General features: G+C 72.2%; 46 protein-coding genes (2 of these 46 only partly in view). 13 read left to right on the top strand and 33 right to left on the bottom strand.

Features of this window, described 5'->3' with window-relative positions; genetic code table 11:
* The 4 genes from eccCa to ACIQZN_RS06215 all read right to left on the bottom strand — a co-directional run.
* Positions 1 to 1,111, bottom strand: partial view of a type VII secretion protein EccCa gene (eccCa, locus tag ACIQZN_RS06200; protein ID WP_403988843.1) — the start only. 2,900 nt of this gene lie to the left of the window's left edge; only the first 1,111 of its 4,011 coding nucleotides appear in the window; it begins with the start codon at positions 1,109 to 1,111; its stop codon lies off the left edge, out of view.
* A gap of 49 nt (positions 1,112 to 1,160) precedes the next feature.
* On the bottom strand, positions 1,161 to 2,264 hold the full coding sequence (locus ACIQZN_RS06205) for a MinD/ParA family protein (protein ID WP_403988845.1): 1,104 nt from the start codon (positions 2,262 to 2,264) through the stop codon (positions 1,161 to 1,163).
* 64 nt (positions 2,265 to 2,328) lie between these two features.
* A complete protein-coding gene (gene eccD / locus ACIQZN_RS06210) occupies positions 2,329 to 3,669 on the bottom strand; it encodes a type VII secretion integral membrane protein EccD (RefSeq protein WP_403988847.1) in 1,341 nt (446 codons plus the stop codon).
* 60 nt (positions 3,670 to 3,729) lie between these two features.
* Positions 3,730 to 3,987 carry a hypothetical protein gene (locus tag ACIQZN_RS06215; protein ID WP_073965107.1) on the bottom strand — a complete coding sequence of 86 codons (258 nt, stop codon included), beginning with the start codon at positions 3,985 to 3,987 and terminating at the stop codon, positions 3,730 to 3,732.
* A 226-nt stretch (positions 3,988 to 4,213) separates the two neighbouring features.
* Between ACIQZN_RS06215 and speB the strand changes: the two genes are divergently transcribed.
* The 4 genes from speB (at position 4,214) to ACIQZN_RS06235 (ending at position 11,770) form a co-directional block, all read left to right on the top strand.
* Positions 4,214 to 5,182, top strand: a complete 969-nt coding sequence (gene speB, locus ACIQZN_RS06220) for an agmatinase (protein WP_403988849.1) — start codon at positions 4,214 to 4,216, stop codon at positions 5,180 to 5,182.
* Positions 5,179 to 6,864, top strand: a complete 1,686-nt coding sequence (locus ACIQZN_RS06225; RefSeq protein ID WP_403988851.1) for a thiamine pyrophosphate-binding protein — start codon at positions 5,179 to 5,181, stop codon at positions 6,862 to 6,864. Before speB ends, ACIQZN_RS06225 begins: the two co-directional genes overlap by 4 nt.
* 163 nt (positions 6,865 to 7,027) lie before the next feature.
* Positions 7,028 to 7,906, top strand: a complete 879-nt coding sequence (locus ACIQZN_RS06230; protein WP_403988853.1) for a serine hydrolase — start codon at positions 7,028 to 7,030, stop codon at positions 7,904 to 7,906.
* Between the two features lie 114 nt (positions 7,907 to 8,020).
* On the top strand, positions 8,021 to 11,770 hold the full coding sequence (locus tag ACIQZN_RS06235; protein ID WP_403988855.1) for an ABC transporter ATP-binding protein: 3,750 nt from the start codon (positions 8,021 to 8,023) through the stop codon (positions 11,768 to 11,770).
* A 9-nt stretch (positions 11,771 to 11,779) separates the two neighbouring features.
* On the opposite strand, the gene ACIQZN_RS06240 is transcribed toward ACIQZN_RS06235, so the two are convergent.
* Positions 11,780 to 12,274, bottom strand: coding sequence for a hypothetical protein (locus ACIQZN_RS06240; protein WP_403988857.1), 495 nt, complete (start codon positions 12,272 to 12,274; stop codon positions 11,780 to 11,782).
* A gap of 185 nt (positions 12,275 to 12,459) precedes the next feature.
* Here ACIQZN_RS06240 and ACIQZN_RS06245 point away from each other — a divergent pair, with 185 nt between their 5' ends.
* Both ACIQZN_RS06245 and ACIQZN_RS06250 read left to right on the top strand, forming a co-directional pair.
* A complete protein-coding gene (locus ACIQZN_RS06245) occupies positions 12,460 to 12,876 on the top strand; it encodes a hypothetical protein (protein WP_403988859.1) in 417 nt (138 codons plus the stop codon).
* A 131-nt stretch (positions 12,877 to 13,007) separates the two neighbouring features.
* Positions 13,008 to 14,483, top strand: a complete 1,476-nt coding sequence (locus ACIQZN_RS06250) for a S28 family serine protease (protein WP_403988861.1) — start codon at positions 13,008 to 13,010, stop codon at positions 14,481 to 14,483.
* Between the two features lie 44 nt (positions 14,484 to 14,527).
* Here the strand turns inward: ACIQZN_RS06250 and ACIQZN_RS06255 are convergent, their stop codons facing one another.
* The 3 genes from ACIQZN_RS06255 to ACIQZN_RS06265 all read right to left on the bottom strand — a co-directional run bounded on the left by ACIQZN_RS06255 (position 14,528) and on the right by ACIQZN_RS06265 (position 18,464).
* Positions 14,528 to 16,378: a glycoside hydrolase family 3 protein gene (locus tag ACIQZN_RS06255; RefSeq protein ID WP_403988863.1), complete on the bottom strand. Its 1,851-nt coding sequence runs from the start codon at positions 16,376 to 16,378 to the stop codon at positions 14,528 to 14,530.
* 152 nt (positions 16,379 to 16,530) lie between these two features.
* The gene (locus ACIQZN_RS06260; protein WP_403988865.1) at positions 16,531 to 17,319 is read right to left on the bottom strand and encodes a sugar phosphate isomerase/epimerase family protein; all 789 of its coding nucleotides are present in this window, start codon (positions 17,317 to 17,319) and stop codon (positions 16,531 to 16,533) included.
* An 80-nt stretch (positions 17,320 to 17,399) separates the two neighbouring features.
* A complete protein-coding gene (locus ACIQZN_RS06265) occupies positions 17,400 to 18,464 on the bottom strand; it encodes a LacI family DNA-binding transcriptional regulator (protein WP_403988867.1) in 1,065 nt (354 codons plus the stop codon).
* A 118-nt stretch (positions 18,465 to 18,582) separates the two neighbouring features.
* On the opposite strand from ACIQZN_RS06265, the gene ACIQZN_RS06270 reads away from it, so the two are divergent.
* The 3 genes from ACIQZN_RS06270 (at position 18,583) to ACIQZN_RS06280 (ending at position 21,782) form a co-directional block, all read left to right on the top strand.
* The gene (locus ACIQZN_RS06270) at positions 18,583 to 19,734 is read left to right on the top strand and encodes a Gfo/Idh/MocA family protein (protein ID WP_403988869.1); all 1,152 of its coding nucleotides are present in this window, start codon (positions 18,583 to 18,585) and stop codon (positions 19,732 to 19,734) included.
* Between the two features lie 78 nt (positions 19,735 to 19,812).
* On the top strand, positions 19,813 to 20,958 hold the full coding sequence (locus tag ACIQZN_RS06275; RefSeq protein WP_403988871.1) for a dihydrodipicolinate synthase family protein: 1,146 nt from the start codon (positions 19,813 to 19,815) through the stop codon (positions 20,956 to 20,958).
* Positions 20,955 to 21,782 (top strand): sugar phosphate isomerase/epimerase family protein, encoded by an 828-nt coding sequence (locus ACIQZN_RS06280; RefSeq protein ID WP_403988873.1) that lies wholly within the window; start codon positions 20,955 to 20,957, stop codon positions 21,780 to 21,782. Before ACIQZN_RS06275 ends, ACIQZN_RS06280 begins: the two co-directional genes overlap by 4 nt.
* A gap of 69 nt (positions 21,783 to 21,851) precedes the next feature.
* On the opposite strand, the gene ACIQZN_RS06285 is transcribed toward ACIQZN_RS06280, so the two are convergent.
* Genes ACIQZN_RS06285 through ACIQZN_RS06350 form a run of 14 tightly spaced genes read right to left on the bottom strand, consistent with a single transcriptional unit; the run spans position 21,852 to position 36,889 of the window.
* Positions 21,852 to 22,607 (bottom strand): phosphodiesterase, encoded by a 756-nt coding sequence (locus tag ACIQZN_RS06285; RefSeq protein WP_403988875.1) that lies wholly within the window; start codon positions 22,605 to 22,607, stop codon positions 21,852 to 21,854.
* Positions 22,604 to 23,584: an EamA/RhaT family transporter gene (locus ACIQZN_RS06290; RefSeq protein ID WP_403988877.1), complete on the bottom strand. Its 981-nt coding sequence runs from the start codon at positions 23,582 to 23,584 to the stop codon at positions 22,604 to 22,606. Before ACIQZN_RS06290 ends, ACIQZN_RS06285 begins: the two co-directional genes overlap by 4 nt.
* Positions 23,574 to 24,833, bottom strand: coding sequence for an ATP-grasp domain-containing protein (locus ACIQZN_RS06295; protein WP_403988879.1), 1,260 nt, complete (start codon positions 24,831 to 24,833; stop codon positions 23,574 to 23,576). Before ACIQZN_RS06295 ends, ACIQZN_RS06290 begins: the two co-directional genes overlap by 11 nt.
* Before the next feature lie 46 nt (positions 24,834 to 24,879).
* Positions 24,880 to 26,247 (bottom strand): cation:proton antiporter, encoded by a 1,368-nt coding sequence (locus ACIQZN_RS06300; RefSeq protein ID WP_403988881.1) that lies wholly within the window; start codon positions 26,245 to 26,247, stop codon positions 24,880 to 24,882.
* Positions 26,234 to 26,761, bottom strand: coding sequence for a dCTP deaminase domain-containing protein (locus tag ACIQZN_RS06305; RefSeq protein WP_403988883.1), 528 nt, complete (start codon positions 26,759 to 26,761; stop codon positions 26,234 to 26,236). Before ACIQZN_RS06305 ends, ACIQZN_RS06300 begins: the two co-directional genes overlap by 14 nt.
* On the bottom strand, positions 26,758 to 27,318 hold the full coding sequence (locus ACIQZN_RS06310) for a hypothetical protein (protein WP_403988885.1): 561 nt from the start codon (positions 27,316 to 27,318) through the stop codon (positions 26,758 to 26,760). Before ACIQZN_RS06310 ends, ACIQZN_RS06305 begins: the two co-directional genes overlap by 4 nt.
* Positions 27,315 to 28,388, bottom strand: coding sequence for a hypothetical protein (locus tag ACIQZN_RS06315; protein WP_403988887.1), 1,074 nt, complete (start codon positions 28,386 to 28,388; stop codon positions 27,315 to 27,317). Before ACIQZN_RS06315 ends, ACIQZN_RS06310 begins: the two co-directional genes overlap by 4 nt.
* Before the next feature lie 17 nt (positions 28,389 to 28,405).
* Positions 28,406 to 28,840, bottom strand: a complete 435-nt coding sequence (locus ACIQZN_RS06320; protein ID WP_403988889.1) for a type II toxin-antitoxin system RatA family toxin — start codon at positions 28,838 to 28,840, stop codon at positions 28,406 to 28,408.
* Positions 28,841 to 28,881: 41 nt separating this feature from the next.
* A complete protein-coding gene (locus ACIQZN_RS06325; RefSeq protein ID WP_403988891.1) occupies positions 28,882 to 29,457 on the bottom strand; it encodes a DUF6031 family protein in 576 nt (191 codons plus the stop codon).
* A gap of 29 nt (positions 29,458 to 29,486) precedes the next feature.
* On the bottom strand, positions 29,487 to 30,590 hold the full coding sequence (locus ACIQZN_RS06330; protein WP_403988893.1) for a DUF6001 family protein: 1,104 nt from the start codon (positions 30,588 to 30,590) through the stop codon (positions 29,487 to 29,489).
* 5 nt (positions 30,591 to 30,595) lie between these two features.
* Positions 30,596 to 32,356 (bottom strand): alkaline phosphatase family protein, encoded by a 1,761-nt coding sequence (locus ACIQZN_RS06335; RefSeq protein WP_403988895.1) that lies wholly within the window; start codon positions 32,354 to 32,356, stop codon positions 30,596 to 30,598.
* Positions 32,353 to 33,135, bottom strand: a complete 783-nt coding sequence (locus tag ACIQZN_RS06340; protein ID WP_403988897.1) for an HAD hydrolase-like protein — start codon at positions 33,133 to 33,135, stop codon at positions 32,353 to 32,355. The genes ACIQZN_RS06335 and ACIQZN_RS06340 overlap by 4 nt, the downstream gene beginning before the upstream one ends.
* The gene (locus tag ACIQZN_RS06345) at positions 33,135 to 34,388 is read right to left on the bottom strand and encodes a hypothetical protein (RefSeq protein ID WP_403988899.1); all 1,254 of its coding nucleotides are present in this window, start codon (positions 34,386 to 34,388) and stop codon (positions 33,135 to 33,137) included. The genes ACIQZN_RS06340 and ACIQZN_RS06345 overlap by 1 nt, the downstream gene beginning before the upstream one ends.
* Complete coding sequence (locus tag ACIQZN_RS06350) at positions 34,385 to 36,889, bottom strand: dCTP deaminase domain-containing protein (RefSeq protein WP_403988901.1); 2,505 nt, start codon at positions 36,887 to 36,889, stop codon at positions 34,385 to 34,387. The genes ACIQZN_RS06345 and ACIQZN_RS06350 overlap by 4 nt, the downstream gene beginning before the upstream one ends.
* A gap of 456 nt (positions 36,890 to 37,345) precedes the next feature.
* Here ACIQZN_RS06350 and ACIQZN_RS06355 point away from each other — a divergent pair, with 456 nt between their 5' ends.
* The 3 genes from ACIQZN_RS06355 to ACIQZN_RS06365 are packed head-to-tail and all read left to right on the top strand — an operon-like array spanning position 37,346 to position 42,528.
* On the top strand, positions 37,346 to 38,233 hold the full coding sequence (locus ACIQZN_RS06355; RefSeq protein WP_403988903.1) for a LuxR C-terminal-related transcriptional regulator: 888 nt from the start codon (positions 37,346 to 37,348) through the stop codon (positions 38,231 to 38,233).
* Positions 38,230 to 39,429, top strand: a complete 1,200-nt coding sequence (locus ACIQZN_RS06360) for a serine hydrolase domain-containing protein (protein ID WP_403988905.1) — start codon at positions 38,230 to 38,232, stop codon at positions 39,427 to 39,429. Before ACIQZN_RS06355 ends, ACIQZN_RS06360 begins: the two co-directional genes overlap by 4 nt.
* Positions 39,430 to 39,459: 30 nt before the next feature.
* Positions 39,460 to 42,528: an AfsR/SARP family transcriptional regulator gene (locus ACIQZN_RS06365; protein WP_403988907.1), complete on the top strand. Its 3,069-nt coding sequence runs from the start codon at positions 39,460 to 39,462 to the stop codon at positions 42,526 to 42,528.
* A gap of 20 nt (positions 42,529 to 42,548) precedes the next feature.
* On the opposite strand, the gene ACIQZN_RS06370 is transcribed toward ACIQZN_RS06365, so the two are convergent.
* From ACIQZN_RS06370 to hemA, 11 genes are all read right to left on the bottom strand, one after another.
* Positions 42,549 to 42,737 (bottom strand): hypothetical protein, encoded by a 189-nt coding sequence (locus ACIQZN_RS06370; protein ID WP_403988909.1) that lies wholly within the window; start codon positions 42,735 to 42,737, stop codon positions 42,549 to 42,551.
* A 98-nt stretch (positions 42,738 to 42,835) separates the two neighbouring features.
* A complete protein-coding gene (locus ACIQZN_RS06375) occupies positions 42,836 to 43,477 on the bottom strand; it encodes a hypothetical protein (RefSeq protein ID WP_403988911.1) in 642 nt (213 codons plus the stop codon).
* Positions 43,477 to 44,742: a M20 family metallopeptidase gene (locus ACIQZN_RS06380; RefSeq protein WP_403988913.1), complete on the bottom strand. Its 1,266-nt coding sequence runs from the start codon at positions 44,740 to 44,742 to the stop codon at positions 43,477 to 43,479. The genes ACIQZN_RS06375 and ACIQZN_RS06380 overlap by 1 nt, the downstream gene beginning before the upstream one ends.
* Complete coding sequence (locus ACIQZN_RS06385; protein WP_403988914.1) at positions 44,739 to 46,013, bottom strand: PLP-dependent aminotransferase family protein; 1,275 nt, start codon at positions 46,011 to 46,013, stop codon at positions 44,739 to 44,741. The genes ACIQZN_RS06380 and ACIQZN_RS06385 overlap by 4 nt, the downstream gene beginning before the upstream one ends.
* A gap of 69 nt (positions 46,014 to 46,082) precedes the next feature.
* A complete protein-coding gene (locus ACIQZN_RS06390; RefSeq protein WP_403988916.1) occupies positions 46,083 to 47,342 on the bottom strand; it encodes an MFS transporter in 1,260 nt (419 codons plus the stop codon).
* Complete coding sequence (locus ACIQZN_RS06395) at positions 47,339 to 48,337, bottom strand: NADP-dependent oxidoreductase (RefSeq protein ID WP_403988918.1); 999 nt, start codon at positions 48,335 to 48,337, stop codon at positions 47,339 to 47,341. The genes ACIQZN_RS06390 and ACIQZN_RS06395 overlap by 4 nt, the downstream gene beginning before the upstream one ends.
* Positions 48,338 to 48,391: 54 nt before the next feature.
* A complete protein-coding gene (locus ACIQZN_RS06400; protein WP_403988920.1) occupies positions 48,392 to 50,314 on the bottom strand; it encodes a phenylacetate--CoA ligase family protein in 1,923 nt (640 codons plus the stop codon).
* Positions 50,311 to 51,519, bottom strand: coding sequence for an acetyl-CoA carboxylase biotin carboxylase subunit family protein (locus tag ACIQZN_RS06405; protein WP_403988922.1), 1,209 nt, complete (start codon positions 51,517 to 51,519; stop codon positions 50,311 to 50,313). The genes ACIQZN_RS06400 and ACIQZN_RS06405 overlap by 4 nt, the downstream gene beginning before the upstream one ends.
* Positions 51,516 to 52,475: a 3-oxoacyl-ACP synthase III family protein gene (locus tag ACIQZN_RS06410; RefSeq protein ID WP_403988924.1), complete on the bottom strand. Its 960-nt coding sequence runs from the start codon at positions 52,473 to 52,475 to the stop codon at positions 51,516 to 51,518. The genes ACIQZN_RS06405 and ACIQZN_RS06410 overlap by 4 nt, the downstream gene beginning before the upstream one ends.
* Positions 52,463 to 53,356 (bottom strand): TauD/TfdA dioxygenase family protein, encoded by an 894-nt coding sequence (locus ACIQZN_RS06415; RefSeq protein ID WP_403988926.1) that lies wholly within the window; start codon positions 53,354 to 53,356, stop codon positions 52,463 to 52,465. Before ACIQZN_RS06415 ends, ACIQZN_RS06410 begins: the two co-directional genes overlap by 13 nt.
* An 86-nt stretch (positions 53,357 to 53,442) precedes the next feature.
* Positions 53,443 to 54,663, bottom strand: coding sequence for a 5-aminolevulinate synthase (hemA, locus tag ACIQZN_RS06420; protein ID WP_403988928.1), 1,221 nt, complete (start codon positions 54,661 to 54,663; stop codon positions 53,443 to 53,445).
* A 153-nt stretch (positions 54,664 to 54,816) separates the two neighbouring features.
* On the opposite strand from hemA, the gene ACIQZN_RS06425 reads away from it, so the two are divergent.
* On the top strand, positions 54,817 to 57,093 hold the 5' portion of the coding sequence (locus ACIQZN_RS06425) for an ATP-dependent RecD-like DNA helicase (protein WP_403988930.1). The gene runs 45 nt beyond the window's last position; 2,277 of the gene's 2,322 nt are visible here — the first part of the coding sequence; the start codon lies at positions 54,817 to 54,819; its stop codon lies off the right edge, out of view.

Raw genomic sequence — 57,093 nt, forward strand, 5'->3', positions numbered from 1 at the left:
CGGTGAGGCGGACGTTGACGTGGTCCGGCTCCTGGACGCGCCGGTCGAGCAGGTGGACCACGGTCACGCCCATCTCGCGCAGCCCGACCGCGTCGTCGGGGCGCGGCAGGTCCACGGCGTCCTCGCCGTGTCCGTCGACCACCACGAGCAGCCGGGAGTTCATCGCGAGCGCGTCCCGCCCGGCCAGGCCCCGGCGCACCTCGGCCGCGTACGAGGCGCGGCGGCTCAGCTCGGGCCCGAGGAGCCGGGCCAGCCGGGCGGCGGAGGGTGCGATGCGGCGGGCGGCGACCGGGCCGTCGGACTGCTCGGCGTCGAGCAGGTGCGGCAGCCACTTGGCCCACTCCCAGTCGGCCATGCGCTCACCGGAGGCGGCGACCGCGATCGCCACGTCGTCCGGCGCGTGCAGGGCGGCCGCCTGGACGAGCAGGGCGCGCACGACCCGCAGACCGTCCTCGCGGGGGCCGATCACGCTGACGTTCCCGGCCCGGTCCAGCGGGACGGTCAGGGGGAGTTCGGTGCCGTTGCGGAACCGCTTCACCACCGCCGACGCCTCGTTGAGCATGAAGAGGTCGGGCGGGGTGAGCACGGACGAGCCCTGCTCGCCGATCCGGAGGTCCCGCAGCGGCATCTCGCCCGTGCCGGCCCGTATCCGCAGGAAGTCGTCGTCGGCCCTGCGCCGCTCCCAGAGCCGGGCCGGGTCGCGCACGATGTCGTAGAGGGCGTACGGGGACGGGTTCAGCACGTCCGCCTGCTCGCGCCGGACCCGCTCCTCGGCGGACAACTCCTCGCGCAGGTCCTCCACATAGGCGAGATACGCCTCGCGCTGGGTGCGGCGGGTCCGCTGGGCCTTGCCGCGCTGGGAGAGCAGCAGCACCGCCGAGCCGATGACGGTGACGACGAGGATGATCGCGCCGAGCCCGGCGAACTGGCTGTTGCGGACCACCGTCATCATCACCACGGACGACATGACCCCGGCGACCGGGAGCAGCGACATCGCGATGTTCCCGGCCTTGCCCTCGGGCAGGTTGGGCGGCGCCTCGATGGTGCGCGGCTCGGACGCGGCCGGCGGGCGCGTCGTGCGGGCGGGGCGGTGGATCAGGCGGGTGCTCATCGGCTCCGTCCGGGGATCGTGGCCGGGTGGGCGTGGTGGCGCACGGGTGTCACCGGCGCCTCTGGGACAGCTCGAAGACCTCGGCGGCGAGGCGGGTGGCGGCAAGGCGGGCCGGGCGGGACAGCAGTTCGGTGCGCAGCGGTCCGCCGGCCGCGAGGTGCCGGTCGTACGGCAGGACGTGGACGCGGGCGCCGGTCGTCGTGAGGCGTTCCGCCGCCGCGTCGATGTCGATGCCGGGGCGCGGGGTCGTCACGGAGAGCGCGACGACGGTCCCCTCGATGACGTGCGGGGGCAGCGCCCGGAGCCACTGGAGCACGGCGTACGTGCTGGTCACCCCGTCGAGCGTGGCGGGCGCCGCCAGCACCCGGGCCTGCGCGGCGGACAGGGCGACCCGGGCGACCTCGGCGGGCAGCGTCTCGCAGTCGACCACGGTCACCCCGAAGTAGCGGCGCAGGGCGACCATCACGCGTTCGTACGTGACGGTGTCGACCATGGCCCCGATCCGGCCCTGGCTGCCGGGCAGCAGCCAGGCGTTGTCCGGGAGCTGGACGAGATAGCCGGTGACGTCGAGCAGCGACATCTGCGGCGCGGCGATGTCCGCCAGGTCGGCCGTGGTCCACCGCAGCGCCTCGGCGCCCATCCGCAGGGGCAGCGAGCCCAGCGCCGGGTCGGCCTCCACGAGGAGGACCGGGTCCTGCCGGTAGTGCGCGTACGTGGTGCCGAGCAGCGCGGTCACCGTGGTCTTGCCGGCGCCGCCCCGGATGGACGTGACCGCGATCTGCCGCCCCGTCGTCACCGGCTGCTGGAGCACCTCGGCGGTACGGGTGAGCGCGGCGACCTCCCGGGCGGCGGACCCGGAGACGATACGGCGCACGGCGCGCGCGGCCCGTACGGCGACGGCCTCACCGCGCACCGGCCGCCGGGCCACGGCGGTCATCGCCTTGTCGAGGACGGGGAGCGAGTCGGGGGTGGGGGGAGGCGCGGGCGTCCCGGGCCAGGGTTGCGCGGCGGGGGCGGGTTGCCGCGCGGGCTCGGGGCGCGCGGGCGGCACCGACGGGCGTGGGTCCGCCGGGGCCCCGGGGCCGCCGGTCTCGCCGGGCCCTCTCAGGTCGCGCAGGAGGTCGCCCTGCCAGTTGTGTTCCGCGTTCGGCATGTCTGCCCTTCTTCGCCGCTTCGATGCCCCGCCGGGAGCGCCCGCGTCAGTGGTCTCGGAGTCGTCAGAACTTGTTCAGCAGTTGCCCGTAGACGCCGAACACCCCGACGGCGAGCGGGAAGAGCCCCACGACGCCGATGGACTCGATGAGGTCGGCCGTCCGCCGCAGCCGCACCCGTACGTGCTCCGGCGGCTCCACCGCCAGCGCGAGCAGGGGCAGCAGCGCGGCCGCGCACAGCACCGCGATGGGCCCCGCCCCGCCGGAGTGGTCCAGCCACAGCACCACCAGCCGCACCGCGACGAACGCGGCGGCGGCGAACAGCGCCACCACCTCCGCCACCAGCGGGAACGCCCGGGCCCGGGACAGCAGCACCACCGCGACCAGGCACGGCAGCAGCACCGTCCACACGGTCGGCCGGTCCGCCGTGGTGAGGAGGTAACCGCCGGCGGCGGCCGACACCGCCGTGACGAGCGTCGCCAGGGCGAGGCCCCGGTGGGTGGCGGCCAGCGCGTTGCCCACGTCGTGCCGGCTGACCGAGGCACCGCCCGAGCGGCGGTCGTCCAGCCCCGTGAGGCCCGACGCCATCAGGGCGAGCCGGGGGAGCAGGCCCAGCAGGACCACGGAGAACACGGCCATCACGGCGCCGAGCCTGGCCGGGTCCTCCGCGACGGCCGCGACGACCTCCCAGACCCCCGTCATCACGGCCGTGGCCAGCGCGCCGACGAGCCCGCCCCGGCCCAGCGGCGACAGCAGCCCGAGCAGCGCCAGCGACACGGCGACCGCCCCGGCCACGGCCGCCAGCCGCAGCGCACCGGACCAGTCGTACGCGTCGGCGGCCGTCCACGCCGAGAGGACGCCGAGCCCGGCCGAGACGAGGAGCAGCGCGGTCGCCAGCGCGCGGTTGCCCCGGCCGAGCCGGGCGACCAGCGCACCGGCCGCCAGCAGCAGCACCGCCACGCCCGCCAGCGCCCCGGCCAGCGCGCCCAGCGGGAACTCGCGGCGGGCGAGCAGCGCGGCGATCACCGCGAAGACCACGGTCGCCGCGCCCGCTCCGACGCGGCGGGCGGCCGGGCGCCAGCGCCAGGTCTGGAGGTCCAGGCTGTCCGCCACCTGGTCCGTCACATCGTGGACCACCGGGGCCGGCGGGGCCGCGTGGATGCGGACCAGCCGGAGCACGGCACCGTCACCGATGCCCGCCGAGGCCAGGGTGGCGTCGTGCGGCAGCGCCGAGCCGTCCGCGGTGAGCAGCTGCCTGGTCAGCGGGCGGGAAGCGGCCCGGTCGTCCAGCAGCTGGAGAATGTCCGGAAGGAGCTGCCCGACCGGGGTGTCGGAGGGCAGGACGAGGTCCGCGCGGCGCCGTTCGCCGACCAGGGTCACCCGGCTCATTTCTGCTCGGGAAGCCATTGCCGTACTCACTGACGAAAACCAATCATCGCGACGTCCAGGAATTTCGGGGTGAACCGGTCAGCGGTCGTACTGCTGGTACTGCCGCTGCTGCTTCTCCTGCTCGGCCTTCTGCTTGTCCAGGGTGTGCTGGAGGAAGGACCAGCCGACGCAGCCCGCGCACAGCACCGCGGTGATCGCGATGCCCGCGAACACCTTGCCCAGGCGCTCGTCGGCGGTCCGCCGCGCACGGCCGGTGCCGAACAGGAGCGCGTCGCGCATCCGCCGGCGGCGTACTCCCACCGACTCCAGCAGCTGACTGTCGTAATCCCGTGCCATGCGACCCCCCTTTGCCACTGCAACATAAGGCATGGAGTACTGAGGGGGACACCTCAGGGTGGCCGGATCACGGGGCGCGGGGCGGGGCGTGGGGGTTTCATCCGTTCCGGTGGGTGAGTGGACGAAACGTACACTTCAGTCCGGCCCCGCGGCCGCCTAGCGTCGCTTCGGCAGACGCGCCGGAAGACCCCGGCACCCGCACCCGATGGAAAGGGCACCACCCACCATGAGCAGCAACGAGACGCCGCGCGGCCCCGTCGACTCCTCGCGCGTCCCCCGGTACGCCGGGCCCGCGACGTTCGCCCGGCTGCCCCGCCTGGACGAGGTCGGCACGGCGGACGTGGCCGTCGTCGGGGTGCCGTTCGACTCGGGTGTCTCCTACCGGCCCGGCGCCCGCTTCGGCGGAAACGCGATCCGTGAGGCGTCCCGGCTGCTGCGTCCGTACAACCCGGCGCAGGACGCCTCTCCCTTCGCCCTGGCGCAGGTCGCCGACGCGGGGGACATCGCGGCCAACCCGTTCAACATCGAGGAGGCCGTGGAGACCGTCGAGGCGGCGGCCGACGAGCTGCTGTCCACGGGCGCCCGGCTGATGACGCTCGGCGGCGACCACACCATCGCGCTGCCGCTGCTGCGGTCCGTCGCCAAGAAGCACGGCCCGGTCGCCCTGCTCCACTTCGACGCCCACCTCGACACCTGGGACACCTACTTCGGCGCCGCCTACACGCACGGCACCCCGTTCCGCCGGGCCGTCGAGGAGGGCGTCCTCGACACCTCGGCGCTCTCTCACGTCGGCACCCGCGGCCCGCTCTACGGCAAGCAGGACCTGACCGACGACGCCAAGATGGGCTTCGGGATCGTCACCTCCGCCGACGTGATGCGGCGCGGCGTGGACGAGATCGCGGACCAGCTGCGCCAGCGCATCGGCGACCGGCCGCTGTACATCTCCATCGACATCGACGTGCTCGACCCGGCGCACGCCCCCGGCACCGGGACCCCGGAGGCCGGCGGCCTCACCTCCCGCGAGCTCCTGGAGATCGTGCGCGGCCTGTCCTCCTGCCACCTGGTCTCCGCCGACCTGGTCGAGGTCGCCCCCGCGTACGATCACGCGGAGATCACCTCCGTCGCCGCCTCGCACACCGCGTACGAGCTGACGACGATCATGACCCGCCAGATCGCGGAGGCCCGCCAGCAGTGAGTCACGACCACCACGACGAGCGGCCCGAGCTCACCCCGGCGCAGATCGAGGCAGCGCTGAACCCGCCACCGGGGCGGACCGGCGGCGACCTCGTCGTCGAGACGCTGCGCGGGCTCGGCGCGACCACGGTCTTCGGGCTGCCCGGACAGCACGCGCTGGCGCTGTTCGACGCGCTGCGCCGCTCGTCGCTGGAGTACGTGGGGCTGCGCGTCGAGAACAACGCGGGCTTCGCGGCCGACGCCTACGGGCGGATCACCGGCGAGGTCGCCCCGCTGTTCCTGTCGACCGGGCCCGGCGCGCTGACCTCGCTCGCCGCGCTCCAGGAGGCGGCGGCCGCCTCCGCGCCGGTCCTCGCGATCTCCAGCCAGATCCCGGTCCGGGGTCTGGGCGGCGGGCGCCGGGGCCACCTCCACGAGCTGCGCGACCAGCAGGCGTCGTTCCGGGACGTGGTGAAGTCCGTCCACACCGTGCGCGCCGCCTCGCAGATCCCGTCCGCGATCGCCGCCGCCTGGGAGTCCGCGCTGACGGCCCCGCACGGCCCCGTCTGGGTCGAGATCCCGCAGGACGTGCTGGACGCGGCGACCGGGCTGCCCGTCGTCCTGGCCCCCGACGCCACCCCGCGCGAGCTGCACGCCCGCCCGGAACTGATCGCGGTCGCCGCGCACCTGCTGTCGCGTGCCGAGCGCCCGGCGATCGTCGCGGGCGGCGGGGTCGTACGGTCGGACGCCTCCGGGAAGCTGCGGGCGCTGGCCGAGAAGCTGAAGGCCCCGGTGGTCACCACGTACGGCGGGAAGGGCGCCTTCCCCTGGGTCCACCCGCTCTCGCTCCAGTCCTGGGTGGAGGACCGGCACGTCACCGACTTCCTGGAGGACGCGGACGTCCTGCTCGTCGTCGGCTCCGGACTCGGCGAACTCTCCTCGAACTACTACACGTTCGCCCCGCGCGGCCGGGTGATCCAGATCGAGGCGGACGCCGGGAAGCTGGAGGCCAACCTCCCCGCGCTCGGCATCCACGCGGACGCCCGCGACGCGCTCGCCGACCTCATCGACGCGGTCGCCCCGCGCGAGGACCCGGCAGCGGCGGACCGCGTCGCCGGGGTGCTCGGCCGGGTTCGGGACCGGATCGCCGGCCAGGGCCGCGACCTGGAACAGGACCTGCTGAGCGCGATCCGGACCGCCCTGCCCGACGCCTCGCCCAGCTTCTGGGACATGACGATCCTCGGCTACTGGGCCTGGGCCGCGTTCGACGCCCGCCGCCCGAACACCATGCACTCCGCCCAGGGCGCCGGCGGCCTCGGCTACGCGTTCCCGGCGGCGCTCGGCGCGGCGGTCGCCGACCCCACCCGGCCGGTCCTCGCGGTCTCCGGCGACGGCGGCGCGATGTACTCCGTCGCGGAACTGGCCACCGCCCGGCAGTACGACCTGCCGGTGACCTGGCTGATCGTGGACGACGGCGGCTACGGCATCCTGCGCGAGTACCTCACCGGTGCCTTCGGCGAGACCACCGGTACGGAGCTGGCCCGCCCGGACTTCACGGCGCTCGCCGCGTCCTTCGGCGTCCCGGCGGTCCGCACGAGCCCCGAGACGCTCGCCGCGGACCTGGCGGAGGCGTTCGGACGGCCGGGGCCCTCGGTCGTCGTACTCCCGGCCCTGCTGAAGATGTTCGAGCCCACGCACCTGTAAGCACCAGACACCCGACACAAGCCCACACACCTGCAATTCGACGTACCTGTAACAGACCCCCGCCGGGCTCTGTGGCGCGTACAACCTTCCGGCCGTCCGCGAGTCATCTCTTGCGGGCGTGCCGGGGGGGCCGCCCGCAGGAATCGTTCAGGGGGAAAGCACCATGACCACGTCCCGTACCACCGGGCGCCGCCGCGCCGCGCTCTGTGCCGCCGTCGCCGCCGGGGTCCTCGCGCCCGTCGCCCTCGCCGCCGCGCCCGCGTCCGCCGCGACCGCGCAGGTGAGCTGCACCTCCGGCCGGGCCGGGCTCGCCGCCCAGCTGACCAAGGACATCACCGCCGCGCTCAAGGGCCGCAAGTCCACCGTCGCGCTCGCGCTCTACGACCGGTCCACCAACACCACGTGCACGCTGCGCGCGACCACCAAGTACGACTCCGCGAGCGTCGTGAAGGCGACCGTGCTGGCCACGCTCCTGTGGGACAACTCCCAGCACAACCGCTATCTCACCCAGCGCGAGATCGACCTCAGCACCAAGATGATCACCAAGTCCGACAACGACGCGACCACCGCCCTGTGGAAGCAGCTCGGCACCACCAAGGTCAACGCCTTCCTCAAGGCGGCCGGGATGACCCACACCGTGCCCGGCTCCGGCGGCTACTGGGGCCTGACCCAGATAACCGCCCAGGACGAGCAGCGGCTGCTCACCCTGCTCACCTCGAAGAACTCCGTGCTTACGGACAGCGCCCGCTCCTACGAGCTGGGGCTGATGAAGAAGGTCGTCTCCTCGCAGCGCTGGGGCACCCCGGCCGGCGCCGTCACCGGGACCACCGTCCAGCTCAAGAACGGCTGGCTCCAGCGCTCCACCCACGGCTGGCGGGTCCACAGCATCGGCGCCTTCACGGGCAACGGCCACGACTACGGCCTGACCGTGCTCACCCAGGACAACAAGACGATGAACGACGGCATCAACACCATCCAGGCCGTCGCCCGAGTCGTCCACAAGGACCTCAACCCGCGCATCATGCGTGCCGCCCACTTCTAGGAACGGCCGGGGCACGACCTAGGTCTCAGGTCCCGTATTTGTTGCGGAGGGATGAAATCCGCGACACCCCGCGTTGGTGCCTTCCGTCGGATCAGGTCGAACGGGAGGCACCGGGTGGCGGACGCACGGGAGACGGAACGCGGGCAGCAAGGCGGCTGGGCGCGCAGACTGAGCGGTTACGCCTGGCGCTACCGGCGCAACGTGCTGCTGGCGCTCGGCTCCTCGCTGGCCGGCATGGCCGTCATGGCCCTCGTCCCGCTGATCACCAAGGTGATCATCGACGACGTGGTCGTCGGCCACACCCGCTCCCTCGCCGTCTGGACCGGCCTGCTGATCGTGGCGGCCGCCCTCGTCTACGCCTCCACCTACATCCGCCGCTACTACGGCGGCCGGCTCGCGCTCGACGTCCAGCACGACCTGCGGACCGGCATGTACGGGACGATCACCCGGCTCGACGGCAAGCGCCAGGACGAGCTGTCCACCGGGCAGGTCGTCGGCCGCGCCACCAGCGACCTCCAGCTCATCCAGAGCCTGCTCTTCATGCTCCCGATGACCATCGGCAACGTGCTGCTGTTCCTGATCTCCCTGGTGATCATGGCCTGGCTGTCGCCGCTGCTGACCCTCGTCGCCGTCGCCGTCGCCCCCGCCCTCTGGTACATCGCCCGCCGCTCCCGCGCCCGCCTCTTCCCCGCCACCTGGTACGCCCAGTCGCAGGCGGCCGCCGTCGCCGGCGTCGTGGACGGGGCCGTCTCCGGCGTCCGCGTCGTCAAGGGCTTCGGGCAGGAGGAGCAGGAGACCGGCAAGCTGCGCGAGGTCGGCCGCAGGCTGTTCGCGGGCCGGCTGCGCACCATCCGGCTGAACTCCCGCTACACCCCCGCCCTCCAGGCCGTGCCCGCCCTCGGCCAGGTCGCGATGCTGGCCCTCGGCGGCTGGCTGGCCACCCGGGGCGAGATCACCCTCGGCACGTTCGTCGCGTTCTCCACGTACCTCGCGCAGCTCGTCGGCCCGGTCCGGATGCTCGCCATGGTCCTCACCGTCGGCCAGCAGGCCCGCGCCGGTGTGGAGCGCGTCCTGGAGCTCATCGACACCGAGCCCACCATGAAGGACGGCACCAAGGAGCTCCCCGCCGACGCCCCGGCCGGCGTGGAGTTCGAGGACGTCCGGTTCGGCTACGACGACAAGCGCCGCCCGGTCCTCGACGGCTTCTCGCTGACCATCGAACCCGGCGAGACCGTCGCCGTCGTCGGCGCCTCCGGCAGCGGCAAGTCCACCGTCTCGCTGCTGCTGCCGCGCTTCTACGACGTGACGCACGGCGCGGTCCTCCTCGGCGGCCACGACGTGCGGGAGCTCACTCTCGACTCGCTGCGCGCCGCGATCGGCCTCGTCCCCGAGGACAGCTTCCTGTTCTCCGACACGGTCCGCGCCAACATCGCGTACGGCCTGCCCGGCGCCACCGACGAGCAGATCGAACAGGCCGCCCGCTCCGCCCAGGCCCACCGCTTCATCGCCGAGCTGCCCCACGGCTACGACACCAAGGTCGGCGAGCACGGGCTCACCCTCTCCGGCGGCCAGCGCCAGCGCATCGCCCTCGCCCGCGCCATCCTCACCGACCCCCGCCTGCTGCTCCTGGACGACGCCACCTCCGCCGTGGACGCCCGCGTCGAGCACGAGATCCACGAGGCCCTGCGCCAGGTGATGGCCGGCCGTACGACGCTGCTCATCGCCCACCGCCGCTCCACCCTGAACCTCGCGGACCGCATCGCCGTCCTCGACGACGGCCGCCTCGCCGACCTCGGCACCCACGAGGAGCTGGAGCGCCGCTGCGCCCTCTACCGGCGCCTGCTCACCGACCCCGACGAGCTGGGCAGCCCCTCACCCGGCCACCGCCCGGCCGCCGCCCCGAAGGACATTGAGGACCCGGCCCGGGACCGCGCGCTCCAGGACGAGATCGACGCCGCGTTCGACGCCGAGCGCGGCATCACGCCCGCGCTGTGGGTGCGCGGCGAGGAGGACCGGTCCACCGACACGGCGGGCACGCCCGCCACACCCGAACTGCTCGCCCAGGTGGAGGCCCTGCCCCCGGCGAACGACATCCCGGACGTGGACGAGGACCGCGCGGTGCGCCCCGAGGACTCCTACGGGCTGCGCAGACTGCTGCGCGGCTTCGGGCTGCCGCTGCTCGTCAGCCTCGGCCTGGTCGCCGCGGACGCCGGGGCCGGGCTGCTGCTCCCGGTGCTGATCCGGAACGGCATCGACGACGGGGTCACCCAGCTCGCGCTGGGCGCGGTCTGGACGGCGTCCGCCTTCGCCCTCGTCGTCGTCCTCGTGCAGTGGGCGGCGCAGATCGGGGAGACCCGGATGACCGGCCGCACCGGCGAGCGGGTGCTGTACGCGCTGCGGCTGAAGATCTTCGCCCAGCTCCAGAGGCTGGGGCTCGACTACTACGAGCGCGAGCTGACCGGGCGCATCATGACCCGGATGACGACGGACGTGGACGCGCTGTCCACGTTCCTCCAGACCGGCCTGGTCACCGCCTTCGTCTCCGTCGTCACCTTCCTCGGCATCATGGTCGCGCTGCTGGTCCTCGATGTGGAACTGGCCCTCGTCGTCTTCGCGACCCTGCCGGTGCTCGTCGTCGGGACGGTCTTCTTCCGCCGCAAGAGCGTCAAGGCGTACGAGCTGGCCCGTGAGCGGATCAGCGTCGTCAACGCGGACCTCCAGGAGTCCGTCGCCGGCCTCCGCATCGTGCAGGCGTTCCGGCGCGAACGGGACGGGGCCGACGCGTTCGCCGCGCGCAGCGACGAGTACCGCGAGGCGCGGGTGCGGGGGCAGTGGCTGATCTCCGTCTACTTCCCGTTCGTCCAGCTGCTGTCGTCGGTGGCCGCCGCGGCGGTGCTGATCGTCGGCGCCCACCGGGTGGACGACGCCACGCTCACCGCGGGCGCGCTGGTCGCCTACCTGCTCTACATCGACCTGTTCTTCGCGCCCGTCCAGCAGCTCTCCCAGGTCTTCGACGGCTACCAGCAGGCCGCCGTCTCCCTCGGCCGCATCCAGGAACTCCTGCGCGAGCCCGCCTCCACCACCGACCGCGAGGATCCCCGGCACGTCCGCGAACTGCGCGGCGAGATCGCCTTCGAGGACGTGTCCTTCGCCTACGGGGACGAGGAGGCGGCCCTCCGGGGCGTCGACCTGCGCATCCCGGCCGGGCAGACCGTCGCGTTCGTCGGGGAGACCGGGGCCGGGAAGTCGACCCTGGTCAAGCTGGTCGCCCGGTACTACGACCCGACGGACGGCAGGATCACGGTGGACGGCGCCGATCTGCGCGGCCTCGGGCTCACCGCGTACCGGCGCCGGCTCGGAGTCGTACCGCAGGAGGCGTACCTCTTCCCCGGGACCGTGCGCGACGCCATCGCCTACGGGCGGCCGGACGCCACCGACGCGGAGGTGGAGGCGGCGGCCCGGGCGGTCGGGGCGCACGACATGATCGCCACGCTGGACGGCGGCTACCTCCACGAGGTGGCCGAGCGGGGCCGCAACCTCTCGGCCGGACAGCGCCAGCTGATCGCGCTCGCCCGCGCCGAGCTGGTCGACCCGGACATCCTGCTCCTGGACGAGGCGACCGCCTCGCTCGACCTGGCCAGCGAGGCGCAGGTGAACCAGGCGACCGACCGGCTCGCGGGCCGCCGCACCACGCTCGTCGTCGCCCACCGCCTGACCACGGCCGCCCGCGCCGACAGGGTCGTGGTGATGGACCACGGCCGGGTCGTGGAGGACGGCACCCACGACGAACTCCTGGCCCGCGACGGGCATTACGCGGTGCTGTGGCGCACGTTCATAGGAGAGGACGAGCCGGCCGGGGTGTGACGACAGGCCCTACGCGTCGTCGCGGATCGCCGAGATCTTCCCGGTCGCGAGGTCCGAGCGCACCGTCAGGTAGGTGTACGCGGGGTCCTCGGGCGATCCCCAGGTGAGGCGGACCGTGGACCAGGTGTGGCCGGCGCCGCTGTGGCCGGCGGTGACCAGGTGGTCCACCGGGACGTCCTGGGCGAGGAGCACGCCGTCCGCGTGGTTCGCCGCCTCCCACTCGGCGAGGCGGTCGCGCAGGCCCGGGGTGAGGTAGAAGCCGCGCAGCGCGGTGGCGAGGTCCCCGCCGTCCTCGGCGGCCACCGCGTCGAGGTACGCGCTGTAGAAGTCGTCCACCAGCCGGGACTCCTGGGTCGCGGTCTCGTCGGTGACCGTCGCCCCGGCGGCCGCCTCGCGCGGGGCTGCGGTGGACGCGGCGGCGGGCACGGCGACGGCGGCGGCGAGGAGCGCGGAGGCGAGCAGCGTACGACCGGCGGTGCGCCGGGCGGAGCGGGTTCGAGTCATGACGGTTCCTGCCTTTCGTGGTGGTCTGTCCTGTCCGGCACCATGGTGGGCCGCTCCGCCCTCCGCAGGTGCCGGGCCCGCCGGATGCAACCTCCGGATGGCCTCCCGCGTCGTACGCAGGTACAGGCATATGCGCCCAGGTGTCGGGTAGAGGCGCGGATGTTCGATGAAGCGATGGGGCTGCTGTGACCAGAGGGACCGAAGGACACGCCTGGGGCGCGCGGCGCGGGCTCCACCGCCATGCGGTGGTCCTCGCCCTGGCCACCGCCCTCGCACTGGTGGTCGGCGGGGCGGTCGCGGGGAGCGCGGACGCCGCCTCGGCCTGCGCGGGCCGCCCGAAGAAGACGGTGAAGTTCGCGACGGGCGAGCTCCGCGTCTACAAGTCCCGCGCCTACGCCTGCGTCACCGCCGTCGCCGCCAGGCCCGGGAAGCGCCGCCCCATGTCCGTCACCATCCAGCCGCGCGGCGGCCTCCCCGTCACGGACAGCGGCCGCTTCACCCAGCTGGCCGGCCCGGTGACCGTCCACGCCCTGAACCGGTGCGTACGGGTCTCCGGCACCATCGACGGCAAGGGCGCCCGCACGAGCTGGATCCTGTGCTGACCGGGTGACACCTCCCGGACCCGGGCAAGGGGGTCTGGTGGTACGTGTGTTGCCCCGCTAGGTTCACCGCGTCAGCTGTGGACCAAGAGGCGTCTCACGGGACTCCGGAGACGGCTCAGGGGAGGACACGCATGCGCAAGGCGCTCAGAGGAATCCTGTCGCTCGCGGTGCTCATCGGCACGGTGAGTGCGACGGGTGCCTCGGCCGGGGCGGCCACCGCCGCCGTACCGGCCCCGCTCGGTACCGCCGTGAGCGACAGCGGCACGAGCACGGACATCAAGGACCGCATCCTGGCCATCCCGGGCATGAGTCTCATCGAGGAGAAGCCCTACGCGGGCTACCGCTACTTCGTCCTGAACTACACCCAGCCGGTCGACCACCGCCACCCGTCCAAGGGAACGTTCCAGCAGCGGATCACCCTGCTGCACAAGGACACCTCGCGCCCCACGGTGTTCTTCACCGGCGGCTACAACGTCTCCACCAACCCCAGCCGCTCCGAGCCCACCCGGATCATCGACGGCAACCAGGTCTCGCTGGAGTACCGCTACTTCACCCCGTCGCGGCCCTCGCCCGCCGACTGGTCCAAGCTCGACATCTGGCAGGCGGCCAGCGACCAGCACCGGGTCTTCACCGCGCTCAAGCGGATCTACTCCGAGAACTGGCTGACCACCGGCGGCTCCAAGGGCGGCATGACGGCCACGTACTACGAGCGCTACTACCCGAAGGACATGGACGGCGTCGTCGCCTATGTCGCCCCCAACGACGTGGTGAACAACGAGGACTCGGCGTACGACCGGTTCTTCGCGAAGGTCGGCACCAAGGAGTGCCGCGACAAGCTCGGGGGCGTACAGCGCGAGGCCCTGATCCGCCGGGCGCCGCTGGAGGCGAAGTACGCGCGGTACGCGGCCGACAACGGCTACACCTTCGACACGGTCGGCTCGCTGGACAAGGCGTACGAGGCCGTCGTCATGGACTATGTGTGGGCGTTCTGGCAGTACAGCCTGCTCGCCGACTGCGACAGCCTCCCGGCCGACGCGAAGAAGGCCACCGACCAGGAGATCTGGGACTCGGTCGACGCGATCTCCGGCTTCTCCGCCTACGCCGACCAGGGCCTGGCCAACTACACGCCGTACTACTACCAGGCGGGCACCCAGCTCGGTTCGCCCGACATCAGGCAGCCCTGGCTCGGCGGGCTGAGCCGCTACGGCTACCAGCCGCCGCGCAATTTCGTGCCGCGCTCCATCCCGATGCGGTTCCAGCCCGGGGTGATGCGGGACGTCGACAGCTGGGTGAAGCACCACGCCACGCACATGCTGTACGTCTACGGCGAGAACGACCCGTGGGGCGCGGAGCGCTTCCGGCTCGGGGCGGGCGCCCGTGACAGCTATGTGTTCACCCAGCCCGGCGGGAACCACGGCTCCAACGTCGCGGGCCTCGCGCCCTCCGAGAACGCGACGGCCACGGCCGCGATCCTGCGCTGGGCGGGCGTCGCCCCGGCCGCCGTCCAGCAGGACGAGTCCAAGGCGAAGCCGCTCGCGAAGTTCGACGCGCGGCTCGACAACAGGGACCGCCCGACCGACCACCGCCTCGGCGTCCGGCACCCGTGAGGTGAGCCTGCCCCGGTGGCCACGGCCACCGGGGCAGGCTGTGCTCAGTACTTCAGCCCGTACCCCACCGGGTACAGCACCTTCGACGGGTCGTCCGCGCGCTGCACCGGGACCGGGAGCCGGCCCTCCGGCCGGGCCCGGCCCGCGATCACCCGGGCCGCCGCGCGCAGTTCGACGTCGGTCCACGAGTACGCGGCCAGGTGCGCCTTGTGCCCCGTCCCCGCCAACTGCGCGACGTCGTACGGATTGCGGATGGCGACCGTGATCACCGGGACGCCCGTCGCGGCCAGCGCGCCGACCAGCGTCCGCTGCGAGCTGGTCGCCGAGACGTTGTACGTCCCCACGACCACCGCGTCCTTGCCCCGCGCCGCCGCCACCGCCGCGTCGATGGACGCCTGGGTGGGCGCGGTCCCGGTGGACAGCGCGGTCGCGGCGAAGCCCAGCTCGTTGAACGCCTCCGCCAGCGTCGTCGTCGGCGGGCCCGTGGTGCCCGAGGGCGAGGCCGGGTCGGCGCCCACCACCAGAACGTTCCGGTGCGAGCGGCGGGACAGCGGCAGCAGCCGGCCCTCGTTGGCCAGCAGGGTCGTCGTGTGCTCGGCGATCCGGTCGGCGGCGGCCAAGTGCTCCCGGGTACCGACCGTGCGGTTCACCTCGCGCCCGGTGACGAAGGGCCGCTCGAAGAGCCCCAGCTTCGTCTTCAGGCGCAGGATGCGCAGGATCGATTCGTCGAGCCGGGCCTCACTGACCTCGCCGCTCTTGACGGCCGCCAGCAGCGCGTTCCACGAGACGTCCAGGCTCGGCGGGTTCAGCAGCTGGTCCACGCCGGCCTGGAGCGCGAGCACCGGAACCCGGTCGTCCCCGTACTTCGTGCGCACGCCCTCCATGCCGAGCGAGTCGGTGACCACGACCCCGTCGTAGCCCAGTTCCTCGCGCAGGATGCCGGTGAGGATCGGCTTCGACAGGGTCGCCGGGTCCTCCGCCGGGTCGAGCGCGGGCACCACGATGTGCGCGGTCATGATCGAGTCGATGCCCGCCGCGATGGCCGCCCGGAACGGGGGCGCGTCCAGCTCCGCCCACTGCTCCCGGGTGTGGCCGATGACCGGCAGGCCCGTGTGGCTGTCGGTGCTGGTGTCGCCGTGGCCCGGGAAGTGCTTGGCCGTGGAGGCGATCCCGGCGCTCTGATACCCCTTCACCTGGGCGGCGACCAGGTCCGCCACGGCCTGCGGGTCCGAGCCGAAGGAGCGGACGCCGATGACCGGGTTGGCCGGGTTCACGTTGACGTCGGCGTCCGGCGCGTAGTTCTGGTTGATGCCGATCGCCGCCAGCTCGGCGCCCGCGATCTGCCCGGCCCTGCGCGTGTCGGAGTGCGAACCGCCCGCGCCCAGCGCCATCGCGCCCGGCATCAGTGTGGCGGGCTCGCCGACGCGGCAGACGATGCCGTGCTCCTGGTCGGTGGAGATCAGCAGCGGCAGGCGGGACGGGCCCGCGAGGCCCGCGCGCTGGATGCCGTTGGAGAGGTCGGCGATCTGGTGCGGGTCGCGGGTGTTGTGGGCCCAGGCGAAGTAGATGATCCCGCCGACGTGGTACTTGGCGATCATCTCGGCGGCCGTACGCACCCCGATCTCGGCGAGATTGGAGTCGATGTCGGCCTGGTCGGGGTCGGTGGCGGAGTGCCCGTAGACCCGCATGACGAAGAGCTGGCCGACCTTCTCCTCCAGGCTCATCCGGGAGATGAGCCGCTTCAGCCGCTTGGTCGTGGCGGCGGAGTCGTGGCTGCTGTGCGCGGAGCCCGGGGAGGCGAGGGCGCCCGGGGCGGTCGCCATCCCCGCTGCCGCCGCGACGGCGGTGGCGGCGGTGGCGGTGAGGAGGGTGCGTCTGGAGGTGCGGTGGTGCACGTGAGCTCCTTCGGCCGTTCTCGGTGACGAGGGGGTGAAAGAAACTTCCAAGGAGCACGGATATCCAGAAAATAACTTCCGGTCAAGGGTGCGGGCCGTTTTCAGCGCGTCCCTTCCGGCCGTCCCGCACCACCGCCCCCGCCTGAGACCGCTTACTGCTTGGGTGCGCCCAGCCGCAGCAGGTGCTCGCGCCCCGCGCCCAGCAGCCCCGGCAGCTCCGCCGCCTCCGGGTACCAGCGCTTCTCGTACTCCCAGCAGACCCAGCCGTCCGGGTCCAGCGTGTCCAGGCACGCCCGCAGCGGCAGCACCCCCGCGCCCAGCGCCAACGGGGTCGTGTCCTCGGCCGACGCGATGTCCTTCACCTGTACGTAGCCGAGGTGCGGGGCCAGCACCGCGTGACTGGCCACCGGCTCCTCGCCCGCCCGCCAGGTGTGCATGACGTCCCACAGGGCGCCGATGCTCTTGTGCCCCACCGTGCCGACCACCCGGGCCACCTCGGCCCCCGCCCCGTGCGAGTCGTGGGTCTCCAGCAGGAGGCGTACGTCCAGGTCGGCGGCGTACGGAGCGGCCGCCCCGAGCCTGCGCGCGGCGGCCGCGTCGGCCTCCTCCCGGTCCCCGTCACCGGCGCCGGGGAACACCCGGACGTACGACGCGCCCAGGTCCCGGGCCAGCTCGGTGAGCGCGGCCAGCTCGTCCAGGACCGGCTGGTCGTACCCCTCGGCGGCGACCTTCGCGTACCCCGCCACACCCAGGATCTCGACCCCGCCGCGCTCGAACTCCGCGCGCACGGCGGCCCGTTCGGACTGCCCGAGGCCCAAGTGCACCGGCTCCTCGGGGTGGGCGCGCAGCTCGACCCCCTGGTAGCCGTTCTCGGCGGCCAGCCGGACGACCTCGGGCATGGGCAGCCCCGGCACCCCGAGGGTGGAGAAAGCGAGCTTCACTGCGTGATCCTTCCGTCGTTCCGTGCCGCCCGCACCCTACGAGCGGCGGGCGCCCTGACGCGTACCCCGCCCCGTGGCGCTCACCCCCGGGGCGCCGCCGTCGAGCCGCGCACCATCAGCTCGGCCGGGATCAGCGCGATGCCGCCCGGCGGCGGGTCCTCCTTGCCCAGGGCCAGCCGGCCCGCCCGCGCCCCCGCCTCGAAGAGCGGCAGCCGTACGGTCGTCAGGGCCGGGACCACGTCCACCGAGAACGGCAGGTCGTCGAAGCCGGCCACCGAGATGTCCTCCGGGATGCGCAGCCCCCGGTCGCGGATCGCCGCCGCCGCGCCGAGCGCCACCGTGTCGTTCGCGGCGACGACGGCCGTGATCTCCGGTTCGCGGCGCAGGAGTTCGACCGTGGCGTCGTAGCCGGAGCCCCGGTCGTACGAGCCGTGCACGGTCAGCCGGTCCTCGTCCCCGGCCGCCCCCGCCGCGCGCATCGCCTCGCGGTGACCGGCCAGCCGGTGGCGGGTGGTGGTCCGTTCCAGCGGGCCCGCGACATAGCCGATCCGGCGGTGGCCCAGGGAGAGCAGATGGGCGGTGAGGCGCCGGGCGCCGCCCTGGTTGTCGAAGGCCAGCGCCGCCACCACGGACGCCCCGTCGGGCAGCGGGGGCCGGCCGCAGAGCACGACCCGGGTCCCCGCCTCCGCGAGCTTGGCGAGCTTCGCGGCCATCGCCACCTGGTGCTCCGGATCCTCCACCGCGCCCCCGGTGAGGACGACGGCGGCGGCGCGCTGGCGCTGGAGCAGGGTGAGGTAGGTCAGCTCGCGGGCGGGGGAGCCGCCGGTGTTGCAGACGACCGCCAGTTTCTCGCCGCCCGCCCGGCCGGACCCGTCGCCGGGCCCCCCGATCTCGGTCTGCGCGGCGCCCGCCATGATCCCGAAGAACGGGTCCGCGATGTCGTTGACGAGGATGCCGACCAGGTCGGAGGTGGCCGCCGCCAGGGCGCTGGCCTGCCCGTTCAGCACATAGTCCAGGTCGTCCACCGCGCGCAGCACCCGTTCCCGGGTGGACGCCGCCACCGGGTAATTGCCGTTCAGCACACGGGAGACGGTGGCCGGGGACACCCGGGCGCGGGCCGCCACGTCCGCCAGGGTGACTGTCATCGCTTTCCTCCGTGGCCGGTGACCGATTGACGGGCCCCCTCTTGTCCGGGCCGCTGTCGGCAGGCTAGCGTCATCCCGCATAGAAAGCGCTTGCTACGGCTGTACGGAGGGAACTTTCGTGACACGCAGGACAGTGCGCATCGCCATGAACGGCGTGACGGGACGCATGGGATACCGGCAGCACCTGGTGCGCTCGATCCTCGCGATCCGCGAGCAGGGCGGCCTCGACCTCGGTGACGGCGACGTGCTGTGGCCGGAACCGGTCCTCGTCGGCCGCCGCGCCCACGCCCTGGAGGAGCTGGCCGCCCGCCACGGCCTGACCGAATGGTCGACCGACCTGGACGCGGTCCTCGCGGACGACACCATCGACATCTACTTCGACGCCCAGGTCACCCAGGCCCGTGTCGAGGCGATCAAGAAGGCCGTCGCCGCCGGCAAGCACATCTACACCGAGAAGCCCACCGCCACGGACGTCGAGGGCGCCCTCGACCTGGCCAGGCTGGCCCAGGAGGCCGGCATCAAGCACGGCGTCGTCCAGGACAAGATCTTCCTGCCGGGCCTGCTGAAGCTGAAGCGCCTCATCGACGGCGGCTTCTTCGGCGAGATCCTGTCCGTGCGCGGCGAGTTCGGCTACTGGGTCTTCGAGGGCGACTGGCAGGAGGCGCAGCGCCCCTCCTGGAACTACCGCGCGGAGGACGGCGGCGGCATCGTCGTGGACATGTTCCCGCACTGGGAGTACGTGCTCCACGAGCTGTTCGGCCGGGTCACCACGGTCCAGGCGCACGTCCAGACCCACATCCCGGAGCGCCGGGACGAGCGCGGCGAGCCGTACGCGGCGACCGCCGACGACGCCGCCTACGGCATCTTCCAGCTGGAGGGCGGCGCGGTCGCCCAGATCAACTCCTCCTGGGCGGTCCGGGTCAACCGCGACGAGCTGGTCGAGTTCCAGGTGGACGGCACCCACGGCTCCGCCGTCGCGGGCCTGCGCAACTGCCGCGTCCAGCACCGCTCGGCCACCCCGAAGCCGGTCTGGAATCCGGACCTGCCGGTCACCGAGTCCTTCCGCGACCAGTGGCAGGAGGTCCCGGACAACGCGGTCTTCGACAACGGCTTCAAGGCCCAGTGGGAGCTGTTCCTCCGCCACATCGTGCTCGATGAGCCGTACGCCTGGGACCTGATGGCGGGCGCCCGGGGCGTGCAACTCGCGGAGCTGGGCCTGAAGTCCCACGCGGAGGGCCGCCGCCTGGACGTCCCGGAGCTCTCGCTGTGACCGGCCGCCTTCCTCTCGGCCCCTTGGAGCCGACGCCGTGACCCGCCGCCTCCCTCCCGTACCCCCGGAGTCGTCACCGTGACCATCCATCTCCCGCAGGGCCCGTACGAACCCCGGGCCACCCCGCTCGACCTCGCCCCCACGGGGGCGCCGCTCGCCTCCCGTACGGTCTTCTCCGCCGCGCATGTCGTGGCCGACCCGTACGCCGACGTCTCCCCGGACTCACCGGCCGCCGTCGACTGGGACGCCACGCTCGCCTTCCGCCGCCACCTCTGGTCGCACGGCCTGGGCGTGGCCGAGGCCATGGACACCGCGCAGCGCGGCATGGGCCTGGACTGGGCGGGCGCCGAGGAGCTGATCCGCCGCTCGGCCGCCGAGGCCAGGTCGGTCGGCGGCCGCATCGCCTGCGGCGTCGGCACGGACCAGCTGCCGCCCGGCCCGGCGACGCTCGCCGAGGTGCGCGCGGCGTACGAGGAACAGCTCGCCGTGGTCGAGGAGAGCGGGGCCCAGGCGATCCTGATGGCCTCCCGCGCGCTCGCCGCCGCCGCGCAGAGCCCCCAGGACTACCTGGACACGTACGCCCATCTGCTGCGCCAGGCCACCGAACCGGTCGTCCTGCACTGGCTGGGCCCGATGTTCGACCCGGCGCTGGAGGGCTACTGGGGCTCCACCGACCTGGACCTGGCCACCGACACCTTCCTCCAGGTCATCGCGGAGCACCCGGACAAGGTCGACGGCATCAAGATGTCGCTGCTCGACGCGGACCGCGAGATCGACGTGCGCCGCCGGCTGCCGAGCGGGGTCCGCTGCTACACCGGGGACGACTTCAACTACCCGGAGCTGATCGCGGGCGACGACCGGGGCTTCAGCCACGCGCTGCTCGGCATCTTCGACCCGCTGGGCCCGCTGGCCGCGCACGCGGTACGGGTCCTGGACACCGGTGACACGAAGGGCTTCCGCGAACTCCTCGACCCCACGGTCGAGTTGTCCCGGCACCTCTTCCAGGCGCCGACGCGCTTCTACAAGACGGGCGTGGTGTTCCTGGCCTGGCTGGCGGGCCACCAGGACCACTTCACGATGGTGGGCGGCCTCCAGTCGGCCCGGTCGCTCCCGCACCTGGCGAAGGCGTACCAACTCGCGGACGGGCTCGGACTGTTCCCGGACCCGGAGCTCGCGGAGTCCCGGATGCGCGCGCTCCTCACGGTCAACGGAGGCACCCGATGAGCGACGGCCGTCTCTCCGTCAACCAGGAGACCATCAAGCAGTGGTCGCTCCCCGAGCTGGCCGAGGGCTGCGCGAAGGCGGGCATCGACAAGGTGGGCCTCTGGCGGGCCCCGGTGCAGTCGTACGGGGTCGAGGCGACGGCCCGCCTCGTCGCCGACCACGGCCTGACCGTCACCAGCCTGTGCCGGGGCGGCTTCCTCACCGCCCTGGACCCGGGCGGGCGCGCCCGCGCCCTGGACGACAACCGCGCCGCCCTCGACGAGGCGGCGGGCCTCTCCACGGACACCCTGGTCCTCGTCTCGGGCGGCCTCCCGGAGGGCAGCAAGGACCTGTACGGAGCCCGCGAGCGCATCGCGGACGCCCTGGCCGAGCTGGCCCCCTACGCCGCCGAACGCGGGGTGCGCCTGGCCATCGAGCCCCTGCACCCCATGTTCGCCTCGGACCGGTGCGTGGTCTCGACGCTCTCCCAGGCCCTGGACCTCGCCGAGCGCTTCCCGGCCGAGCAGGTGGGCGTCGTCGTGGACACGTACCACCTGTGGTGGGACGACCAGGCCCCCGCCCAGATCGCCCGGGCCGGTGCGTCGGGCCGCATCCACTCCTTCCAGCTCGCGGACTGGATCACCCCGCTCCCGGCCGGCGTCCTGCTCGGCCGGGGCCAACTCGGCGACGGCAGCGTCGACTTCCGCTTCTTCCGCGAGGCGGTGGAGGCGACGGGCTTCGACGGCCCGGTCGAGGTGGAGATCTTCAACGAGGCGCTGTGGGCGCGGGACGGCGCGGAGGTCCTGGCGGAGGTGGCGTCCCGGTACGCGGAACACGCCTGCTGAACACGGCACGCTCCGGGGCCCGGCTGTGCGGTCCGGGCCCCGGAGCGTGCCGCTGTGTCCGGTGCGGGTTCAGACCGCCCGGACATGGGTGGTGAGCCGGCCCTCCTCGTAGAGGTGGAAGGCGAGCGCGGGGGGCGCCTGGGTGGTCTTCCAGGAGGCGTCCGGGCCCTGCTCCCAGGGCATGAGCGCGGACGACACGATGCCCGGTGCGCAGAGCAGCGGGCGGCCCGCGAACACCGTCGCGGCCGCCGTGTGCGCGTGGCCGCAGAGCACCGCGACCACCTGCGGATGACCTGCCAGCACCTTCGCCAGGCCGTCCGGCCCGCGCAGCCCGATGCGGTCGATGTACGGCAGCCCCAGCGGTACGGGCGGGTGGTGGAAGGCGACGAAGGCCGGGCGGTCGGGTGCGGCGGCGAGCTCCTCGTCCAGCCACTCCAGCGTCTCCGGTGCCAGCAGACCCTCCGGCCGGCCGGGCACCGACGAATCGCACATCAGCACCCGGACCCCGTCCGGTCCGACGGCCCGGGCCTCGTTGACCGGAGCCGTACCGCCTCCGTCGTCGGCCAGCACCTTCCGGTACTCGGGGCGTGAGTCGTGGTTGCCGGGGCAGAGCAGCACGGGGCAGCGCGCGTAGAGCGGGGCCAGCACTTCGCGCGCCTGCTCGTACTCCGCCTCGCTGCCGTGGTCGGCGATGTCGCCGGTGACGAGCACGGCGTCGATCGTGCCGGGCAGCCCGGTGAGATGCGAGACGGCCCGCCGGGCGCGCCCGGCGGTCTCCTCGGTGCCGTCCAGATGCAGATCGCTGAGGTGGGCCAGGACCGTCACGTCCGGGCTCCCGTCCGCGCCGAGGGGGCCGGCGCCGGTTCGTCCGCCGCCCGCCGGTCGGCCCGCCAGCGGGCCCAGGTCCCCAGGCACATGGCCAGGGATATCGCGAGGAGCCCGACGAGGGTGCTCTGCGACTGGTGGAGCCTCGGGTCGGCGAACTGGACCGCGTAAGTGATCAGCAGGTTCGTGCCGAACAGCATGGACACCGAGATGGGCTCGGTCCGTACGATCCCCTGCTGGAGCAGGTACAGCGAGATGATCACCCCGACGAGGCTGATCGCGAGGATCGCGCCCACATTGCCGAGGGAGTAGGCGCCGAAGCTGTCGCGGAGCAGCAGGATGGCCAGGGTCGCGACGATCAGCACCACGAACCGGGAGGCCATCATCTGCCGCACGGACATCCCCGCGTCGCCGAGCCGCTTCGTGTAGTACGTCACGCCCGACAGGGAGACGGAGGTCAGGACGCACATCACGACCCCGAAGACCAGGTCCCCGGTCGGAATGTCCCCGATGGCCGACCCGCCGTCGGACGCCACCACCAGCAGGTAGGCCATCGCGGCCAGCATGGCGGCGGCCGCCGCCAGTTCGAGCGGGAGCGCCCGGACACCCGGCCGGAGCCTGAAGCCGAGCAGGATCGTGATGGCCGGGCCCATCCCGATGATCATCGAGTTGGCCATGGCCGGTTCGAGGACGGTGAAGGCGTACAGCACCGCGATCCAGCAGACGGCGGTGGAGATGTTGAGCATCACCACGTCCGGGAGACAGCGCCGGACGGTGGTCCACAGGCTCCGCTTGTCCCGCAGGGTGAAGAAGTAGAAGGCCTGGGCCACGACGAAGGAGTTGAAGGCGATGAACTCCGGCGAGAGGTCCTGGACGAGGGCGGCCTCGAACACCGACTTGGTCGAGTTGATGACGCAGTAGCCCAGCACCAGCAGTGTGCCGGCGGCCTGGGCGAGCCGACGGCGGTCAGACGACATCGTAGAAGCCCTCCCCGTCGAGGTAGCGGGCTGTCATGTAGTCGTGCAGGACGACGCCTTCCACCTCGTGCAGGAGGTGGACGAGCATCGGGTACGTGAGGTCGTTCACGGTCCGGGCCAGTTCCTCACCGGGCCGGACCTTCAGCAGGACGTCGTGGAAGCTCTCCAGCGCCCGCAGCTCCTCCATCTTCGGGTAGCCGAGGAGCTTGCCGCCCTCGGGCGCGACCATGTTGACGCAGGTGGCGTGCCGGACGATCTCGTAGTCGTCGTGCCGGAGGGACTCGAACGCCTCCGGGTCGGTGTAGGCCCGCACCGTCCACTCCAACTGGCTCTCACCGATCGCCAGACCGGTCAGCACCGGGAGCATGGCCCCGCACACCCGCGCTCCGGTTTCGACCAGCCGGGGACCGTCGGGGGTCAGCTTCAGCTCGGTGTGCGCGGGGCCGTTGCGGATGCCGAGCGCGTCCAGCACGGTGAAGGCGTACTCCGTGAGCAGATCCTGCTCCGGCCCCCGGCGCTCCATCAGGGACGAGCCGCCGAGCAGGTCGCGCACCCCGTTCACCCCGAGGTGCTGCGTCTTCCACACGTCGCACACGTAGTGCCGGCCGTCCAGGCTGACCGTGTTGACGTAGTACTCGGCCCCCACCAGGTACTCCTGGGCGACCACGGCGTCGTTGCGCAGCCCGAGGGCGCTCTCGGCGCCGACGAGGGCGTCGAAGGAGGCCCGCACGGCGTCCCGTGTACCGCAGAAGGAGACCCCGTCGTTCAGCGCGCTGCGGACCGGCTTGAGGACCACGGTCCGGTCGGTGTCCCCGTACCAGTCCAGCAGCGCGTCCAGGTCGGTGGCCAGGATCTGGTCGGCGGCCGGCACTCCGGCCGCCTTCACGGTCTCCACCATGTGGAACTTGTCCCGGCGAGCGTTGCTGAGCGCGGTGCCGTTGGTCCGCAGTCCCAGCGCCTCACTGAGGACATCGGCCAGTTCGACGCCGATCTCCGCACCGGGCAGCAGGGCGACCGGTGCGTACGGGGCGAGCGCGGCGAGCGTGCGGGCCGTGTCGCCGTCGTGCACGACGGCGGCGGTGAAGTCCCCGGGCCGGAAGGACGAGGCGAAGGCGGCCGGCGGCCGCTCCAGGCTCTGGACGTGCACACAGTCGAAACCCCGGCTGCGGAAAAGGGGCGCCAAGTGGCTGGCGGTGGAGTAGGCGTCGACTATCGCGACGACCGGACGTTGGCCTTGAGAGGCGTTCACGCGAGACATTCCTTCACTGGTATGCGGGGGGAGGGGGCGGCCGGGGTCACCCGCCTTCGGCCTTCACCGGCACACTGGCACTTTCGTCGTGCTGCCGGGGCGGGTACGGCTCGGACGTGACGAACACCCCGCGGGCGACGGCGCGTTCGAGCCACCACCCCGCGAGCTGTGAGGTGATGATCGCGGTGAGCACCAGGGTGGTGAAGAACGAGGCGTTGACGATGCCCGCGTCGAAGGAGACCGTGGCCAGGACGATGCCGGGCCCGCCGCGGGCGTTCAGGGCGACGGCGAGGTCGATCGCCTCGGACTTCGGCCGTTTCGCGAGCCGGGCTCCCGCGTAGGCGCTGAGGGCCTTCGCCGCACAGGCCAGCAGGATGAAGCCCGCGGTGAACCAGGGGTCGAAGGAGTGCACCAGGTCCAGCTTGAGGCCGACCGTCGCGAAGTAGACGGGGATGAAGAAGCCGGCGGCGAATCCCCGCACCTGGCCCAGCGAGTCACCGGGCGGCCCGTGGCCCGTGCGGCCGGACAGCAGACCCACGACGAACGCGCCGAACATGGGGGCGACGCCCAGATACACGCAGCCCCCGCACACCGCGAGGAGCACGGCCATCCGCACGGCCACCGAGTCCGTACGCCCGCCCGCAGCGCCGCCGTCCCCGGTCCTCGGCGCGGTCCCGGCCCGCGACCGCCGACGCATCAGCGCGGCCACCAGCGCCATCAGCCCGAAGAAGGCCACCGACGCCACCGAGTGGTAGACAGCCGAGGCGTCGGTGGAGGTGACGCCCAGGGTGTGGGAGAGGCCGAAGGCGTCCCCCTGGCTGCCCGCGACCATCCCGAGGGCCACGGAGATGACGACGTTGAGGATCACGTCCTCGACCACCGCGACCGACAGCACGGTCTGCGCGAACCGGGTCCGGATGATGCCGAGATCGAGCATGATCCGCGAGATCACCGGGATGCTGGTCACGGCGACCGCACAGGTGAGGATCAGGGTCAGCGCCGTCGCGTCGTCCGCGGGTCCCAGCAGGCTCCCGATGTCCACCACCTGCACGGCCAGCAGGCCGATCCCGAAGGGCAGCGCCATCCCGGTCAGCGCGATCAGTGCGACGGACCGGCCGTCCCGCCGGGAGAAGAGCGTGACCATCTCCGCGCCCGCGGTGAACATCAGCAGCAGCATCCCGAGCTGGTAGATCAGCGAGGGGCCGAAAGCCACCGGGCCCTCTCCGGGAAACAGCCAGGACTCCGCCCGGGGCAGCAGCCGGCCCAGCACCGTCGGTCCCAGCAGCAGCCCGCCGAGGATCTCCCCGACCACCGGCGGCTGCCGGAGCCGGGCGAAGAGCCGCCCTCCGGCGTGCGCCGCCGCCAGCAGCAGGACGATCGCGGCCAGGACCCGGAACAGCTCAGTCTGGGACATGGAAGTCCAGACTCAGCCGGGAGGCCACCGCCGAGGTGGAGTCGGTGTACTTGCCGTCGTAGCGGATCGGGTCGCCCTGCATCGACCAGAAGGCGAGCTTGCCGATCACCATCCCGGCGTAGACCCGCACCGGGTGGGCGACCTTCATCTCCAGCGTCCACGGAAACACCGCTCCGCTGTGCCCGAGCGGCGCGGAGTACTGGATCCAGATGCCGAGGGTCGAGGCGGACCGGCAGGCGTACAGGGTGGCCGCGTAGTGCGGGCTGCCCATGGCTTCCATGGTGCCGCCGAGGTACATCCGGCCCGGTTCGAGGACCATGCCCTCGGGGCCGATCGTCGCCTGCATGGGTTTCGGCGCCTCGAAGCAGTCGATCACGTCCTGCTCGTACCAGAGGATCTCCTCGGCGAGCCGGAAGCCGTAGCTGTTCGGTTCCAGGCGCTCCGGGTCGAAGTCGTCGATGTGGATGCGTCCGGCCCGGGTCTCGGCCAGGATCTCGGGTCCGCTCAGGATCACAGCCAGCTCCCCAGCAGTGCGTGGACGGCGGAGCGGTAGGTGTCCGCGTCCGCGCTGTTGTCGATCACCGCGTCCGGGGTGATCAGATCGATGTCGCGGGTCGAACGGTCGGCCCGGGACGGATCCCCCCGGCCGTCCAGCCTGCGCAGGCGCACCTCCTCGTCGCAGGTGACGCGCAGCACGCGGAAGCCGTGGGCACGCAGGGCCGGGGCGTCCACATGCGGATCGCGCAGGTCGTCGTTGACGATCAGGCCGGATGCCCCGGCCCCGGCGAGCCGGGAGGTGAAGTCCGCGACGAGCGAGTCCGGCCGGATGCGCCGCATCGCGTCGGCGAGCGCCTCCATCAGCACCTGGTCCTGGGCACCCTCCCGCAGGGGAGCGCCGGCCCGCCGGTACACCTCCGCCTGGAGGTCGTACAGCGGAGCGGCCAGCTTGACCCGGGTGTGGGCCAGGCCCTTGTCGCGCGCGTACTCCTCGATGAACGAGGCACAGGTGGACTTGCCGGCACCGGCCAGGCCCACCACGGATATCCGGAGCGAGGGTCCCGCGGCGGTCATCGCCCGTCCTCCTTCGCCGAGGCACGGCCCAGGACCGCGTCCGGGTCGATGTCGAGGGTTCCGCGCAGCCGCACCATCTCGACCGGGGCGAGCGGGGCGCGCAGCCCGGCCAGGCTCCGGTAGAACGCCGTGTAGTCGGGGACGAGATAGGTCTGCCAGGTGAAGAAGGTGGTGTCGACCTGGCGGTCCACGATCTTGTTCAGGTGCGCCCAGCGCTCGTTGGCGTCCGTCAGACGGCGCACGGTCAGCGGCTCACCCGGTACGACCCGCGGCAGCAGCAGCGCGGCCAGCCGCTTCGGCGCGGCCGTGAACTCCGAGCCCAGCCAGGTCTCGAAGACGTCGGGATCGATGAGGATCTTGTGCCCGGGCTCGTACGTGTCGACCTGCGGGTCCACGTGGTCGCGGACCAGCTGTTCCAGTCGCGGGTCGGCGCGGATCGTGCCGACGCCCACGTACGGGTAGTCGCGCCACGGGTGGACGGTCACCCGCCCGTCCTCGACCGTGCAGAACAGCTTGTCACCCGTGAAGTACCGCCAGCCCGGCCGGCGCAGGGCCGACAGCAGCGTGGTGGTCTTCCCCGCCCCCTTGGGCCCGGCGATGATCACCGCCTCGTCGTCCCGGTACAGCCCGGAGGCGTGCAGGACGACGGTGCCCAGGTCCTCCTCGTGCCGGATGACGAGATCGCGTACGAAGTCGATGACCTGAACCGTGGACCGCTCCGTGACGCGGACCAGGAAGGCGGTGTCCTTGGCGGTGTCGGCCGGCGCGTCCAGCAGCGTGTTCCGGTTGACGTAGCGGTGCCGGCCGTCGGAGTCCACGCGGTGCGCGTCGAAGTTGAACTCGGCGGCGCTGCTGCGCCGGATGACCGACTCCGGCAGGTCCCACACCCCGGGGTCCACGTCCGCGTCCGGGTCGTAGGAGCGTACGTCGACGGAGAAGGTGACCTCGCCGGCCGGGGAGGGCCCGAGCAGGTGCCGGAAGAAGCGGCGGACGGGTTCGAACGCCCCCTCCGCGTCCTCGGCCACGTCGAACCGTACGGTCGTGTGCAGGAAGTTCAGATAGACACTCATGCTCGGATCGCTCTCTGTCAGGCGGCGCAGGCCGTGAGGGCGCGCAGCAGTTCGTCGGCGTGGGCGCGGAAGGACTGTGACCAGATGGGTTCCAGCAGCGGTGCCAGGCCGTCGACCCCCAGGGCGTAGTCGAGTGCGTACGACACCAGCGTTCCGGCGCCGTCCGGGGCCAGGGACCAGGCCCCCGACAGGCTCTCCAGGTCGCCCGCGGTCTGCTCGAACCACAGCCGCGGCCCCGGCCCCGCAGCCTCGCGCTGGGTCCAGGTCACCGCGCTCCCGTTGAGCAGCACGGTCCACTCGCTGGTGCGGAAGTCCTGGTCGCGCGCGGCCAGGGGCCGTACGGACACCACGTGCCGGGCCCGGTCCGCGATCAGCGAACCGTCCTTGACCAGCGTCCATACGTCCTCCGGTGTCCGGTCCCGGATCAGCGTCCGGGCCTCGACCTTGGGCATGCGTTCCTCGCTCTCGTGTGGGCGGTCCGGGGACCGAGGGATCAGGCGGCCTTCATGAACGGGGCGAGGAAGCCGATGTCGAGGCCGGCCGCGCGGGCGAGCTCCGCCCAGACCCGAAGGGTGCGCAGCATGTCCCGCTGGCCCTCGGCGACCAACCGGTCGGGCAGTTCGCCGGGGAAGGCGTCCAGCAGCCGTTCCCACAGCACGTGGATCTCGTCCACGGCGCACGCACCGCCGCCGAACTCCTCGTGCAGCCCGAAGGCGGCCGCGAGTTCGGGACCGGTGGCGTCGGCGACCTCACGCATTCCGTACTCCAGCGCGAGGGCCAGGCAGTGCGCGTCGTCCACGGGGGCCCGCCCCGCCAGGCGCTGGTCGATGTCGAGCAGCTGCTCCAGGAAGCGGAGCTTCGCGGCCTGTTGCATCTGCGGCTGCTCGGTGCCCCCTTCGAGGTCCTCGATGTACGCCCGCCCCTCCGCCAGCATCAGCCAGGCGGCCTGCACCCATGCCTCGACGGCCTGCGGGCCCGCCATGATGTGCCCCGCCCGCACCGAGGGAAAGGGGGTCAGCTCGTCGGCGCCACGCACCTCGCGCGGTGTCCGTTCGCGGTTCTCGGTCATCTGCGATTCACCCCTGTCTACTGTGTGCCTCATCGCCCCGCCGCCTCGCCCGGGTAGCCGATACGCAGCCGGGCCGCTCCCGCCCGCAGGGACCTCAGCAGGTTCGCGGCGGCGCGCGCGTCGAGCCCCGCCGGTGCGTCGAGTCCCGCCGGGGTTCCGGTGAACGGCAGGTCGGAGCCGGCGTCCGGGAGTACGACTCCGCCGCCCGTGCCCAGGGCGAGTGAGGCACCCGGCAGAAAGCGGTGCACACCCCCGGTCTGTTCCACCTCCACCGTGACGGACGCGCCCGTGCCGGTGGCGCGTACGGCGGCCAGGACCAGGTCCGTGAGCGGCAGGGCCAGCGGCTCGCCGGCCGCCGACGGGTCGAGGAAGGTGTGCACGCCCTTGCGCAGCTCCTCAAGACCCAGCGCGACCGTGTCCAGGTGCTCGTCGGTCCGGCCGCCCTCGGTCATCAGCCTCGTCCAGCGCAGCACGTACCACTTGCGGGTGGTGTACACCTCCCCCTGGTGTGAGAGCAGCGCGTCCATCAGGTGCAGCAGCACGTTGTACGCGTAGCCCACCCGGCCACGAGTCTCGCCGGCCCGCTCGGCCAGCGCGGTGTGCACGACCTGCTCGACGGCGTTGTGCAGGGCGGCCCGGCACCAGACCCGGCTCAGGGAGGGCAGCGCCTCCAGATACGGGGCGGTGCCGTCCAGGGTGAGGCCGTTGACGATGCGCTCGGTCTGCTTGCGGCGGGGCTCGCGCTCCTTGTCCCAGACGCGGAAACCGGCCACCGTCCCCTCGGCCGGCAGGCCCGCGAGCCGGTCCAGCTCGCCCAGGTTCGAGGCGAGTTCGGCCTCGCTGAAGGACACGACCTCCAAGTGGTGGCCGTTCTCGAAGATCTTGGTGGAGATCCGGGGGCCGTCGATGGGCTCCCGCTGGATCCGGATGAAGTCGAGGTCACTGGTCGGGTTGGCCAGTCCCTGCACGGGCGAACTCGTCAGCAGCAGCAGCCCTTCACCGACCTGTTCGCGCATCAGCCCGGACAGCCACGCCGGGTCCAGGTCGCGGCCGGCCAGGAAAGCGGTCACCTGTGCGTGACGGCGTGCCGTCAGCTCGTCGGGGGACAGGGCGTGGGGAAAGCGGGACGGCATGACCCTCACCTTTCGTGTGTCGCTGCGGACTCGTGCTTCGGTGCGGACGCGTGTGTCGCCGCGGACTCGTGTGTCGCCGCGGACTCGTGTCCCGGTGGGTGCGAGGCGGCTCGGTACAGGGTTTCGGCGGACGGCCCCAGGCCCGCCCCGCCGAGCACCAGCGCGGCCGGCAGGGTGTTGTCGACGGGGTCCGCCGGGGCACCGGGAGCGATTCCGGGTCCGACCGCGGCGTGGACCGCGTGCAGCCTGCTGTCGCCGGTGTTGACCACATGGGCCCCGGGCTTGGCGGACCACCGGACCACCTTGTCGCCGCCGAGCAGTTCGGCGCTCGGCTGGTAGTCGTCGCCGAGGGCCACGTACACCACCTCGGACTCCGGCCGGGTGCCGGTGAGCGTCCGGCCGTCGGTGTCGAGGAAGGCGGCCACCACCGGGCGGCCCGTCTCCGGGTCGGTGATCGAGGAGAGCGCCGCGCACGCCCGGGCCATCAGGCGGTGGGACCGCGCGGGGTCGGCGGCGGCCTTCGGGGAGACCCACAGGGAGCCGTTGTTCGCCGGGTGATAGAAGATCTGGGACCCGTCCGGGTCCAGCGCGCCGTCCGCACCGGACGCGGCCAGTCCCGCGCGTACCAGCTGGTCGTTGAGGTGCACCAGACGGCTGCTGCCGACCATGCCGTGGTCGGCCCCCAGGATCACGGTGTCCTCCTCGCGGGCCCGGTCGAGCACCCGCCCCAGGACGGTGTCCGACCAGGCGTAGCAGCGCCGGATGTACGACCACACCCGCTCGGCGATATCGGGGCGGTGCGCGGCGCTGCGCTCGTCGCACCAGCCCAGGAACTCGTGGCCGACGTCATCGGTCATGGGCAGGTAGACGACCACCAGGTCCGCCTCGTGCGTCTCCAGGACCCCCTCGGCCGCCGCCGCGAACGAACGGGCGACGCACTCCACCGACGAGAGGAAGACCTCCTCGGCGGAGCCGTCGCCTCCCTCGGCCAGCCGGGGCCCGAACTCGCCCCGGCGGTAGAGCGGTCCGACGCCCTCGCCGGCGAACGGGAGACCGTGGGCGAGGCGGTGCACGCTCCTCGCGTTGCGCCCACCGGTCCGCGTCCGCCAGACCCCCGTGTGCACCAGCACCAGCCGCCCGGCCACCGGGACGCACCGCACCCAGGTGCCGTTGTACCGGTCCAGGCCGAACGGCCGCCACGGGGCTCCGGGCGTCAGGATCAGGTCCTCGCCGCCGGTCAGCCGGATCCGGGGCGCGGCCTCCGTCCCCTCGGCGCCGACCGTCACCTCGTACGGGCCGATGGTCCAGTGGTGCGTCGCCCGGCCGGGGTCCAGGGCGAGCAGCGCGTGCCGGACCAGCCGGCCGCTGTACGCCTCCACCGCGCTGTCCACGTGCGGCCCGACCCGGTCGTCGGCGGCGAAGACCCAGGGGGCATGGACGAGCGCACTCGTCAGGTCCTTCTCGGCCAGCGCCTCCCACACGGTCGGCACGGCCGGGAAGTCCGGTGCGAAGCCGCTCACATGGCTGGCGACGCCGTCCCCCGCGCCCGGCACCGTGAATCCGGTGACCTTGTGCTCGGTCGGCCAGGTGCCGGTGAACAGCGTGGCCAGGGACGGCGGGGTCTGGCAGTTGGGACGGGCCGGCCGCGCGGCGGCGAAGACACCGCGTTCCCGCATCCGGGTGACGGAGGGCAGCGCCCCCTCCCGCTCCAGCCGGTCCACCACCCAGTGGGCCCCGGCGTCCCAGATCACCCAGTAGACGGTCATGCCACGCCCCACGCCCGCAGCAGCCCCGGCAGGTCCGCCACGGAGTCCAGTTCGGCGGACGCCTGCCCGGTGAGCCCCTCCGCCCGTTGGTCCTCGTACTTCCCGGTGCGGACCTGCACGGTACGGAAGCCGGCCGCCCGGCCCCCCGCGATATCGGTCGTGGCGTCGTCACCGACCACGACGCACGACTCCGCGGACAGGTCCAGGGACCCGGCCGCGAGCGCGAAGAAGTCGGCGGAGGGCTTCCCGAGCACCGTCGCCTCGGCCCCGGAGGCGTAGGCGACGGCCGCGACCACCGCACCGGTGTCCAGATGGTCGCCGTCGGCCCGTTTGAAGTAGCGGCCGGTCTGCAGGGCGATCAGCCGGGCCCCGCTCCGTACGGCCCGGAAGGCTCCGTCCAGCGCGGCGTAGTCGAGCGTGTCCCGGCAGTCGCCGATCAGCACATGGCTGTACGGGGGCTCCGCCGCCAGCGTCGGCAGCACCGTGCCCAGCTCCCGTGACACCAGGGGATAGGTGCGGGCACCGGCCGCCGTCAGCAGCCGGGCCGCCGCCACCACCGGGGTGAACAGCTCATCGGCGTCCACGGCGATGCCGTACTCCGCCAGCTCCTTCCGGATGCGCTCGGACGGTTTGGAGTCGGTGTTGGTCAGGAAACGCAGTCCCACGCCCAGCTCGCGAAGCGCCGCCAGGGCTTCGACCGCCCCGTCGATCACCGCGCCCCGGGCGTAGAGCGTGCCCTCCAGGTCGAGGAGGACGGCGCGTACGGGGGCCGCCGGCATCAGACCGCCTTCCGGACGAGCTCGGGCCGGGCCGCGACCGCGTCCTTGAGGAAGGTGCGCTTGGAGTAGTAGCCGCGCCGGTCGTCGAGGCCGTGCTCGCGCAGGAACGCCTCCAGCCAGCTCACGATCTCGTCCATCTCGGCCAGCACCGCGTCCTCGTCCGGCGGGACGGCGACCCGGCTGCGCAGATACTCCAGTTCGCACTGGTTGAGCGTCACCCGGTGGTCCTCGACCAGGCTGCAGTGGTCGAAGAAGATGCCGTAGACGTGCCCGGTGCGCACCGATTCGAAGTTGACGTCGTAGCGGACGCGGCGGAACGAGGGCAGCCGGACGGCCTCCACCCCCAGCTCCTCGCGGATGTACCGCTCGAAGCCGCCGTCGTCCGTCAGGTCGAGGCCGTAGGTGTGGCTCTCCCGGCGGTCGAAGCCGTCCTCGGCGTACCACTTCCGCTTGAGGAGGTGCTTGCCGTCGGTGGTGGGGATGAAGGAGGCGTAGCCGACCTCGGCCTCCGTGGGGCCGGTCACCTCGAAGAGGTGGTTGAGGTAGTCCCACGCCTGGTACTCGTCCCGGTACTCCATCACATAGCCGGGCAGCGAGCCGCCGAGCAGACTGCCGTACATCTCGACGGTGAGGGTCCAGATGTCCACCGGCGGGCTGAGCGTGTACTTGTACTCCAGCTCGCGGCCGGCGAAGCACTTGCGGTAGTACCGCTGGTGGTTGTTGAGGAGGAGGAACTGCTCGGCGTGCAGCCGGACCGCCTCCGGCAGCCATCCCAGCTCCTCGACGCCGGCGGTGGGCACCGGTTCGGGGGTGATCCGGATGAAGCAGGCGTCCTCCGCCAGGAACCTGATCTGACTGTGCACATGGGCGTGCTCGCCGTCCGCGGTGACATAGAAGAGCGGTACGAGGGGACCGGTGGGTCCGTCGGCGGCCTCGGAGACCGCCGTGCGTACCGCCTCCCCGGGCAGCATGCCGGGGAACAGCTCCTCGCCCCGCGCCTTGGTGGCGTGCCACCGGCTTCCGCCGAAGGTCCGGGCGGCCGGCTCCAGGGGCCCGAGCGCGTCCCAGCGCAGCACGACGGTGTTGCTCGGGAAGGGCTGTTCCACCGGCGCGCCGAGCTCCACGAGGACCACCGGGTCGGTGTCGGCGAGCGGGGCGGTGCCGTTGAGGAGGTGCAGCCCGCCCAGGACCAGCCAGGCCCGCCGGGCGGCGGGGCCGGTCGCCGGGGCGGCGGAGGTGACGGTGCGGCTCATGCGCGTTCTCCCTTGCGGCCGGTCGTCGCGACCGTGCCATCGCTGATCACTGCTTCGGCCCCTTCGATCCCGGCGGCGGTCACCGCGGGAATCCCCGCCTCGCGCAGCAGGATCGCCAGGTGCCCCAGGGCGGAGCCCCGGTCGAAGACGAATCCGGCCACGTGCTCGATGAGGACGGAGAGCACCGCGTACGGCCGTGCGGCGCTGATCACCGGCTTCTCGTCGTACGAGGTGACCAGGTCGAGAATCCGGCCGAGCCCCTCGTGCTCGGTGACGTCCTTGGACTTGTCGATGGAGACGGCCGGGCCGATGGACAGCCGTCGCAGCATCTCGTCGTCGTCGATCCGCAGCAGCGGTCCACGAGCGGTTCCCGGGGAGATGCAGACCTCCCCGCGGGCCACCGTGACATCGTCGTCGCCGAGGACCGAGTGGTCGACGAAGTAGAGGGTGCCGCCGTCGAGGACCCATTCCAGGGTCACCGGACCGTGCACCGCGTGCATGGCCGCCGTGAACCGGGCCAGTTCGGCGAGATGCGGGCGCAGGACGGCCCCGGTGCCGGGCCACACCGGTCCGTCCGCACCGCCGAGCACCGCGGCCACGTCCTCGACGACCACCGCCTCGCCGCCCGCCGTGCCCCGGTTCAGGGCCATCAGGCCCTCCTCGGCGTACTCGACGACCAGCCCGCCCGAGGCCGTCCGCCGGGAGATCACGCCGAGTTCGCCCCGGATGAAGTCCCGCACGATGACCGTGTGCAGCTCCGTACCGTCGGGGGCCGCCCCGGTGGTGACGGCGAGCTGTTTCGGGACCTCCGCCTTGGGCACCACGATCTGGCGCAGGTTCTCGCCGAAGTCGAGGACGCACTCCCCGGAACCGCCCGCGAGCAGCCCGCGCAGGGTGGCCGTGCCCTCGCTCCCGTGCAGACCCAGGCCGTTGAAGCGCAGGACCCAGCCCGGGCCGGTGGAGATCTCGTGCGCGTGTGCCAGCCGGTGTGCGGGTCCGCGCTTGGCGCTGTAGCCACTGTGCACGGCCGCCACGGCTCCCAGGCCGAAACCGGCCGGCAGCTCGTCGGTGTAGAGGCGGTGCGCCTCGGTCACCGGCTCGGGGGAGCGGCCCGCCACTTCGCGGGAGGCCGTGAGCGGGCGTACCTGGACGAGGTGGACGCCCTGGGCGTCGGCGGCCCACTCGACGTCGACGTCGTGCCCCCGGCTCGCCCGCAGCCGGCGCACGAGGTCCACGACCTGACGGAGGGTCTCCTGCTCGGCGTCGTCCTGGCCGGGGTCGGCCGGCTCGTCCGAGTCGATGCGCCGGGGCACGGCGACGCCGGCGACGAGTTCGTCGGCGAGCCCGTCGACGTACTCGACGCAGACCCGGTCACCGTCGCCGTCGAGACCGGTGAACGCCACTCCGGCGAGGTCCGGGCGGACCAGCCGCTGCACGATGACGGCGAGGCGTGGCTCGGGCGAGAACCGGCCGGCCCGGATGCGGGCGGCCACGGCCGGGGCCTCGTAATACGAACGCCAGCAGGCCTCCACAGCCTCGATGACGGCGTCCGCGCCGGTGATCCCGAGGTAGGACGTGTGGATGCCGGCGAGGCTGGAGCTCTCGGTGTCCTCGTCGAGTCCCGAGGAGCGGACGGCCAGTTCGACCTCCGTGCCCCCCGACGGCGGGAACATCTCGGCCAGTCGTACGGCCAGCAGCTCTCTGGCCTGGTCGGGCATCCGGATGCCGGCACCGATGTCCCGGATCGCGGCCACCGAGTCGGTGAAGAAGGCTCCGACCGTCGCCTTGAGATCGGTGAACGCGTCGCCCAGCGCCGCGTTCTGCGCGTCCGTGAGCGCGTCGGTGAACTCGCCCGCGGGCACACAGATCGCCGCCGGGACCCGGAAGTCGTGGTGGCAGGCGGCGAGCTGGCCGAACTTGGGCCCCGTCTCGGCCGGGTCCACGCTGGTGCCGAGTCCGGGGAAGCGCTGGCGGGCGAACTGCTTGTCGAAGTCGATGTGGATGTCGCTGGAGCGTGGGCCCGCCGACCCCTGGTACTTGCCGTCGTAGAGGACGATCTCGCCCTGGGGGCGCCACCACATCATCTGGCCGATGTTGATGCCGGGATACACCCGGACCCGGTTCATCGTGTACAGCTGCAAGGTCCACTGGCCCGTGTACCCGATGTCACCCAGGCTGGCCGAGAGGTTGATGAACAGGCCGAGCCGTGCGACCGAGGACCGGGCCGCGAAGGTGGGTGCGTAGTGCTCGCTGCCCAGGACCTCGACCGTATGGGCCAGATAAAGCCTTCCGGGCTCCAGGACATAGCCCTCGGCCGGGATCTCGATCTCCTCGAAGTCGTTGGCCCGCCGGGCGTCCAGAGGCATGCTCGCGTAGGTGCGCAGCGTGGTGCCGAGACGGAAGTTATAGCTGTTCGGGTTCACCTGTTCCGGTGCGAACGGCTCGATCGTTATGCGGCCGTTCGTTCGTTCTCGCTCGATTTCCGGCCCGGTGAGAATCATGGGTCGTCCCGTTCGCTCGATCTGTGGAAGAGGGTGTACGGGCCCGTGCGGCGAGCTCGCGGAGCACGCCGAGTGCGTTGTGAGCAGGGGTAGTTGGGGGGACCGGGGGCGCTGTTGTGGGACAGGAGGTCATGAAGTTACCTTCGCTCGGGCGCAAGTTCCCGTTCACCCACCGACCACCTCAGTTCCCGGTGCAGGGGGGTGGTGGATGAATCACCATGCCAGACCGTGCAGATGAATGAGCGAGGAGCGAGGATCAGCTAGCTGCATGGCAAGTTGCTGACATGCCTAGTAAAAGGGGGAGTAATGGGTGCCGAGGCAACAGCGGGCGAGGGTGGGGTGTCCGAAAATACCCTGCGGACTGTGTATGAATATGCACTGCACCATACGGACGGCCGTACATTTTCGGTCAACTGCATAAGTAAGCACACCGATGTGCCCCTCGCGCAGGTGACCATGGCCGTTCGAGAACTCCACGCCATGGGCCTGCTCAGTGGTGGCCGGGACGAAGGGCTTCGGGCCGTGGCGCCCGAGGAGGCCGTGGCCTCCGTGGTGGACCCCCTCGACCGTGAGATACGCACGCGTCGCGCGTTCGCGGAGGAGAGGCGGGCTTCCATCATGTCCTTCCTGCCGGTGTTCCAGTCGAGCCAGTACTCGCGGGAGAGGAAGAGCAAGTTCGAGATCCTGGAGGAACTCGCGCAGATCCGGACGGCCATCGCCGACCTGACCGCGCGGGCCCGGACCGAGATCCTCACGGCCCAGCCGGGCGGCCCCCGCGAGGAGGGCGCTTTCCAGGAGGCGGAGCTCCACGGCCGGGCCGTGCTCGACCGGGGGGTGCGGATGCGCACGCTCTACCAGCACACGGCCCGGTCCAATCCGGCCACCGCCGCCTCCATCACCCGGCTCTCCCGGCTGGGTGCGCAGATCCGGACCACCGACGACCACTTCAGCCGGCTGCTCGTCTTCGACGCCGAGACGGCGATCATCTTCCTCCCCGGAAACCCGCGGAGCGCGGTGGTCGTCCGCGAGCCCCATATGGTGGCCTTCATCGTGGACACCTACGAGCGGCTGTGGCTGGCGGCCGAACGCTGCGTCCCGGCCGCCGGTGCCCGGAGCGAGGTGGCGGACGACATACGGCAGGCCATCGTCCGTCTGCTCATGGAAGGGATGACGGACGCCTCCGTCGCCAACCGCCTGGGCATGTCCGTACGCACCTGCCGTCGCCATATCGCCGACCTCATGGAAGAGTTGGGCGCCCAGAGCCGTTTCCAGGCCGGCTACCTGCTGACCGCCGGAGCCGGCCGCGACGGCGCGCTCCCCGCGACACGGGAGGTGCGCCCATGACCGGCGAGGACACCGTGACCGTGCACGGCGAGGTACGCCCCGGATTCGAGGGCGTCCGTGAGGCATTCACCCAGGTGGTACGCGACCAGCCGGAGCCCACCGGACTGCAACTGGCCGTCCACCGCGACGGAGAACGCCTGGTCGACCTCTGGGCCGGGCCCGGCACCCGGGCGTCGAGCCTCATGGGTGTGTTCTCGGTGAGCAAGGGAGCCGTCTACCTCGTCGTGGCGATGCTCGTCCAGGACGGTGTCCTCGACCTGGACCGCCCCGTGGCCTTCTACTGGCCCGAGTTCGGACAGGCCGGCAAGGAACGGATCACGCTGCGCCAACTGCTCGCCCACCAGGCGGGCGTCATCGGTGTCGACGAGGGCTTCACCGTCGAGGAACTGGCCGACGACCAGGTGATGGCCGAACGGCTCGCCGCCCAGGCCCCCTACTGGGAACCCGGGACCGCCTTCGGCTACCACGGACTCGTCATAGGCGCCCTCACCGGGGAGGTCGTCCACCGGGCCACCGGCCGCAGCCAGCGGGACTGGTGGGAGCGGCGGGTGCGCGCCCCGTACGGCCTGGACTTCCACCTGGGGCTGCCGGAGGAACTGGAGCCCCGCTATCTGCCCGTACTGCCCGCGGTGGCCGGGCCGGAGGAGGCGGTGGAGGAGGAGAACCACCTGCGGGACATCGCCTTCAGCACTGCGCACCTGCCGAGCCTCCACGCCTTCCCGAACCACCGGCTGACCAGGGCGCTCGGCCAGGGAGCCGCCGGCGGTGTCGCCTCCGCCCGGGGGATGGCCGGTGCCTATGCGGCGGCGATCGGGGTGCTGGACGGCCGGCCGCCGCTGCTCGACCCGGACACCGTGAAGGCGTTCGGCCGGGTCCACTCCGAGGGCATCGACCGGGTGGGCGGCGGCGAGAACAGCTTCGGCCTCGGCTTCCACCCCCTGGGGCTGCGGTACCGGGGCCTCGGCCCGGACGCCTTCGGGCACGGGGGCGCGGCCGGGGCCCTGGCGTTCGCCAGCCCGCGGCTGGGTATCGGATACGGGTACAACCGCAGCCGGTTCGCCCTCGGGGACAGTGCGGACAGGGAGAACACGCTGCTGATCGACGAGGTGGTCAGGGCGATCGACCGCACCGCCGCTCAGGGTCGTTCGTCGGGAGCACGTGGAGTCAGCGGCTCTGGCAGCATGCACCGAGGGTGATGCGGAGCGGCACGGGGGGGGGTTGAGGGCATGGCAGAAGAAGGCACGGAAGCGGGTACGACCGACGGGACACCGGAGCTGTGTTTCCGGATTCTCGGGCCCCTGGAGGCCACGGCCGGAGGCGACCGGCTGCTGCTCTCCGGTGTGGTGCAGGAACGAGTGCTGTCCATGCTGCTCCTGGAGCCCGGCCGGGTCGTGCCCATGCCCCGGCTCGTCGAGGCGGCCTGGGAGGAGGAGCCGCCGGCCACCGCCTCCCACCAGGTCCGCAAGGCCGTCTCGGACCTGCGGCGCCGGCTTCCGGGCGACGGGGTCATCCTCACCGACGGCAGCGGCTACCGCATCGTCGTCTCCCAGGCGCAGCTGGACCTGATGGAGTTCGACGCCCGGATCCGGGCCGCCGACGAGGCGCTGCGCGAGGGCCGTCGGGAGGAGACCGTCACCCTGCTGGAGGCCGCGCTCGGGCTGTGGCGCGGCTCCGTCCTCTCCGGCCAGGGCGGCTCCGTGATCGAGGCCGCGGCCACCGCCCTGGAGGAACGCAGGCTGGAGGCGACCGAGGGGCTCTGCGACCTGCGGCTGCAACTCGGCGTCAGCGGTGAACTCGTCGCCGGACTGCGCGTGCTGGTCGCCGCACACCCGTTGCGCGAGACCTTCCGCAGGCAGCTCATGCTCGCCCTCTACCGCACCGGGCGGAAGGCCGAGGCGCTCAGCGAGTACGGACAGGTCCGCGAGTACCTCGCCGAGGAACTGGGCGTCGACCCGGGCCCGCCGCTGACCAAGCTCTACGAGGAGATACTGCGCGACGAACCCGGCCTGGTGCTGCCGCGCCAGGGGCCCCCGCCCGCCCCGGACGAACCCCCCGCGTCGTCGGTCCGGGTCTGCACCCTGCCCCAGCCGCTGGCCGACTTCACCGGCCGGGCCGGGGAACTCGCCGAACTCCTGCGGTGTGTCGCGGCGTCCGAGCGCCCGGACGGCACCGACAACAGAGCGGCCCGGGTCGTCGCCGTCGACGGCATGGGCGGCTCCGGCAAGACCTCGCTCGCGGTCTGGGCCGCGCACCTGCTCGCCGACCGCTACCCCGACGGGCAACTCCATGTGGACCTGCGCGGGTTCACCCCCGGCGAGCAGCCGCCGGTCCCGCCGGGGACCGCCCTGCACCACCTGCTGACCTCACTGGGCGTGGACGACGACCGGATCCCCAGCGACACGGAGGCCAGAGCCCACCTCTGGCGGACGCAGGTCGCCGGCCGGCGGCTGCTGCTCCTCCTGGACAACGCCGCCCACGTCGACCAGGTGATGCCCCTGCTGGCCGCTTCCCCCGGCTGCCTGGTGCTGATCACCAGCCGCTCCCGCCTGCTGGACCTCGACGGCGTCAGCTGGGTCTCCATGGGCCTGATGACGCCGCAGGACAGTGCCGCGCTCGTGGCGGCGACCCTGGGCGCGGACCGGGTCGGGGCCGAGCCGGAGGCGGCGGCGGAACTGGCCGAGCTCTGCGGCCATCTGCCGCTCGCCCTGCGCATCGCCACGGCCAGGCTGCGCAACCGGTCCTCGTGGACCCTGCGCTACCTCGTCGAACGGCTCCGCGACGAGACCCGCAGACTCGACGAACTGCGTTCCCCGCAGCGCAGCGTCTCCGCGACCCTGCATCTGTCGTACATGGCCCTGGACGAGCCCCAGCGCACGGCCTTCCGCACCCTCGGACTCCACCCGAGCACCGGAGTGGACGTCCACTCGGCCGCCGCCCTGCTGGGCACCGGACCCCATGAGGCGGAATCGACCCTCGAAGTCCTGCTGGACATGCGGCTGGTCCAGCAGCCGCAGGTGGGCATCTACACCCTCCACGACCTGGTGCGCAGCTTCGCCCGCAGTCTGTGCGGTCCGGCGACGGCGCAGCACGACCACGAGGTGGTGGAACGGCTGCTCGGCTACTACCTCACCGCGACGGACATGGCCTGTCAGGTCCTCTTCCCCGGACGCGAACAGCGCGACAACGGGATTCCGGCGTACGAGGGCAGCCTGCCGTCCTGCGTCGACGCCGAGGCGGCCCGTGCCTGGTTCGACCGTGAGCACAGCGGTCTGCTGGCCGCCGTCTCGCTGGCGGAGCTGCGCGGCCTGCACCGCCACACCGTCTGCCTCACCCGCAACGTCAGCTTCCATCTGAACGCGCGCGGACAGTTCGACGACCTGTGGAACACCTGCCGGAGCGCCCTGGCGGCCGCCCGCGCTCTGGACGATCCCCAGCTGCTCTGCGTCACCCTGTCGAACGTCGGGGTGGCCTGCTGGAAGGTGGGCAGGTTCGCCGAAGGCCTGGAAGCCGCGCAGGAGGCCAGAGACGTCGCCGTCGCGCTCGGGGACCGGCGTATCCAGGCCCACAGCGAGTCGACCATCGGACTGCTCGCCTCGATGCTCGGCCGGTACGAGGAGGCGCTGACCCTGCTGAGCGAGGCCGTCGACCGCTCCGCGAAGCTGGGCGCCAGCCGCGCGGAGGCGGAGGGCCTGTCCACCCTGAGCACGCTGTACGAGAAGTGGGGCCGGTACACGGAGGCGGCGGACGCGGCACGCCGTTCCCTGGAGATCAGCCGGAACATCGGCTACCACGGCAATCTGGTCATGTCGATGACGGATCTGGCGTTCGCCCTGGTGGGGCTGGGGCAGCTGGAGGAGGCGGAGGAGAATCTCGCACGGGCGCGGGCGCTGAGCGAACTACGGACCGCGCCGGGGGACGTCGGGCTGGTCCTCGCCCTGTCCGCGAAGGTGGCGCATCTGCGGGGGCGGGTCCCCGAAGCCGAGCAACTCGCGGTCCGGGCCGTGGACATCGTCCGTACCGGGGCGACCCCCGTACGGCTGGCGGAGGTGGAGAACCTCATCGGCCATCTGCGGTGCGCGCTGGGGGACCACGAGGCCGCTCTGGTCCTGCACCGCCACGCCCGGAAGGCGGCCGTGGACATGGGTTTCTGCTCGGAGGAGGCGTCCGCGCTGGCCGGTACCGCCCGCGCGGAGGAGGCGCTCGGCGACACGGAGGCCGCCGCGGGGCACCGGGCCGAGGCCGATCGGCTCTACGCCTTCATGGGGGTCCGCAATCCGCAGACCCTGTGCGCCTGAGCCCTGGGGCACCGCCCGGTTCAGGGGGTGGTGGGGGGGTTCGCGGGACCGGCGTTGTTGGCGAGGACCGTGCTCGTCGCGGTCGCGTCGTTCCCGGCCAGTCCGGCGTCGACGGCCACCAGGAGCGCCGGCGCCGTCATGAGCAGGACGGCGACCAGGCCGGCGATGCGTGCGGTGCGGCTCTGGCTGCGGTTCGTGTGCGTGTTCATCTCGAACTCCTTCGGAGGATCCGGGGTGGTGGTGAGCGGTCCGGCTTCCGGTCCCGCTCTCGACGGATCCCAAGGTGCCGGGGGGCGTTCCCGGGCGGTTACCGCTCCGTTCCCGGATCGAGGGAGGCGACCTGGAGCGGGGTTCCCGTGACCTTCACCGGGCTGGGACCGGCGGGGGTGAGCGCCACCTCCGTCCGCATTCCGCCGAACTCGTGGCCGATCAGATCGAGCAGGCGGCGGACCGTCTCCCGCACACCGGCCTGCTCCGACTCGCCCAGGGGCGGCCGGCGCTCCGGCCAGGCGATGCCGAGAAGAAGGTGCATTCCGCTCACGGACACCGTGTCGACCAGGCACACCGGCTCCGGTTCGTCCCCGTCCGGGTCGGCGGGTCCGGGCGCCGGCTCCCGGCCCAGGATCCTCCGCAGCTCCGCCCGGTCCGGGAGCCAGGACGCGGTGCGCGCGGGGCCGGGGTCCAGGTTCCGCAGGGCGTCGAGCACGGCGGGTTCGGCGTCGCCCCCGCTCACGACGTAGTCGATGCCGGATCCGGCGCCCGCGTCCGCGACCAGGTCCCGCAGGGTGCGGGCCGGGTCGTCGGTGGTCAGCGTCCGCTCGGGCGGAATCCCGCAGGCGGCGCCGGAGCCGGTGCGGCGCAGCGCCCAGGGCTCCAGCCCGGTGTCCGAGACGGCGCGGACGAGCCCGTCGTCGGGGGTGAGCAGCAGGACGCGGCAGGGCTTGTACATCAGGCTCGCCTCGCTGGTGATCCGGTCCGGCCGGAGGGGACGGGGGACTCCGTCACGGCGGGGGCGCTCAGGTGTCCGGCTGCCAGAGCCGCGTAGAGAGCGGCCCCCGACAAGAGCACGGACTCGTCGAAGTCCGCACGCGGGGAGTGGTTGTCGGGAGCGGTGAGGGGGTCGGCGCCCGGCGTGGTGGCGCCGAGGAACACCATGGCCCCGGGCACCTCGTCGACGACGCGGGAGAAGTCCTCGGAGCCGGTCATCGGCCGGGGCAGCGTCTCGTAGCCGTCCGCCCCGAAGAGTTCGCGGGCGGTACGGGCCACGGTGTCCACCGCGGTGGCGTCGTTCACGGTCACGGGGTAGAGGGGCCGCCAGCGCACCTCGGCCGTGACGCCGTGTGCCGCCGCCACGCCGTGGCAGACCTCGGTCAGCGCCTGTTCGGCGCGGGCCCGGGCCTCCGGGGAGAACGTACGGACCGTGGTGTCGAAGACGGCGGTGTCCGGGATGATGTTGTTCTGCGTGCCGGCGTGGAAGGAACCGGTCGTCACCACGACGGGGTCGAAGACGTCGAACCCGCGGGTGACCCGGGTCTGCATCCCGACGACCATCTCGCAGGCCACCGGCACGGGGTCCTGCGCCGTGTGCGGCATCGCCCCGTGACCGCCGGTCCCGCGGACCGTGACGGTCAGGTTGTCGACCGCGGCCATGGTGGGCCCGCCGCGGGCGCTGAAGCGGCCCGAGGGCCGTCCGGAGGCGGTGACGTGCAGGGCGTACGCGGCCGTCGGCCGGTTCCCCGAGACGTCCAGGACCCCTTCGTCGAGCATGAGGCGTGCTCCGTCGTGCCCTTCCTCGCCGGGTTGGAACATCAGGACGACGTCCCCGGCCAGCCGGTCCCGGTGGTGGGCGAGCAGCCGCGCGGCGCCGGTCAGCATCGCGGTGTGCAGATCGTGTCCGCAGGCGTGCATGGCCCCGTTGCCGGACGCGAAGTCCAGCCCGGTCAGCTCGGTCACCGGCAGGGCGTCCATGTCACCCCGGAGCAGCACGGTCGGGCCCGGCCGTGCCCCCCGCAGTACCGCGGTCACCGAACTGAGCCGGCGCCCGGTGGAGACCTCAAGACCCAGCCCGTCCAGGGCGTTCAGCACGGCCTCCTGGGTGTACGGCAGCTCCAGGCCCACCTCGGGCCGGGCATGCAGGGTCCGCCGCAGCCGGACCATGTCGTCCTGGACGCTCCGCGCGTCCTCCAGCAGACCGTCGGTCGGGCGGCCGCTCATCGGGCCACCGCTTCCCGCAGCCGGCGCGGGCCGGTCCCGGCGGACTCGTCGCGTATGACGTCCGACAGCCTTCGCACGCCCTCCCGCACGGCGCTCACGGCCGGGTAGGAGTAGGAGAGCCGCAGATTGCGCGCGCCGCCCCGGGTGTGGAATCCGGCCCCCGGCACATAGGCCACCCCGCCGTCGATGGCGCGGGGCATCATCGCGCGTGCGTCCAGGTGCTCCGGCAGGGTCAGCCAGACGAAGAACCCGCCCTCGGGCACCGTCCAGGACACACCGTCCGGCATCGTGACGGCGAGCTCGTCGAGCATGGCGTCCCGGCGTTCGCGGTACAGGCTCCGCACGGCGCCGAGATGGCCCTGCCAGGACCAGGTGCCCAGGAACCGGCTCACCGTCCGCTGGGCGAGTTGCGAGTGGGAGAGCATCGCGCTCTCGGCGGCGAGCACCAGGGTGTCCGCCAGCGCACGCGGGGCGCGTACCCAGCCCACCCGCAGCCCCGGAGCGAGGGTCTTGGAGAACGAGCCCAGATAGATCACCTGGTCCGGGGCGTCGGCGCACAGGGCCCGGTGCGGCTGCTCCCCGAAGTGGAGCAGCCCGTACGGATTGTCCTCGACGATCAGCACACCGGCCCGCCGGCAGACCTCCAGCACCTCCCTGCGGCGGGCGGCGCCCAGCACCCGGCCGGTGGGGTTGTGGAAGGTGGGCACCGTGTAGAAGAACTTCGCCGGACGTCCCTCGGCCGCGCACAGGGCGAAGGCGTCGGCCAGCGCCTGGGGCACCACACCGTCCTGGTCCATGGCGACCTCGACCACGCGGGCCTGGCCCGCCGCGAACGTGCTCAGCGCGGTGACGTACGTGGGCCCCTCCGTCACGACCGTGTCGCCCGGATCGACGAGCACCCGGGTCACCAGGTCGAGCGCCTGCTGCGATCCGACCGTGACCAGGACCTCGTCGGGGGGTGCCGCGATGCCCTCCGCCGCCATGACCTCGCAGATCCGCTCGCGCAGCACCGCGTCGCCCTGGGCGGAGCCGTACTGGAGCGCGTCCGGACCCGCGGTGGCGAGTACGTCCTCCAGGACCGAGCGCAGCGCCTGGTCGGGCAGTGCCTCGGGGCTGGGCATCCCCCCGGCCAGCGAGACGACGTCGTCACGGGCCGCCATGGAGAACAGGGCCCGGGTCTCGGAGGGCACCATGCGGCGAGCCCGCTCGGCCAGGCGCAGCGGTGGGGCCGTGACCGTGTCCAGGAGCGGGATCGGCTGGAACGAGAGCATGGGGTGTCTCCAGAGGGCGTGGTGGCGGATGGGATGCGGGTGCGGTGCGGCGGTGGGACCCCGGCGGGCTCAGGCCGCCGGCGTCAGCTCCGGTTGGGCCCCGGCCTCTTCCTTCGCCGCTGCGGCGGTCCGGGGGACGAAGCGGACGGCCGCCCAGAGCCCGCAGGCCGCGAACGGCACCAGCAGGGCGGCGAGGGTGAGGAAGGCGGCGGTGAGCGACTGCCGGGCGGCCAGGCCCAGCACGGGCATCAGGGCGGCGGTGCCGCCGCCGATGGCCAGGAGCCGCAGCGAGGCCATCTTCGCCTTGTCCATCGGTCCCGCGTGCTGCTGGAGGAGCGTCAGGAGCAGGGTGATGGCGTTCAGGTTGGCGAAGCCGGCCAGGAAGAACCCGACGTAGTGCAGGGCGGGCGCGGTGGTGAAGGCGAGGGCCACCGCGATGACCGCCTGGAGCGAGACCCAGACCGGGAGCAGCGCCTGACGCACCGTGTACCTGGTGAAGAGGGTCGCCGTGATCATCCCGGCCCCCAGGGTGCCCTCCAGCGCCGAAATGGCCCACGGCTGCCCGCCGTGCCAGGCGTCGACCAGGGGCACCACCAGGGTGGAGAGGCCGTAGGAGTACACGAAGTCGCCCGCGCACATCAGGACCATCCCGAAGACCACCACCTCGTGGCGGTGCCGGCGGAACAGCCCCGCCCAGTCGTGCAGAAGACCGGGCAGCGCCGAGCGCAGGGTGCTCTCCCGGAGCCGTCCGGCCGATTCCTGGCGGGGTACCCGGAGCCGGGAGACCACCGTCGCCGCCACCGAGGAGACCACCACGTCGACCAGCAGGGCCTGGGTGGCCGTACCGACCATCAGGACCAGGCCGAGGGCCGCCATCCCGATCAGGCTGCCGGCCTGGATCGCGATACCGATCAGGCTGTTGAAGGCCACGGCGCGTTCGCCCGCGATGTGGTGCGCGGTGAACTTGAAGAAGGCGGTGCGCTGGACGTTGTCGAAGATCGCGAGGAAGACGGCGGCCGTGCCGACCACCGTGACGACACCGTCGCCGGTGGAAAGGGCGATGACGATGACGCCCACGGTCAGTGCCCGCAGCACGCTGCACAGCACATAGACGATCCTGGAGTCGAAGGCGTCGACCACCGGCCCGGAGAACGGGAGCACCGCCACCGCGCCCAGCCCCTGGAGGGCGAAGATCATGGCGAATGCCTGGGCGTTCCCGGTGTGCTGGAACAGCGTCTGTCCGAGGGCCAGGGTGTACAGGCCCATGCCGATGCTCGACACGAGGATCGAACCGAGCATGGTGCGCGCGGTGGTGTCGCGGAGGATCATGAGCCCATCACCCTGACCGTGGCCTTGCCGGTGTTCCCGCCGGCCAGCATCTCCAGGAAGGCGTCGACGATCCGGTCGAAGCCCTCGGTCACGGTGTGCCGGTCCAGGACCGTTCCGGCGGCGAGCGCGGGCAGCAGCAGCCGCTCCAACTCGTCCTGTGCGTCACGGTGGTTGCGTACCAGGAAGCCCTCCAGCCGGATGCTCTTCTCCACCAGGTCGAAGAGGTTGCGCGGTGCCGGTGGCGGCTCGGCGGAGTCGTACTGGGCGATGGCACCGCACCAGGCGATCCGTCCGTACTCGCGCATCGCGCCGATCGCGGCCTCCAGGTGCTCGCCGCCCACGTTGTCCACGTAGACGTCGATCCCCTCGGGCGCCGCCTTCGCCAGCTGCTCGGCGAGCCCGCCCTCCCGGTAGTCGAAGGCCGCGTCGAAGCCCAGCTCCTCGGTGAGGAAGCGGACCTTCTCCGGAGAACCGGCGCTGCCGATCACCCGGCCCGCGCCCATCAGCCGCGCCAACTGCCCCGCGGCACTGCCCACACCGCCGGCCGCGGCCGAGATGTGGACCGTCTCGCCGGGGTTGAGCCGGGCGATGCGGCTGAGGGCCACATGGGCGGTGAGGCCGGTGCCGCCCAGGATCCCGAGGTAGGCCTCGGGCGGTACGCCGGGTGTCCGCGGCAGGACACGTACGTCCTCCGGGCGCACGACGGCGTGGGTGCGCCAGCCCTGGCGGTGGAAGACGAGATCGCCTTCGGTCAGACCGGGGGCGCGGGAGGCGACGACCCGGCCGATGGAACGGCCCTCCAGCGGGGCCGACAGCTCCCATGCGGCGTCCATGTTCTCCCGCATGTACGGGTCCACGGACAGGAGCTGGTTCTCGACCAGCGCGGTGCCGGGCCCAGGGGCGGGCACGGGCCCCTCGACGAAGGCGAACTCGGCGCCGGTCGGCCGGCCGCGGGGCCGGCTCACCTGCTGAACGGATCGGGCGGTCTGAGACATCAGGACTCCAGAACGGTGTGGGAGGGGGCGGGGAGGGGGGAGCGCGGCGGTACGTCAGTTGAGCCGGCGGTCGATCACGGTCCGTATCTTTCCGCTGACCGGGTTCCGCTCCAGCCCGCCCTCCGGATGGCACTCGACCACGAGCTCGAACATCCGCAGGCCGTCGTCGTAGAGCTGGGAGTCGCTCAGCGGCGGGAAGGTGTCGGCGAGGAAGGACTTCAGCACCTCGGGATCCAGTTCCGTACGCGATTCGGTGCGCAGCACCAGCGTCTCGGTCCCCTCCCTCGTCAACAGCTCCGCCTGGAGCTGGGACACCTGGAATTCCTCCAGGGCGGTGGCGATCTCGCCGTAAAGCACCGTCGCCGACTTGAACTTCAGCAGACCGTCGCTCCGTCCCAGGTACTCCAGCACCCGTCCGGACACCCCGCAGGGGCAGTCGCGTCGCGTGATCCGGCCCAGGTCACCGATGCGGTACCGGATCAGCGGTCCCTCGAACTTCTGCATCGAGGTGATCAGCAGGTGCCCGGTCTCGCCGTCCGGCAGCGGGGAACCGTCCTCGTCGACGACCTCGACGAGGTTGTAGTCGTCGTTGACGTGGTGCAGCGTGCCGCCGAGCCCCTCGCACTGGTAGCCGATCTGCGCACCGTCGTTGGCCGCCAGGATGCTGGTGATGGACCGCGTGCCGAGCTCCTCCCGCAGCCACGCCTTGTCGGACTCGGTCATCGGGGTTCCGCCGTAGACCACCTTCTCCAGCCGCAGCCCGGGGTCCTTGCGCTTGGCCTCCCGGAGCAGCGGCAGCACCACGGCGGGCTGGCCCAGCAGTACGTTCACCGAGAAGTCCCGGACCAGCATCAGCATCAGGTCGGCGGTGACCTGCTGGCCGGCCGAGAACGCCTCCACCGGCATCCGGGTCAGCTCGCTGGCCGTCGTCATCAGCCCGCCGTACAGCCCCCCGCCGACCAGCGCGTTGAGAACCCGGTCGCCGGGGTGGATGCCGAGCGCCCGCAGCAGCGGGATGGCCTCGCGCACCATGTTCTCCCAGTCGGTCCGCGCGTACACGATGTACCGCGGCTGCCCGCCGGAGGCCCCGCTGCGGAGTACCTCGCCGCTGGGACGGGCACCGCTGGACATGGCGGTGGCGCGGGGCAGCGACCCGGCCTCCAGCTCCGCCTTCTCCAGGATGGGCAGGCCGGGCAGGCCGGCGACGCCGTCGATCCGCGGCAGGTCCCGGTAGTGGGCCGTACGCTGGGCCATTCCGACCAGGTAGCGGACCCGGGCGTCCATACGCGAGGTCCGGCCGGGGTCGGCGCTCCGGGCGGCGTCCAGCGAGGTACCGGCCAGATAGTCGGAGGTGAACAGCTCCCGGAACCACGGCGACCGGCAGTCGATGTCCGCCACGGCCGCCTGCGGGCCGTCCTGACCGGGCGCCACCCTGACCCGTACCGAGGGGATACCGGGACGCGCGGCGCCCGCGTACAGCTCACCGGACGAGGACGCCGCGTCCTCGCTCAGCACCACCAGATCGGGGACCGCCACGACGGTGCCCGCCACCTCCGCGCCGCACGTCGTCACCTCGGCCGCGGGCAGCGGGAACCCCGGCTCGCGCAGCGCCCCGGTCACCGCCGTCCACAGGGCGGGCCGGGCGGTACGGACCACCACGGCATTGCCCAGCGCCCAGGCGAGCAGCAGCCCCCGCAGCGTGTTGCCCGCCCGGTCGTCGTCGAGGACGACCCGGCCCACCGGGTGCTGCTCCCAGACGTCGCCGCTGTCCGTGAGCGGGCGCCAGGGGAACTGGCTCAGGCCGCCGAGCCCCTCGTCGAGGGCGTGGGCCAGCGCGTCGGCGTCCAGGAGGCAGCCGAGTTCGAGGAGATCGGCTTCCTTCAGCGCCCGGGTCACCGGCGCCGAGGCGTCATCGGCCAGGGCCCGCTGGACGTGCTCGACGGCGAGCACGAGGTCGGTCGGGTAGTGGCGGTTCATGCGGCGCTCCTCAGAAGGGCAGGCTTACGGGTCGCGGAGACGACCGTGATGGCGTCCGCGCACTCCCGCAGGAAGCGCCCGAGCTCGGCGGCGTCGGTGTGCGAGGCCTCGATGAACACGGGGCACTCCCACTCCTGGTAGGTGATGTGCGCGGTCAGCGGACGACCGGGGGGCAGTACGTACAGGCGGTCCACGCAGGGGTGGCCGGCCAACCCCGGCGGCAGTGTGACCTCGGCGGTCCCGGCGGGGAGGTGGTGGCCGGGGAAGGCCAGCCAGCCGTGGTAGCGGCCGCTGGGGGCGCTCGTCGGCGGCCGCTCCAGACCGAGGCGTACCGCGATCTCGTGGGACGGGAGGTGGACACCGGTGCCGCGTTCGTGCGCGGTGACCACCCCCGCCCCGCCCACCCGGTTGGCGACTTCGAGGAAGACCAGTTCGTCGTCGGCCGTGTGGAACGCCTCCAGATGGACGCAGCCCTCCTCGATACCGAGGGCGATGGACACCTCCCGCGCCAGTTCGCGATGGGCACCGGTCAACGGGATCTGGTGCGAGCCGAGCGGCAGCCCGTCGGCGAACTCCACCGGCTTGTTCACGTAACGGCTGGCCGCCAGCTCCACGAACACGCCGTCCTGGAGCAGTCCGTCGATGTGCAGGATGTCGCCCTCGATGTGCTCCTCGATCTGGTAGTTCCCCGGATCCGCCAGCTTCCGGTAGACGCTGAGCGCCTCGCGGGCGGTCTCCAGGACCATGACCCCGTCGCTGGACGCCCCGTTGCGGGGCTTCAGCACGGTCTTCCCGCTCCAGGGCAGCGGACCGCACGGGGGAGGGGCGCTCACGAAGCGAGGGTGGCGAATGCCCGATCCCGCCAGCGCCTCCTTCATCCGGACCTTGTCCCGGACGAGTTCGATCCGGCTCTCGGACGGGCCGGGGAGTCCCAGGTGACGGCGGATGCGCACCGCCTCCAGGATCCCGAACTCCGAGAGGGACAGCACCTTCTCGTAGCCGTCCGACGGCCGCACACGGGCCGTCACCCCGGCCACCAGGTCGTCGTCCTCGTCGAGCGGGACCAGCGAGCAGCGGAGGTCCGCGGGAATCTGCCGCAGCGAGGCCGGCCGGCCGATGTAGGTGACCTCGTGCTCGTCGTGGTCGACCCCGCGGTGGTAGGAGATCTTGCGGTAGGGAACTTGATGGATCACGAGAATCTTCATCCGGAGTACTCCAAGGCTGTGATGCCCCAGCTGAATCCCATGGCGCTGGTGGCCAGCAGGATCAGGTCCCCCCCACGGAGTTTCTTCTCCTCCATGAGGCCGTCGAGGGCGATCAGGGTGTCGGCTCCGCCCATGTGACCGAGCCGTCCGTAGTTGAAAACGCTGTGCTCGGCGGGGATGCCGAGCGTCGTCAGCAGACGCTCGTGCATCCTCTTGTCGCCTTGATTGATCAGGAACCACGCGACGTCGCCGATGGTCCGCCCCAGCGCCGTCAGGGTCTCGTCGACCAGGCGGGTGAAGTTCTCCACGTAGGCGGCGCCGAGGCCCCGCCGGAGCGGGCCCCGGCGGATGACGACCCGGCCCTCGCGCCACTCGCCCCGGTAGTAGTCGGCCCATCCGGGGTCGGTGCGCATCGCGGAGTGGAGGACCCGGAAAAGAGGCTTGTCATCCGCCAGCAGCACCGCCGCGCCCGCATCACCGAAATTGAACAGCGCCTTGGAATCCGGGTCACCGTGGTCCACCATCCTGCTCAGCCGGTCTCCGAGGAGAACCAGCGTGTACACGCCCGGTCCCTTCCGGGTGCTTTCGGTCGCCAGCCGGATCGCCGTCAGGCCCGCGTTGCAGAAGTTCGTGAGCTCGTAGCAGTGGGCGTTCCCGATGCCGAGCTCGTCGGCGGCCTTGGCGGCCGGCGACCAGAACGGGTGGTCCCACTCACCGGAGCCCGTGTAGATCACTTCCCGCACGGCCGAGCGGTCGGTCTCCAGCCGCTCCAGCAGTCGTGACGCGGCCCGGACCGCCAGCCCCGAGGCCGTCTCCCCGTCCGCGAGGACGGGGAACGACTCGGTGTGGGTGATGGCGGCCAGGTCCGCGAGGGGCACGCCGGACATCCGGTGCATGTCCCGGATGTCGGCCGTCGCGGACGGGAAGCACACGTCGAAGTCGACTATGCCGCCCACGGGTCCCTCGCCTCGATGCTGACGCGGTGCACGGTGCGGTCGACGCCCGGCGCCACCGCGGTGGCCGCGTGATAGGTCAGCTCGCACTTCCAGATGACCAGGTCCCGAGGGGTCCACCGGTGTTCGTAGACGTGTGCCGGGTCCTGGATCAGCTCGTTCAGGAGGGCGAAGAACTCCTCGTTCTCGTTCGCGTCGAAGCCGATCACCCGCTCCATGTACTCCGGCGCCCCGTACACGTACCGGCGGCCGGTGGTGGGGTCGGTCTTCACCAGCGGGTGCCGGACCGGCGGGTACTCCTCCTCCACCAGCGCCTTGAACTCCGCGATGGACAGGCCCGCGTGCTTCTCGGAGATGCGCTGGCGCTTGGAGACGGTGTGGATCGCCGTGCGCCCCTCGATCCTCTCCTTCCACTCCTGGGGCAGGCGGTCGTAGACGTCGGCGGCGTTGGCGTAGAGCGTGTGGCCGCTGGTGCCGGGCACGTCGACGCCGTGCAGCATCGTGTACGGCGGCGCGTCGTTCTGGTACGAGGAGTCCTGGTGCCAGAAGTTGCCGACCCGGGCGACACCGATCGCCATGTTGTTCTTCTTGGCGTTGGAGGAGATCATGATCTCCTCGTGCTCCGGGTGGCGGTACTTGGCCATCAGGAAGGGCTTGGGCCGGCCGATGCGGCTCGCGAGCTCGATCTGCTGCTCCGGGGTGATGTCCAGGGAGCGGATGACGACCAGCTCCCGCTCGTGCAGCAGCGTGCTCACCTGCTCCCAGAGTCCGGAGTCCTGGAGGTCCCGGTAGGTGACCCCGGTCAGCTCGGCACCGATGAACGGCGTGAGGTCGTTGATCCGGATGCCGGTGGCGGCGTCGGTCTCGGGCGCGGTCATGGTCATGGTTCTGTCGTCTCCTCGATCGGGAACGTGAGGGTGAGGGCGTACGTGAAGGTGAGGGCGTACGTGAGGCTGTGGAGGGGCGCCGGTCAGCTCGGGTCGTCCGCGAGGCACTGTGCGAGCGCCGCGACGAACCGGTCGATCTGCTCCTCCGTACGGAAGGGCGCGACGGTCACGCGGAAGCGCTCGCCGCCCTTCGGTACCGACGGGAAGTTGATGGGCTGCACGTAGACGGAGAACTCGTCGAGCAGCCGGCGGGAGATCCGCTTCACGCGGTCACCGCCCGGCACGAGGACCGGGACCAGGTGCGTGGGAGCGGGGACGTGTCCGATTCCCGCCTCGGTGAGCCGGCGGCGCATCAGCTCCGCCTTGACGTGCAGTTCCTCCCGCATCGTGGCGCCTTCGGGGCCGCGGATGACGGACAGGCTCGCCAGGGTGGCGTCCAGGGAGGCACGGGGGATGGTCGTGGTGAAGATGAATCCGGGGGCGTGCGAGCGTACGTAGTCCAGCGGGACGTCGGGACCGGCGACATACCCGCCGGTGGTGCCCACCGCCTTGCCGAACACGCCCTGGACGAAGGTGACCCGGTCCTCACCGATCGCCTCGCTGATCCCGGCGCCGGTGGGCCCCGAGACCCCGATGGCGTGGGTCTCGTCGAGATAGGTCTGCGCGTTGTACCGCTCGGCCAGGTCGCAGATCTCACGGATGGGCGCGATGTCGCCGTCCATCGAGTACACCGACTCGAAGACGATCAGCTTCGGCCGGTCCAACGGCTGCTGGGCCAGCGCCAGTTCGAGGTCCGTGAGGTCGTTGTGGGCGAAGATGTGCTTGGGGTTGCCGGCGGTCCGTACCCCCTCGATCAGGGAACGGTGGTTGAGGGCGTCCGAGAACACCATGGTCTCCGGCGCCGCCCGCAACAGCGTGGCCAGCGTCTCCACGTTGGCGACGTAGCCGCTGGTGAAGATCAGCGCGCGCTCCTTGGCGTGCCAGCCGGCGAGGAGCGCTTCGAGCTCCACGTGCGCCTCACTGGTGCCCGCGATGTTCCGCGAGCCGCCGTTGCCCGTGCCGTGGCGCAGGGTCGAGGTGAGCTGGGCGTCCATGACCTGCCGGTGCTGGCTCAGGCCCAGGTAGTCGTTGGTGCACCACACCTGGATACGGCGGCCCTGGTGCAGGGCGTGCCCCCGGTCGTCCGCCAGGTAGGAGCAGGCGACGAAGTCGCGGTACAGGCCTTCGGCTCTCAGCCGGTCGAGTCCGGCGCGGAGGCCGGCATAGGTCTCCGGGGCACGAGGCGGAGCAAGGGTGGAGATCACGGTGCTGCCCTCTCGGGTCGGTGGCTCGGACTGGAATCACCTTGGGACAGCCCGTTCCCGATCGGATCCCTCCCCGTTCCCACCGCCCTGCTCCGGAAGTCGAGGGGCCCCGGCCGCGGCACCGCTGTCGCACCCACCCGGTACCGTCGCGCCATGGCCACCACCGCTTCCCACACCCCCAACCTGGCCGTTCTCGAAGGCGTTCTGGAGAGAATCACGTACGCCAACGAGGAGAACGGGTACACCGTCGCCCGCGTCGACACCGGCCGCGGGAGCAACGATCTGCTCACCGTCGTCGGGGCGTTGCTCGGGGCGCAGCCCGGGGAGTCCCTGCGGATGGAGGGGCGTTGGGGGTCCCACTCGCAGTACGGCAAGCAGTTCCACGTGGAGAACTACCGGACCGTCCTCCCCGCCACCATCCAGGGCATCCGGCGCTACCTGGGCTCCGGGCTGATCAAGGGCATCGGGCCCGTGATGGCCGACCGGATCACCACCCACTTCGGCGTGGACACCCTGGACATCATCGAGCGGGAGCCCAAGCGGCTCATCGAGGTCCCCGGCCTCGGACCCAAGCGGACGAAGATGATCGCCGCCGCGTGGGAGGAGCAGAAGGCGATCAAGGAGGTCATGGTCTTCCTCCAGGGCGTCGGCGTCTCGACGTCCATCGCGGTGCGGATCTACAAGAAGTACGAGGACGCCTCGATCTCCGTCGTGAAGAACCAGCCCTACCGGCTGGCAGCCGACGTCTGGGGCATCGGCTTCCTGACCGCCGACAGGATCGCCCAGGCGGTGGGCATCCCGCACGACAGCCCGGAACGGGTGAAGGCGGGCTTGCAGTACGCGCTGTCGCAGTCCACCGACCAGGGGCACTGCTTCCTGCCCGAGGAGCGGCTGATCGCGGACGCGGTGAAGCTGCTCCAGGTGGACACCGGGCTCGTCATCGAGTGCCTGGCGGAGCTGGCCGAGGAGCCGGAGGGCGTCGTACGGGAGAAGGTGCCGTCGCCCGAGGGCGGGGAGCCGGTCACGGCGGTGTATCTGGTGCCGTTCCACCGGGCGGAGATCTCCCTCGCCGCCCAGGTGCGGCGGCTGCTGCGGACGCCCGAGGACCGGCTGCCGGCCTTCGCGGACGTGGACTGGGACAAGGCGCTGAAGTGGCTCGCGGGCCGGACGGGCGCCAAGCTCGCGCCCGAACAGGAGGCCGCCGTACGGCTCGCGCTGACCCGGAAGGTCGCCGTGCTGACCGGCGGCCCCGGCTGCGGCAAGTCGTTCACGGTCCGGTCCATCGTGGAGCTGGCCCGGGCCAAGAAGGCCAAGGTCGTGCTGGCCGCGCCCACCGGCCGGGCGGCCAAACGGCTCTCGGAGCTGACGGGCGCCGAGGCGTCCACCGTGCACCGGCTGCTGGAGCTGAAGCCGGGCGGCGACGCGGCGTACGACAAGGACCGCCCGCTCGACGCCGATCTGGTCGTCGTGGACGAGGCGTCGATGCTCGATCTGCTGCTCGCCAACAAGCTCGTGAAGGCGGTGGCACCGGGTGCCCATCTGCTGCTCGTCGGCGATGTGGACCAGCTGCCGTCGGTGGGGGCGGGGGAGGTGCTGCGGGACCTCCTCGCCGAGGGCGGCCCGGTCCCCGCGGTCCGGCTGACCACGATTTTCCGCCAGGCCCAGCAGTCGGGCGTCGTCACCAACGCGCACCGCATCAACTCCGGCGTACCGCCCCTCACTCAGGGGCTCAGCGACTTCTTCCTCTTCGTGGAGGACGAGACGGAGGACGCCGGGGTGCTCGCGGTGGACGTCGCGTCCCGCCGCATTCCGGCCAAGTTCGGGCTCGACCCGCGCCGGGACGTCCAGGTGCTCGCCCCCATGCACCGGGGCCCGGCCGGGGCCGGACATCTCAACGGTCTGCTCCAGCAGGCGATCACCCCGGGCCGGCCGGACGTGCCCGAGAAGCGGTTCGGCGGCAGGGTCTTCCGGGTGGGGGACAAGGTCACCCAGATCCGCAACAACTACGACAAGGGGGAGAACGGCGTCTTCAACGGCACGGTGGGCGTCGTCACCGGCCTCGACCTGGACGAACAGCGGCTCACGGTCCTCACCGACGAGGACGAGGAGATCGGCTACGACTTCGACGAGCTGGACGAGCTCGCCCACGCGTACGCCATGACGATCCACCGTTCCCAGGGCAGCGAGTACCCGGCCGTCGTCATCCCCGTCACGAAGAGCGCCTGGATGATGCTCCAGCGGAACCTGCTCTACACCGCCGTGACCAGGGCCAAGAAGCTCGTCGTGCTGGTCGGCTCGCGACAGGCGATCGGCCAGGCGGTCCGCACGGTTTCCGCAGGCAGACGCTGTACGGCGCTGGATCACCGGCTCCGAGGAGGCGGCGACGGAGGATCGTCGGTAAAAATGATCGATCAAATCGGTGGGAAACAT

The sequence above is a fragment of the Streptomyces sp. NPDC097595 genome, assembly GCF_044761525.1.
Taxonomy (GTDB): Bacteria; Actinomycetota; Actinomycetes; order Streptomycetales; family Streptomycetaceae; genus Streptomyces; species Streptomyces drozdowiczii_A.

What these genes read in the sequence shown, in the direction of transcription:
- ACIQZN_RS06340 (WP_403988897.1), bottom strand. Translation starts at nt 33,135, where the DNA reads ATGCCGGCGGCCCCCGTACGCGCCGTCCTCCTCGACCTGGAGGGCACG.
- ACIQZN_RS06360 (WP_403988905.1), top strand. Translation starts at nt 38,230, where the DNA reads ATGACCGGCGAGGACACCGTGACCGTGCACGGCGAGGTACGCCCCGGA.
- ACIQZN_RS06390 (WP_403988916.1), bottom strand. Translation starts at nt 47,342, where the DNA reads ATGATCCTCCGCGACACCACCGCGCGCACCATGCTCGGTTCGATCCTC.
- ACIQZN_RS06405 (WP_403988922.1), bottom strand. Translation starts at nt 51,519, where the DNA reads ATGAAGATTCTCGTGATCCATCAAGTTCCCTACCGCAAGATCTCCTAC.
- ACIQZN_RS06320 (WP_403988889.1), bottom strand. Translation starts at nt 28,840, where the DNA reads ATGCCCAAGGTCGAGGCCCGGACGCTGATCCGGGACCGGACACCGGAG.
- ACIQZN_RS06345 (WP_403988899.1), bottom strand. Translation starts at nt 34,388, where the DNA reads ATGAGCCGCACCGTCACCTCCGCCGCCCCGGCGACCGGCCCCGCCGCC.
- ACIQZN_RS06290 (WP_403988877.1), bottom strand. Translation starts at nt 23,584, where the DNA reads ATGTCGTCTGACCGCCGTCGGCTCGCCCAGGCCGCCGGCACACTGCTG.
- ACIQZN_RS06300 (WP_403988881.1), bottom strand. Translation starts at nt 26,247, where the DNA reads ATGTCCCAGACTGAGCTGTTCCGGGTCCTGGCCGCGATCGTCCTGCTG.
- ACIQZN_RS06240 (WP_403988857.1), bottom strand. Translation starts at nt 12,274, where the DNA reads ATGACTCGAACCCGCTCCGCCCGGCGCACCGCCGGTCGTACGCTGCTC.
- ACIQZN_RS06310 (WP_403988885.1), bottom strand. Translation starts at nt 27,318, where the DNA reads ATGACCGCCGCGGGACCCTCGCTCCGGATATCCGTGGTGGGCCTGGCC.
- ACIQZN_RS06315 (WP_403988887.1), bottom strand. Translation starts at nt 28,388, where the DNA reads ATGAGTGTCTATCTGAACTTCCTGCACACGACCGTACGGTTCGACGTG.
- ACIQZN_RS06350 (WP_403988901.1), bottom strand. Translation starts at nt 36,889, where the DNA reads ATGATTCTCACCGGGCCGGAAATCGAGCGAGAACGAACGAACGGCCGC.
- ACIQZN_RS06265 (WP_403988867.1), bottom strand. Translation starts at nt 18,464, where the DNA reads ATGACAGTCACCCTGGCGGACGTGGCGGCCCGCGCCCGGGTGTCCCCG.
- eccD (WP_403988847.1), bottom strand. Translation starts at nt 3,669, where the DNA reads ATGGCTTCCCGAGCAGAAATGAGCCGGGTGACCCTGGTCGGCGAACGG.
- speB (WP_403988849.1), top strand. Translation starts at nt 4,214, where the DNA reads ATGAGCAGCAACGAGACGCCGCGCGGCCCCGTCGACTCCTCGCGCGTC.
- ACIQZN_RS06215 (WP_073965107.1), bottom strand. Translation starts at nt 3,987, where the DNA reads ATGGCACGGGATTACGACAGTCAGCTGCTGGAGTCGGTGGGAGTACGC.
- ACIQZN_RS06330 (WP_403988893.1), bottom strand. Translation starts at nt 30,590, where the DNA reads ATGCCGTCCCGCTTTCCCCACGCCCTGTCCCCCGACGAGCTGACGGCA.
- ACIQZN_RS06250 (WP_403988861.1), top strand. Translation starts at nt 13,008, where the DNA reads ATGCGCAAGGCGCTCAGAGGAATCCTGTCGCTCGCGGTGCTCATCGGC.
- ACIQZN_RS06380 (WP_403988913.1), bottom strand. Translation starts at nt 44,742, where the DNA reads ATGAGCGGCCGCCCGACCGACGGTCTGCTGGAGGACGCGCGGAGCGTC.
- ACIQZN_RS06355 (WP_403988903.1), top strand. Translation starts at nt 37,346, where the DNA reads ATGGCCGTTCGAGAACTCCACGCCATGGGCCTGCTCAGTGGTGGCCGG.
- ACIQZN_RS06280 (WP_403988873.1), top strand. Translation starts at nt 20,955, where the DNA reads ATGAGCGACGGCCGTCTCTCCGTCAACCAGGAGACCATCAAGCAGTGG.
- ACIQZN_RS06400 (WP_403988920.1), bottom strand. Translation starts at nt 50,314, where the DNA reads ATGAACCGCCACTACCCGACCGACCTCGTGCTCGCCGTCGAGCACGTC.
- ACIQZN_RS06230 (WP_403988853.1), top strand. Translation starts at nt 7,028, where the DNA reads ATGACCACGTCCCGTACCACCGGGCGCCGCCGCGCCGCGCTCTGTGCC.
- ACIQZN_RS06365 (WP_403988907.1), top strand. Translation starts at nt 39,460, where the DNA reads ATGGCAGAAGAAGGCACGGAAGCGGGTACGACCGACGGGACACCGGAG.
- ACIQZN_RS06415 (WP_403988926.1), bottom strand. Translation starts at nt 53,356, where the DNA reads ATGACCATGACCGCGCCCGAGACCGACGCCGCCACCGGCATCCGGATC.
- ACIQZN_RS06325 (WP_403988891.1), bottom strand. Translation starts at nt 29,457, where the DNA reads ATGACCGAGAACCGCGAACGGACACCGCGCGAGGTGCGTGGCGCCGAC.
- ACIQZN_RS06385 (WP_403988914.1), bottom strand. Translation starts at nt 46,013, where the DNA reads ATGCTCTCGTTCCAGCCGATCCCGCTCCTGGACACGGTCACGGCCCCA.
- ACIQZN_RS06370 (WP_403988909.1), bottom strand. Translation starts at nt 42,737, where the DNA reads ATGAACACGCACACGAACCGCAGCCAGAGCCGCACCGCACGCATCGCC.
- ACIQZN_RS06205 (WP_403988845.1), bottom strand. Translation starts at nt 2,264, where the DNA reads ATGCCGAACGCGGAACACAACTGGCAGGGCGACCTCCTGCGCGACCTG.
- ACIQZN_RS06335 (WP_403988895.1), bottom strand. Translation starts at nt 32,356, where the DNA reads ATGACCGTCTACTGGGTGATCTGGGACGCCGGGGCCCACTGGGTGGTG.
- ACIQZN_RS06375 (WP_403988911.1), bottom strand. Translation starts at nt 43,477, where the DNA reads ATGTACAAGCCCTGCCGCGTCCTGCTGCTCACCCCCGACGACGGGCTC.
- ACIQZN_RS06395 (WP_403988918.1), bottom strand. Translation starts at nt 48,337, where the DNA reads ATGTCTCAGACCGCCCGATCCGTTCAGCAGGTGAGCCGGCCCCGCGGC.